Origin of the sequence: Flavobacterium araucananum, assembly GCF_002222055.1 — a bacterium.
Taxonomy (GTDB): Bacteria; Bacteroidota; Bacteroidia; order Flavobacteriales; family Flavobacteriaceae; genus Flavobacterium; species Flavobacterium araucananum.
The window spans coordinates 1-57671 of sequence record NZ_MUGS01000001.1; the positions used below are offsets into that span (position 1 = coordinate 1).

At 34.3% G+C, this 57671-nt stretch carries 57 protein-coding genes and 1 tRNA gene (1 of these 58 running past the window's edge); 37 read left to right on the top strand and 21 right to left on the bottom strand.

The window, feature by feature from the left end; genetic code table 11:
- The 8 genes from B0A64_RS25020 to B0A64_RS00040 form a co-directional block, all read left to right on the top strand.
- The coding region (locus tag B0A64_RS25020) for a hypothetical protein (RefSeq protein ID WP_208863505.1) at positions 1-864 on the top strand (864 nt) is incomplete at its 5' end.
- 100 nt (positions 865-964) lie between these two features.
- The gene (locus tag B0A64_RS00010) at positions 965-1648 is read left to right on the top strand and encodes a GNAT family N-acetyltransferase (protein WP_089477508.1); all 684 of its coding nucleotides are present in this window, start codon (positions 965-967) and stop codon (positions 1646-1648) included.
- A 178-nt stretch (positions 1649-1826) separates the two neighbouring features.
- Positions 1827-2144 carry a hypothetical protein gene (locus B0A64_RS00015; protein WP_089477509.1) on the top strand — a complete coding sequence of 106 codons (318 nt, stop codon included), beginning with the start codon at positions 1827-1829 and terminating at the stop codon, positions 2142-2144.
- Positions 2145-2378: 234 nt separating this feature from the next.
- Positions 2379-2861 carry a GIY-YIG nuclease family protein gene (locus B0A64_RS00020; protein ID WP_089477510.1) on the top strand — a complete coding sequence of 161 codons (483 nt, stop codon included), beginning with the start codon at positions 2379-2381 and terminating at the stop codon, positions 2859-2861.
- A gap of 142 nt (positions 2862-3003) precedes the next feature.
- Positions 3004-4050, top strand: a complete 1047-nt coding sequence (locus B0A64_RS00025) for an HNH endonuclease domain-containing protein (RefSeq protein WP_089477511.1) — start codon at positions 3004-3006, stop codon at positions 4048-4050.
- Positions 4051-4346: 296 nt separating this feature from the next.
- Positions 4347-4679, top strand: a complete 333-nt coding sequence (locus B0A64_RS00030) for a hypothetical protein (protein WP_123875863.1) — start codon at positions 4347-4349, stop codon at positions 4677-4679.
- Positions 4680-4989: 310 nt separating this feature from the next.
- On the top strand, positions 4990-5457 hold the full coding sequence (locus B0A64_RS00035) for an N-acetyltransferase (RefSeq protein WP_089477513.1): 468 nt from the start codon (positions 4990-4992) through the stop codon (positions 5455-5457).
- Positions 5450-5998, top strand: a complete 549-nt coding sequence (locus B0A64_RS00040; RefSeq protein ID WP_089477514.1) for a hypothetical protein — start codon at positions 5450-5452, stop codon at positions 5996-5998. The genes B0A64_RS00035 and B0A64_RS00040 overlap by 8 nt, the downstream gene beginning before the upstream one ends.
- A gap of 187 nt (positions 5999-6185) precedes the next feature.
- On the opposite strand, the gene B0A64_RS00045 is transcribed toward B0A64_RS00040, so the two are convergent.
- Positions 6186-6362 (bottom strand): histone H1, encoded by a 177-nt coding sequence (locus tag B0A64_RS00045; protein ID WP_089477515.1) that lies wholly within the window; start codon positions 6360-6362, stop codon positions 6186-6188.
- Positions 6363-6487: 125 nt separating this feature from the next.
- Positions 6488-8176, bottom strand: coding sequence for an AraC family transcriptional regulator (locus tag B0A64_RS00050; RefSeq protein ID WP_089477516.1), 1689 nt, complete (start codon positions 8174-8176; stop codon positions 6488-6490).
- 353 nt (positions 8177-8529) lie between these two features.
- Between B0A64_RS00050 and B0A64_RS00055 the strand changes: the two genes are divergently transcribed.
- The 25 genes from B0A64_RS00055 to B0A64_RS00175 all read left to right on the top strand — a co-directional run bounded on the left by B0A64_RS00055 (position 8530) and on the right by B0A64_RS00175 (position 33171).
- Positions 8530-9261: a hypothetical protein gene (locus B0A64_RS00055; protein WP_089477517.1), complete on the top strand. Its 732-nt coding sequence runs from the start codon at positions 8530-8532 to the stop codon at positions 9259-9261.
- 294 nt (positions 9262-9555) lie between these two features.
- Positions 9556-10416 (top strand): helix-turn-helix domain-containing protein, encoded by an 861-nt coding sequence (locus B0A64_RS00060; RefSeq protein ID WP_123875864.1) that lies wholly within the window; start codon positions 9556-9558, stop codon positions 10414-10416.
- Positions 10417-10525: 109 nt separating this feature from the next.
- A complete protein-coding gene (locus B0A64_RS00065) occupies positions 10526-11206 on the top strand; it encodes a hypothetical protein (protein WP_089477519.1) in 681 nt (226 codons plus the stop codon).
- Between the two features lie 25 nt (positions 11207-11231).
- The gene (locus tag B0A64_RS00070; RefSeq protein WP_089477520.1) at positions 11232-11780 is read left to right on the top strand and encodes a hypothetical protein; all 549 of its coding nucleotides are present in this window, start codon (positions 11232-11234) and stop codon (positions 11778-11780) included.
- Between the two features lie 258 nt (positions 11781-12038).
- Positions 12039-12470, top strand: a complete 432-nt coding sequence (locus B0A64_RS00075; protein WP_089477521.1) for a DoxX family protein — start codon at positions 12039-12041, stop codon at positions 12468-12470.
- A complete protein-coding gene (gene chrA, locus B0A64_RS00080) occupies positions 12460-13590 on the top strand; it encodes a chromate efflux transporter (RefSeq protein WP_089477522.1) in 1131 nt (376 codons plus the stop codon). Before B0A64_RS00075 ends, chrA begins: the two co-directional genes overlap by 11 nt.
- A 244-nt stretch (positions 13591-13834) precedes the next feature.
- On the top strand, positions 13835-14314 hold the full coding sequence (locus tag B0A64_RS00085) for a hypothetical protein (protein WP_089477523.1): 480 nt from the start codon (positions 13835-13837) through the stop codon (positions 14312-14314).
- 138 nt (positions 14315-14452) lie between these two features.
- Positions 14453-14797: a DUF4134 domain-containing protein gene (locus B0A64_RS00090; RefSeq protein WP_089477524.1), complete on the top strand. Its 345-nt coding sequence runs from the start codon at positions 14453-14455 to the stop codon at positions 14795-14797.
- An 11-nt stretch (positions 14798-14808) separates the two neighbouring features.
- On the top strand, positions 14809-15237 hold the full coding sequence (locus tag B0A64_RS00095; RefSeq protein ID WP_089477525.1) for a DUF1896 family protein: 429 nt from the start codon (positions 14809-14811) through the stop codon (positions 15235-15237).
- Positions 15238-15275: 38 nt separating this feature from the next.
- A complete protein-coding gene (locus B0A64_RS00100) occupies positions 15276-20846 on the top strand; it encodes an Eco57I restriction-modification methylase domain-containing protein (protein ID WP_089477526.1) in 5571 nt (1856 codons plus the stop codon).
- A 10-nt stretch (positions 20847-20856) separates the two neighbouring features.
- Entirely contained in the window at positions 20857-21174 is a 318-nt protein-coding gene (locus B0A64_RS00105) for a DUF4133 domain-containing protein (RefSeq protein ID WP_089477527.1), read from the top strand.
- A 41-nt stretch (positions 21175-21215) separates the two neighbouring features.
- A complete protein-coding gene (locus tag B0A64_RS00110) occupies positions 21216-23678 on the top strand; it encodes a TraG family conjugative transposon ATPase (protein WP_089477528.1) in 2463 nt (820 codons plus the stop codon).
- A gap of 29 nt (positions 23679-23707) precedes the next feature.
- The gene (locus B0A64_RS00115; RefSeq protein WP_065450750.1) at positions 23708-24394 is read left to right on the top strand and encodes a conjugal transfer protein TraI; all 687 of its coding nucleotides are present in this window, start codon (positions 23708-23710) and stop codon (positions 24392-24394) included.
- Positions 24395-24409: 15 nt separating this feature from the next.
- The gene (locus tag B0A64_RS00120; protein ID WP_089477529.1) at positions 24410-25039 is read left to right on the top strand and encodes a hypothetical protein; all 630 of its coding nucleotides are present in this window, start codon (positions 24410-24412) and stop codon (positions 25037-25039) included.
- On the top strand, positions 25036-25671 hold the full coding sequence (locus tag B0A64_RS00125; protein WP_089477530.1) for a hypothetical protein: 636 nt from the start codon (positions 25036-25038) through the stop codon (positions 25669-25671). Before B0A64_RS00120 ends, B0A64_RS00125 begins: the two co-directional genes overlap by 4 nt.
- Positions 25672-25683: 12 nt before the next feature.
- On the top strand, positions 25684-26880 hold the full coding sequence (gene traJ, locus B0A64_RS00130) for a conjugative transposon protein TraJ (protein WP_072964964.1): 1197 nt from the start codon (positions 25684-25686) through the stop codon (positions 26878-26880).
- 17 nt (positions 26881-26897) lie between these two features.
- Positions 26898-27518, top strand: a complete 621-nt coding sequence (traK, locus tag B0A64_RS00135; RefSeq protein ID WP_089477531.1) for a conjugative transposon protein TraK — start codon at positions 26898-26900, stop codon at positions 27516-27518.
- Between the two features lie 13 nt (positions 27519-27531).
- Positions 27532-28017 (top strand): hypothetical protein, encoded by a 486-nt coding sequence (locus B0A64_RS00140; RefSeq protein WP_089477532.1) that lies wholly within the window; start codon positions 27532-27534, stop codon positions 28015-28017.
- A gap of 4 nt (positions 28018-28021) precedes the next feature.
- Positions 28022-29311, top strand: coding sequence for a conjugative transposon protein TraM (gene traM / locus B0A64_RS00145; RefSeq protein WP_089477533.1), 1290 nt, complete (start codon positions 28022-28024; stop codon positions 29309-29311).
- Positions 29312-29329: 18 nt separating this feature from the next.
- Positions 29330-30175: a conjugative transposon protein TraN gene (traN, locus tag B0A64_RS00150; protein WP_089477534.1), complete on the top strand. Its 846-nt coding sequence runs from the start codon at positions 29330-29332 to the stop codon at positions 30173-30175.
- 27 nt (positions 30176-30202) lie between these two features.
- Positions 30203-31000, top strand: coding sequence for a hypothetical protein (locus B0A64_RS00155; RefSeq protein WP_089477535.1), 798 nt, complete (start codon positions 30203-30205; stop codon positions 30998-31000).
- A gap of 42 nt (positions 31001-31042) precedes the next feature.
- Complete coding sequence (locus B0A64_RS00160; RefSeq protein WP_123875865.1) at positions 31043-32065, top strand: hypothetical protein; 1023 nt, start codon at positions 31043-31045, stop codon at positions 32063-32065.
- Positions 32066-32079: 14 nt separating this feature from the next.
- Entirely contained in the window at positions 32080-32364 is a 285-nt protein-coding gene (locus tag B0A64_RS25460; RefSeq protein ID WP_089477537.1) for a hypothetical protein, read from the top strand.
- 39 nt (positions 32365-32403) lie between these two features.
- Positions 32404-32841 (top strand): hypothetical protein, encoded by a 438-nt coding sequence (locus tag B0A64_RS00170; RefSeq protein WP_089477538.1) that lies wholly within the window; start codon positions 32404-32406, stop codon positions 32839-32841.
- A 39-nt stretch (positions 32842-32880) separates the two neighbouring features.
- Positions 32881-33171 carry a helix-turn-helix domain-containing protein gene (locus B0A64_RS00175; protein ID WP_089477539.1) on the top strand — a complete coding sequence of 97 codons (291 nt, stop codon included), beginning with the start codon at positions 32881-32883 and terminating at the stop codon, positions 33169-33171.
- A gap of 125 nt (positions 33172-33296) precedes the next feature.
- On the opposite strand, the gene B0A64_RS00180 is transcribed toward B0A64_RS00175, so the two are convergent.
- The 18 genes from B0A64_RS00180 to B0A64_RS00265 form a co-directional block, all read right to left on the bottom strand.
- On the bottom strand, positions 33297-34520 hold the full coding sequence (locus B0A64_RS00180) for a site-specific integrase (protein ID WP_089477540.1): 1224 nt from the start codon (positions 34518-34520) through the stop codon (positions 33297-33299).
- 261 nt (positions 34521-34781) lie between these two features.
- A tRNA-Ser gene (locus tag B0A64_RS00185) sits at positions 34782-34869 on the bottom strand.
- A gap of 140 nt (positions 34870-35009) precedes the next feature.
- Positions 35010-35408: an acyl-CoA thioesterase gene (locus tag B0A64_RS00190; RefSeq protein ID WP_072964543.1), complete on the bottom strand. Its 399-nt coding sequence runs from the start codon at positions 35406-35408 to the stop codon at positions 35010-35012.
- A 3-nt stretch (positions 35409-35411) separates the two neighbouring features.
- Complete coding sequence (gene ribB, locus B0A64_RS00195) at positions 35412-36545, bottom strand: 3,4-dihydroxy-2-butanone-4-phosphate synthase (RefSeq protein ID WP_165769733.1); 1134 nt, start codon at positions 36543-36545, stop codon at positions 35412-35414.
- 2 nt (positions 36546-36547) lie between these two features.
- A complete protein-coding gene (locus B0A64_RS00200) occupies positions 36548-38005 on the bottom strand; it encodes an LptF/LptG family permease (RefSeq protein ID WP_089477542.1) in 1458 nt (485 codons plus the stop codon).
- An 8-nt stretch (positions 38006-38013) separates the two neighbouring features.
- Entirely contained in the window at positions 38014-38706 is a 693-nt protein-coding gene (locus tag B0A64_RS00205) for a LolA family protein (protein WP_244285318.1), read from the bottom strand.
- A gap of 7 nt (positions 38707-38713) precedes the next feature.
- Positions 38714-41161, bottom strand: coding sequence for a DNA translocase FtsK (locus B0A64_RS00210; RefSeq protein WP_089477544.1), 2448 nt, complete (start codon positions 41159-41161; stop codon positions 38714-38716).
- 17 nt (positions 41162-41178) lie between these two features.
- Entirely contained in the window at positions 41179-41553 is a 375-nt protein-coding gene (locus B0A64_RS00215; protein ID WP_089477545.1) for a diacylglycerol kinase, read from the bottom strand.
- Positions 41554-41562: 9 nt separating this feature from the next.
- Entirely contained in the window at positions 41563-42060 is a 498-nt protein-coding gene (gene tpx / locus B0A64_RS00220; RefSeq protein ID WP_089477546.1) for a thiol peroxidase, read from the bottom strand.
- A 195-nt stretch (positions 42061-42255) separates the two neighbouring features.
- Positions 42256-42513, bottom strand: a complete 258-nt coding sequence (locus B0A64_RS00225) for a DUF6952 family protein (RefSeq protein WP_017495510.1) — start codon at positions 42511-42513, stop codon at positions 42256-42258.
- An 84-nt stretch (positions 42514-42597) separates the two neighbouring features.
- Positions 42598-42906 carry a thioredoxin family protein gene (locus tag B0A64_RS00230; RefSeq protein WP_089477547.1) on the bottom strand — a complete coding sequence of 103 codons (309 nt, stop codon included), beginning with the start codon at positions 42904-42906 and terminating at the stop codon, positions 42598-42600.
- A gap of 211 nt (positions 42907-43117) precedes the next feature.
- A complete protein-coding gene (locus tag B0A64_RS00235) occupies positions 43118-43756 on the bottom strand; it encodes a peroxiredoxin (RefSeq protein WP_089477548.1) in 639 nt (212 codons plus the stop codon).
- A gap of 137 nt (positions 43757-43893) precedes the next feature.
- The gene (locus B0A64_RS00240) at positions 43894-45507 is read right to left on the bottom strand and encodes a glycoside hydrolase family 3 protein (protein WP_089477549.1); all 1614 of its coding nucleotides are present in this window, start codon (positions 45505-45507) and stop codon (positions 43894-43896) included.
- Positions 45508-45509: 2 nt separating this feature from the next.
- A complete protein-coding gene (locus B0A64_RS00245; RefSeq protein WP_089477550.1) occupies positions 45510-45959 on the bottom strand; it encodes a GNAT family N-acetyltransferase in 450 nt (149 codons plus the stop codon).
- 24 nt (positions 45960-45983) lie between these two features.
- Positions 45984-46325, bottom strand: a complete 342-nt coding sequence (locus B0A64_RS00250) for a hypothetical protein (RefSeq protein WP_089477551.1) — start codon at positions 46323-46325, stop codon at positions 45984-45986.
- Between the two features lie 21 nt (positions 46326-46346).
- The gene (locus B0A64_RS00255) at positions 46347-47882 is read right to left on the bottom strand and encodes an MFS transporter (protein WP_089477552.1); all 1536 of its coding nucleotides are present in this window, start codon (positions 47880-47882) and stop codon (positions 46347-46349) included.
- Positions 47869-49440, bottom strand: a complete 1572-nt coding sequence (locus tag B0A64_RS00260) for a glycoside hydrolase family 10 protein (protein ID WP_089477553.1) — start codon at positions 49438-49440, stop codon at positions 47869-47871. Before B0A64_RS00260 ends, B0A64_RS00255 begins: the two co-directional genes overlap by 14 nt.
- Before the next feature lie 323 nt (positions 49441-49763).
- Complete coding sequence (locus B0A64_RS00265; protein WP_089477554.1) at positions 49764-50972, bottom strand: anhydro-N-acetylmuramic acid kinase; 1209 nt, start codon at positions 50970-50972, stop codon at positions 49764-49766.
- A gap of 183 nt (positions 50973-51155) precedes the next feature.
- On the opposite strand from B0A64_RS00265, the gene B0A64_RS00270 reads away from it, so the two are divergent.
- Positions 51156-51713, top strand: a complete 558-nt coding sequence (locus B0A64_RS00270) for a LemA family protein (RefSeq protein WP_089477555.1) — start codon at positions 51156-51158, stop codon at positions 51711-51713.
- A complete protein-coding gene (locus B0A64_RS00275) occupies positions 51713-52669 on the top strand; it encodes a DUF3137 domain-containing protein (protein WP_089477556.1) in 957 nt (318 codons plus the stop codon). The genes B0A64_RS00270 and B0A64_RS00275 overlap by 1 nt, the downstream gene beginning before the upstream one ends.
- Before the next feature lie 1317 nt (positions 52670-53986).
- On the opposite strand, the gene B0A64_RS00280 is transcribed toward B0A64_RS00275, so the two are convergent.
- Positions 53987-54220 carry a hypothetical protein gene (locus B0A64_RS00280; protein ID WP_089477557.1) on the bottom strand — a complete coding sequence of 78 codons (234 nt, stop codon included), beginning with the start codon at positions 54218-54220 and terminating at the stop codon, positions 53987-53989.
- Between the two features lie 263 nt (positions 54221-54483).
- On the opposite strand from B0A64_RS00280, the gene B0A64_RS00285 reads away from it, so the two are divergent.
- Together B0A64_RS00285 and B0A64_RS00290 are read left to right on the top strand one after the other, a co-directional pair.
- Positions 54484-54969 (top strand): DUF6896 domain-containing protein, encoded by a 486-nt coding sequence (locus B0A64_RS00285; RefSeq protein WP_089477558.1) that lies wholly within the window; start codon positions 54484-54486, stop codon positions 54967-54969.
- 191 nt (positions 54970-55160) lie between these two features.
- Positions 55161-57671, top strand: the 5' portion of a protein-coding gene (locus B0A64_RS00290; RefSeq protein WP_089477559.1) for an FAD-binding and (Fe-S)-binding domain-containing protein. Its footprint extends 396 nt past the window's final position; only the first 2511 of its 2907 coding nucleotides appear in the window; the start codon lies at positions 55161-55163; its stop codon lies beyond the right edge, outside the window.

Genomic DNA, 57671 nt, shown 5'->3' on the forward strand with positions numbered 1-57671 from the left:
TTAAATGAAAATCAAAAAAATGAATTAAAAAAATCGCTTGAATATTTAGAAAATATAGAACCTAATTCTACAAATTTAGAAAATGTTGATTATGTGCAATCTTTAATTGCAAAACTTTGCTATAAAAACAATATATCTGACTTTAATATTAAAACATTTGAACAAGTTTTAATTAGAAATTTAGAAAACTATATTGCTAATCAAAACCCAATTATTACGACAACAGATGAACTATTACAAGCAATATTCTTAATCTTTTTAAATGATATAGAAATTGTTGATAGTAATTTAAAACGTTTACAAAATCTACCTGCAAGAAGATTTTATTCAATGATTTTAGGTTGGAGAAGTTCGAGTGCTTCGTACAAGGAAATGATAGGAAGTTTTATGCGTTATTGGAGAAATCTAACGAATGATAATTTATTAATTTATATCGGCGAAAAATGGGGAGAAGTTAAAAGAAACTTTACCGATTTCAAACCTCTATACGTTGATTTAAGAACAAAAAACAATACTCAAAGGATAAATTTAGCTATTCTAAAAATAAAAGAAGAACAAGACTTTATTGAATTCAATCTTCTGAAATATATTGAAATACTAGCAGAATTAGAATTAATTGATTTGACTTTTTATGAGCAAATAAAATATGGCAGTTCTGATACAAAAATAATAACTTTATTGAAAAATGGTTTTTCAATAGAACTTGCAAAATGTATAACTCAAGAAAATTACAGAAGCTATATTTCAATAAACAATCAGAGTGATGAAATAGTAATAAGTGAAAACATAATTAACGAAATGGAAATAAACGGCGAAAATAAAATCTTAATATTCGAAATAAAATATCACATTAACCAACAATAATCACTTCTGCCAACACTTACTACAAGCGATTTGGGGCATTTGGTTTAATTTAAAAATGGTATTTTGGATGTTTTGGCAGAATTAAGAATATGATTGAAAAATGAAAGAAAAATATCTAAAATCTTTAATTCAAAAACTCAACAAAAATAACAACAATGAGCTTATTCATTTGAGACCTCTTTCTTCAAACGTGGAATTTGCAAAAGTTTGGGTTAAAAAGCCTAAATTTCAAAAAAACATTTCTGACATAAATGGTCCATATAATTTTTATTTTATCAAAAATGAGGATGATATTTATGTTTCAAATGTACTTGACATGGGGTCAGATTTACATTGGTTTGTGGATAAGAAATTCCGAAGAAATGGATATTTAACTAAAGCTTTAAGGGAAATAATTTTAAGTCATTTATTCCAAGATAGAAATGAGCAAAGAATTACAATAGATAAAAGTCAAATTGGTGAAGAAAATTCTATTGCTTCGGAAAATGTAGCAGTTTCTCTTGGATTCAAAAAATTTAATGAAAAGGAATTTTTATTATCCGGAGATAATTATTACAATGATTTTTATATTGATGGAATAAATTCTTTTATGCCTGAGGAAAAAATTGATGAATTAAAAAATAGAATAAAATATTTAGCTCAGTCATTGAAAATGATTCAAAGTGAAGTGGAAATGAAACTTGGTTTGGCTGACTATGTAGAGGAATTGGAGGAAACAGTTAAAACATTGAATGGACATGCTATTGAATTAAAAGAAATTTGGTTTGAACAAAATCCTGACTAACAATGTCAGCTACTAACATAGATGCTACCCATGGCTGTTGCGAGTGTCACACTCGTTCACACAATCAAAATTATTATTTTCTAGTTAAAACTTAATTCCTCCATAAATAGAAAAAGAAATTTACATTTTTGATTTTAGAAGAATAAAAGCATTTTGAATTTAAAAACTTTTACAGATTATGGAGATAAATTTTGATGTTATTAGAATTGGAAAAATTCGTAAAGATAACACCGCAGAAATAATTCTGAAACAGAATGTTAATTTCATGAAATGTGGAATTAGGCATTTACTTAATAATATTGATAATTTGGACGAAAAAATTGAGATTATTTTAGCTATTCCAGGAAAAGGATACTCTGTCAAAATAGTATTACAGGAAGTAAAGAAAAAGCACATTAGAAATGAGCTTAAAAACAATTTTCCCTATTCTATTTACAATGGAAAATATTCTGCTATTTTGGACAATGTAAACAATAAGATTTCTAAAGGTTACTAAGTCGAAAAAATGCTATTTAAATGGATTTTAGATCATTATAATATGCCGTATCCCAACTGGCGCTCTTTTGCAACGAGTGCTTGCTTAAATTTATAAAGAAAATGGTTAGCGTTTGCAACCGGTTGGAATATTATTTGATCAATTCACTTAATGGAAAGTTGGTATTGTTATAGATTATTTATAATACAAGAACGTTAGTGTCAAACCAAAACCATAACATTCAAAATCGCGATTATGAATATTAATTTACCAAGTGAAGAATTATTGGATGTACTTCATCTTGCGCAAGAACAAATTTTACGAAGTGAAAGAATTAAGTTTGAAAAAAACAGAGTTTGGCGCGAAAATAGAGTTCCAAGCTCCCCTGGAGTTTACGCACTTTTTGAAAAAAATAACAGGATATTGTATATCGGAGAAAGTGGTAATTTGCGCGAACGAATGAACGAAATAAATAGAACCGTTAATCATTCATTTCGAAGGCAATTAGGATATTCAAGATTTGGCGGTGTAAAATCAACCAAAAAATTTGAATCTGATGTAGAATTAAAACTAGATTTATTCTTTGCGGAAGAATTATATGTTGCGTTTATAGAAGTCTATTTTGGAAGATTAGAAATTGAAGCTTTCTTAATTGCTAATCATCAGGCAATTATAACAAATTCTCTGAGTAAGCGAAAATTAAAAACGGTAATGGAATATCTCGAGCAAGCACGATAGTATGGTCAGCATATAAGTACCTATAATCGTAATTGCAGAGTTTTTCAGAGTTTTTCAAAGTTAATAGATAATAATTTTAAGCATAATAAATGCACACTTTTAGCTAAATTTACTTTGAATCATTTTCATCTAAATCTGTTTTATGAACCTCCCACATTCGCAGCAACTGCCGGTAAATAAGTTAGCATCAGTATTTGCTAATACTTCTGCAAGTTATAAGTTTTACTGGTTTTTAGCTATTCTTGAACTGGTAGAAGAGGGTAACACAAATATTGAAAAAAGGAGATTATTCTCAAGAATGATTAGTAACTCTTGGTACACTGTAAATTATTTTCATGTTTCTTTTGGCAAACAAGATCTTATTCAAGATTCAGTTAGAGCTATTATACAAATAGAGAATCTTACTATAAATGAAAATAGAAAAACTTTAAATACTGTTTTAGAAAAGACTAATAAGACTGAAACTATCAAAATTTTAAATCATTTTGATAAAAATGTACCACACTGGTTTATTTCATCTTGGTTTTCAGGAAATCGTAATGAAATTTATTCACTTTCCCAAAATTTTGATCATGGCTGTCTTTATCGTTTAGAAAAAGATTTTATAGAGATAAATCCAATATGGATTTCTTATTTACAATCGAATGCCAAGATACTTAAAGACTTTTGCTTCTGGAATTTATCTCTATTTCTTCAGAAAAGAAACCTGAATGTTCCTGATATTCCAAATAAAATAAGCAAATCAATCACGAGAAAATCTTTAGTTAAACAAACCAACGAATATTGGAAATTAGTATTTAATGAATTGGGATCGATTGATTGTATTTTTACGAACAACCGATTAGTTTTTGACGAAAAAAAATATGCTTTGGACCATTTTGTACCTCATGCATTTGTTTCACATGATTTAATTTGGAATTTAATTCCGATAGATAAAACTTTTAATTCCTCAAAAAGAGATAAACTTCCGTCAGTAAATAAATATTTTGATAAGTTTTATAATCTTCAAAAAACAGCTTTTGAGATCGTGAAAACCCATAACGGTAAGAATAAATACATAGAAGAGTATCTTAGCATTTTCCCTAATTTAGAAGACAATTATGAATTTGATTATCAAAGATTCAAAGAAACTATTCAACCTTTGATAACTATCGCCAGCAATAACGGGTTTTCATTCATGAAAGATTAATCAATTTTTATTTTTCTCTTATCAAATTAATTGCAATAATTATAGTCCCTGTTGAACAAAAATTCAAGGGATTTTTATTAGTAAAAAGCAAAATTTTCTTATTTAGAAATAGTGCTTTTCTAGTTATACTATATGTAATTTATTTTTAAATTATAAACAGGTATTTATACTGTGATTTCTTATCTAGCAAAATGATTAATTTGCTGGGTAAAATGATGCTGTTATGGAAAACCGTAATAGATGGATTTATCTGCTTATTACTTTTATATAAATTTAATTATAAACAATTATTAACTATGAAAAGATTTACTGTTAGAGTGCAATTACATACCAAAGAAGGGAAACATTATGAATTAGATTCTGAGGCCTATAAAGTCTTACATGCTGAAATGGAACGTTTAGGCTTTACGAAGACAATAGAATCGGTAAGAGGATCAATCCATGATTTGCCATCAGCAGAGTATAATTTTATGACAAGCAATGATAGCATTACAAAACATCATATATTGAAAGAAGCTAGAAAAGCTGGTAGTAGTACCGGGCAATTTTTTTCAATTTTAGTAACTCCAGTTTCTGAAGTTGGAAGATGTTGGTACAATCTGGATGAAACAGAAGAAAGCGAAGATTAATTATGATACTTTGCAAAACTTAAACTATTTTAAAATAGGTTAAACACATCAAAACACTAAAAAAGGGATTGTCTTTATAAACAGCCCCTTTTAATATTAAGGGATGTTTTTTTACTCTTCAATAGAAATTTTTCTAAACTCTTTTAATTTTTTTTCAATTTCTAAAGTTAATTAATTTTATCTCTATACATATCATACAAGCATTACCACTTAAATTATAAGCAAATAAAAGTTGCCTGATATTTTCCTAAAAACGTAAACTTAACAATAAATGTTTCCGAAATAAGTAAACTATTTGTAAATTTGTGAAATGACAATTCAAGAAACTTCTTCGGGAAAAATTTACAATTTAGAAATTCTGCCAGTAGAAGATATTGATTTTAAGTATATAGATAAAAAACGCTATTTTTTCGATTGGAAGACTGAAAAGGCTTACGAAATCTATAAGTTAAAAATTATCAATTCAAATGATATTTTAGGAATTATTTCTTTGGAAAGAATACCCGAGGAATGGAGAATCCATATTAGGCTTCTAACGGTTTCATCAGAAAATAAAGGTTCGAATAAGAAGTTTGACAATATTGCTGCAAACTTAATTACCCATGCTGCGAAAATTGCAGTAGCAGAATATGCAGAGTTAGCCTGCGTATCACTCAAACCAAAAAGTAATATTGCCCAGCATTATATCGACAAATACAATATGAATATAACCGGAATGACTTTGAGTCTTGAGGTTCCGGAAATTTTAAACTTGATAAAAAAATACGATAATGAATAAGAAAGTAAATATTGAAGATATTGAATTTGGAGTAGATTCAAGATACAAATCAAATTCAGAACGTGATACCGATGGAGCGGCTTTAATGGAAGCACGTTTACAACGAATTAAAAACTTACCCGCAGATCAGGTTATTCGTGCAAAACTATTACAACTAAAATTAAAAATGGAAGCTTATATAAGCAAACCAACTTATGATAATCACCACTATTTTTCAGAATTCTTGTCGGCATATATTGATACTATTTATAATAAGAGAAGTAGTTTTGCAAAAGATATTGATATAACTCCGGTAAGTTTAAGTCAAGTCATAAACAATCATAGAGAACCTAAAGAAGAATTTATTCTGAAGTTAATGATACATTCTGAAAAAACATATCAGAATGTTTGTGAGTTCCATAAAAAGACATGGTTTCAGGTTTATTTTCATGAAAAAATTTGCGATACGATGTCAACACAAGACAAATGGAGGCCAAAAATTGAAAAGCATGTAAAATTTAGTGAATCTCTAAAGTTAGAAACTGTAGGTAACAGTCGATAACCAAACAGATAATTGGAATTATTCTTTTAAGTTCTAATTGAGACTTTTATTAATATTAGAGTCGCAGGAATTAAAGTTACTTACAGATTTATTAAGATCTATTACAAGGTTCATAATCAATTTACTTATTATAAAAAAAGCCTTTTCAGAAAGTCTGAAAGGCTTTTTAAGTAAAGTAAAGAATGAATTATTTTTTCGACTCCTCGATAGAAACTTTTCTAAACTCTTTTAAAAGTTTTTCAATTTCCAAAGTTGATTTCCGAGCTCTAGCTCCCGCTGCTTTAACACCTTTTTCAATTAGTGAATCTGATTCTGTTTTAAATATTTCGATTTCGGTGTTTATTTTGGCTACTAAATCTTTCATAATATGTTTTTATTAAATTAAGGCAGCGAAAATAAAACTTTGCTTGTTATAAAGCAATTTTGCTGCAAAAAATAAAAACGTTTTTAATTCATAAATTGTATAGAAATCATTTCCTGATTTTTTTATTAGAGAATCTCATTTTCTTGAGACATCTTATTTAGTTCCCCAATAAAATATGAGGTTGGACACCCGGCTTCTGCAAAAAATGCCTGGGTGAATGTTTTGGTACTGCTAAAGCCGACTTCTTCAGCCAATGCACTATTTGAATATTTTCTTATTTTAGCGTCCTCTTTCAACAACTTTATTAGATAATCGATTTTAAGATCGGCAATATATTTCACAAATTTCTTTCCTCTGTATTGATAGATTATCATTGATAAATATTTTGGATTGGAATTGAAGATTGAAGCAAGCTTTGCCGAAGTCAGATCCTTTGCTAAAAATTTTTTATCTTTTTCAAATTTTTCCAATTGTTTCAGTATGTCTGCCACAGTATCTTTATTGATGTTTCCAATTCCGTTATCTCCATTTTTGACTTCCGTTTTAGGAGCAGCTTCGTTTTTTGCCATCAATTCCTCAAATTTTTTTCTGTAAATATTCTTGTTTGTGATATGTCTGTAAGTAATAAATGATACGATTAAAAAGAATAAAACTACTATACCAGTAAAAATAAAATCATTATACTTCCTCTTGTTAAACAAATCTTCAATATCCTGCTTCTCTTTTAGTAATACTTTTGTGTCATACACTTTACGAACTCTGCCAGAAAGATATCTAAACCTGTTATCCAATACACTGTCTGCTTTAAGTAATTTCTCAATATAGTAAAGTTGTTTGTTAAGGTCCTTTTTAGACTTATAATATTTGATAATCAGCTCATAATTCTGACGCATGTCGGGACGTATATATTCTTTGTCATCAAAAATCTTATCAACTTTAAAAAAATACTGTAAAGCCATTTCGCGGTTGTGGAGATTCCAATAGCTTTTTCCGATATAAAAATACCCTACAGATTCATTTGCAAAATCTTTGTTTTTATTTATCGTTGGAATTGTAGCGCTGATCTTTTTAATAGCTGTGGTATAGTTATTTTTAAAATATTGATTAACACCTTCTGAATGAATGAAGTACTCTTTCATTTCATTATTGTCTAATCTTATTCCTTCCTGAATACCATTTTCATTTATCTCCGAACATAAGCCGTAATTGCCAATTCTGTTATAACACAAACCAAGTGAATGGAGAGAATTTAAGTATGCTCTTGTATTATTTTCTTTAAAATAATCAATGCATTCATTAAATAAAGAAATTGCCTCGTCATAAAACCCCAGGTAGTATTTTATGTGTGCAATGTTATATTTGACCTTATATATCAAATATTTATCATTGGTTTTGGATATATAATTATCGGCTATAAGATAATTATCAAGAGCATATTTATGTTTTTTCTGTCCGTAGTAGACTATTCCTTTTGAAAGATAAGAAGCCCCAATTAGAGCATTATCATTTGCTTTTTTGGCACTATGAATCATACTGTCTGCATATACCAATTTTAATTTCTCAGGTAAATAGAATATATAATTTTTATACCCATTTACAATTTCCTCTGAATTTTGATCAATTTTCGCCTTGTTCAAAAAGTATTGAAGATAGTGTGCTTGTTTTGCTTTGTCCTCAGCCGTTGCTTCTATGCGCCCAAAGAGGTAATCGTAACTTTTTCTTTGAAGCGTATCGGAAATTTTAGATTCAATTTTCTGCGCATACAATTGATTCATTAAACAAAGAGCTACCACTATTATATATCTTTTAATCATAATTTAAATTAAAAAATGAAACATTATTTGATTTAAAAATGCATTTTTAGCAGTAAAAAACACTACTGAGTAAATAAATATTACGTTTTGCTTAACACAGCATTAATAATAACGTAACATGCTGATAATTAGTATTTTTTTTGATAAAAATGGTATGTCGATTTTCGGAAAATCGATACTCTATATTCGGAAAATCGACATACAACGTTTTGCAAATCAAAAAATCTACTTCTAGATTTGTCCTGAATTCAATAGCAAAAAATATTTGGCATCGTGCCGGATTAAAGTTCTGCTAACCCGGGTGAAATGAACTGACTGAAAAAAAACAGTCATTGCATTTAACACTTTTAATCATGAAAAATCTTTTATTATTGTTAGTGATCATTACATCACTATCCGTTTCTTGTACTAATGAGAATATAGAGCATACAGAAATTCTAAGCAGTACTTTACCAATAGAGAAGTCTAAAAAAACGGCAAAACTGCTTCAGAATCTTAACGCTGAAAATCCTGCTAATATATATGACATAGCAGGTAAAATACATAATGACATTCTTGATGTTTATCTGACAGGTAGCTATTCCTTCAATACAATCAGCCAAGTCAGTCAAAAGGTTGATTCCATCTCAATTTTGAATAGTGATTATTTAAATTTGGAAACACATCTTCCGATTGACTTTCAGGAGATACAAGAAATTGTTGACAATCCTCAAATAAAATTAGAGCAGGCGATTGCAAACTCATCAATGACAAATGGTGCTAAAATCTCTCTTTCCAACTTTATGGCATCCATGCTTTTATGGGAAACAAATGATTATGCTGTAATTCATCAATCCATAACTAGATTCGAAGCGTCCGTAATTTCCAACACAGAGTTTAGCACTGAAGACAAAAGGATCATTCTTACCACTTCCTCTATAGCAAGATATTCATCGTATTATGCCATAGAACGCAAAGACAAAGACTGGGATACTTCTGTTGGCAATCGTGTTGGAGCTTTACAAGGTGCTTTGGCAAATTCTTCAAGTGCGGTTAACAAATCAATTGTGACAGGCCTCTTAATTCAAAATCTTCAAACAGATTAGCCATGTATATAACTGAGTCGATTGAAAAACAACTGCAATATGTGTATTGCGTGTTTTTGATTCTTTTCAATATTTTAAGCCTTTATTTCATCATAGACCTATTATCCTATGATGAAATAATAGGCTATTTAATTGATGGTGGGATAAAAACTGATTCTCCCAGAAAATTGGCATATCTATTTTTTGTAAACGGCATTTCAAATTTATTTTTCGTTTGCGTTTCATTGATGGCCAGATTATTTGATAAGTAATACTTTCTAGCATAATTAAATTAAACATTTTAAAGCGCTTATTTTGGCATCTCTAAAATCAAAATATAACCCATCAGGCTTACAAGTCTACATTTTTGAAACATTCTCCTCCAGAATTGCTTTTAAAGAATCAATTATATTGAATCGATTTACCGTTTTGATTATAAATTCCGGAGCAGTATGCCTGTTGATCAACAGTAAAAAGATTCATTTATTTATCAATGAACTAATTGTTATTCCAAAAAAGTCTATTTGTGAAGTTTTAATAATGAGCAATCAATTGCAAATATGCCAGCTGTCATTCTCATCGGAGTTTGCTTTTGCTAATAGCATAAGATGGCCGCACATTGGATATTTTGAATTTTTTATTGCAAAAAATACTTCCAAGATTTTTCTCAAAAATAAAGAAATTGGATTACTTGTAGATTTACTTAAATTAATCAATAGTAAGGTTAGAAGTTCAAATAAGAATATTCTGAAAAAGGAAACATTGCTTTTGAGTTTTAATCTTTTTCTTTATGAACTGGCAGGAACATACTATCGATCATCCTGGTACGATAATGTTAAACATACTGGAAATGAAAAAATAGTTATCCATTTTTTTAGGTTATTAGAACTACACTGCAGAAAAGAACACAGTGTGAAATTCTATGCAAATATCTTAAATGTTACTGTAGGGCATCTTACTAAAACTGTCAAACAGGTTACGGAGATCACAGCGAAACAATGTATCGAAAATGCAATTATTCTGGAGGCAAAAATCTTGCTTCAAAATAATGATTTAACGATTTTGTATATTTCAGAAGAACTGAAATTTGCCAATACTTCTTTTTTTAGTACTTTTTTTAAGAAGCATACTTCCCTGTCTCCTTCTGAATACCGTTTACGATTAAATTCTAATTAAATATTAACAACACATGTTTTGACCGGGTTAAGAATGTTCTATAAGCATTGATTTAGAGTACTGTCGATTGCAAGTCGGGAGAAATATTTACTAAATAAAAGTAAAAGAAATGACTCAAACCTATCTTTTAGAATGGATGGACTTAACGGTAACTTCAACCCTTAATCCCAACAAAACGGACCTTACTCTGATTTCTCCAATTCAATCAAGAGAGATTATTGAAAAAGCGAATGAACAAACATTTTTTATTCAGTCACAGTTTACTATACAGGTTTTTTCACTTACTAAGGAGAAACAGATAAAAATTTTAGTTGGAAATTATTATTCCACATTACTATTTCTTTTAGATAAAATAACGGAAATAAATAATAGTAATGATTTACACAGAGATAGTCTAAAAGAAGTAACAACTACTTTAATATCTTGTTTGAATGAGTTAATAATTTTTGTAGAATCAAGATTCGCAAACTATTTAACTGCACCTTTTAAAATTTTGGAGAGGAAGACAAGCAGTCCAATAGTTTCAAGTAGTTCTTCCGGTAAAGTTTTATGTAAACTTTCAACCGATCAGACAGCCCTTATATTAAGAGCTTCCGATGAATTAAAGATTCTTATTTCAAAGTCAATGAATCATTTATTTAAAACAATTGTTCCTTTTCTTTCCACTCCAAACAAAGCTGACCTTTCTTATAATGCTATGCGAAGTAAATCATACGCTGCTGAAGAAAGAGATAAAGAGATTGTAATCGAAACATTAGAGAGTATGATTAAACAGATTAAAGAATATTAACTAAATAATTTAAAAATTAAAAACCATGAAAAAGCTATCGTACATTTTAACTATTGTGATTTTAATAATCACAAGCTGTCAACCTAAAAAGCTGGATGAGAAACTGGCTGCTACGCTTATTTTAGAGAAAAATCATTATCCTGCAATTGTAGATCATGATATTTTCTGTGGAGATCCCGCACATGCTAATACTATTTTTAAATCGGGACTCGTAGAAAAAGGATTTGTAAAGGTACTCCAAACCAGAAAATTTGGAGATACAACTTCGTTTGTAAGTTTTACCTCTGCAGCAAAACCGTATTTACTGCCTACATCGACATCTGATAAAATAAGTAAAATTCAACGTGTAAAAGTAGCAGATGAAGTTTTTGGATCAATTACAGCAATAAGGATTATGAGTTCCGGTAATAAGGCAATTGTTGAATACATTACAATTCGAAAAAAGAACATTTTTGCTGCTGCAATTAAAAATGGATTGAAAGATACATTGACGCATGAAGTCTATTTTATAAGAAACGAGGATGGCTGGAAGCTTCTGTATAAGAAGTCGGAGATTGAATTTTTATCATTTTAGAATATGAATTGTACTGTTTGAAATCATTTCATAGATGATTTGGAAAAATTGTAATGAGATTAAAACTAAAAAAATATTTTTATTTCAATTTTAAAAAAGTCAAAAAAAATGTGATAAAACTTTTCTTATATTCGCTTTGACAAAAGTTAATTTAATGCAGAAATACAATCAAAAATTTTATTGATACTATTTTTTAGATGGCATTTATGATTTCTGTTTCAGCCTATTAATAACTATCTGCAGATAATGAATCGACAAATGAAAAAACTAATATTAAATACAGACAATTCAAAAACGACAATATTAATTAGACTTATGATTGGAGCTGTATTTCTTTCTGAAGGAATTCAAAAATTTTTATTTGCTGACACACTTGGTGCTGGACGATTCGAAAAAATTGGTTTGCCTTTACCTGAATTTTTATCGAGTTTTGTGGGCGTTTTTGAAATTTTTTGCGGAACGTTAATTCTTTTCGGATTTTTTACACGATTAGCAAGTATTCCACTTATCATTATAATGTTGGTAGCTATTGCGACAACCAAATCTGAAGTTTTAGCCGAAAAAGGTTTTTGGGGAATGATGCATGGAAGCAGAACCGATTGGGCGATGCTTCTGGGAAATGTATTTCTGTTAATTAAAGGAGGTGGCTTTTGGTCGGCTGATAATACATTGACCAAAGATGGCAGATAAAGCGACCTTAAAAGATATCGCAAGATTATTTCTAAAACTGGGTATTATTGGTTTTGGTGGTCCCGCTGCACATATTGCTATGATGCAAGATGAAGTGGTTACGAAAAGAAAATGGCTAACTGAACAGCATTTTTTGGACTTGATTGGTGCAACTAATTTAATTCCTGGACCTAACAGTACGGAAATGGCAATTCATATCGGATACGAAAAAGGAGGTTGGAAGGGTTTGCTTATTGCAGGTCTTTGTTTCATTTTACCAGCGGTTTTTATTACAGGAATTTTTGCTTATCTCTACAAACTTTATGGACAATTTCCCGAAGTACAACCATTTATTTATGGAATAAAACCAGCCATTATCGCCATTATTTTAGGAGCAATTTTTCCATTGGCAAAAAAATCGCTAAAATCGCTAGAACTAATAATCATCGGAGTACTTGTTTTGTTTGGATCATTTGTAAACATCAACGAAATTTATTTAATGTTTGGAGCAGGTTTCTTCGCTTTGTTTTTGGCATATTTAAGGGACAGAAACCCAAATAATATAAGCAGTTTTTTTCCATTAACATTACTACAAATCACAAATACGACAATACTTTCTGCAACTAATACAAACTTGTTTTGGGTTTTTCTAAAAATCGGTGCAATACTTTATGGGAGTGGCTATGTTTTGTTCGCATTTCTAGATACAGAATTAGTTTCGGCAGGACTTTTGACAAGACAACAATTAATTGATTCTATTGCAGTTGGACAATTTACACCCGGACCCGTTTTTTCATCGGTAACATTTATCGGATATCAAATCAACGGTTTGACAGGTGCAGTCATTTCAACAATCGCTATATTTTTACCTTCATTTATATTTGTAGCGTTACTCAATCCAATCATAAGGAAAATGCGAAATTCAAAACTGTTTGCGGCTTTTTTAGACTCTGTAAACGTAGCATCAGTAGCAATAATTATTGCTGTTTGTTTTGAAATGGGCAAAGATACTATCACCGATTGGCGTACAATTTTGATTGCATTTTTAAGTATCGTAATTACATTTGGATTCAAGAAATTAAATAGTGCTTGTGTGGTTTTAGGCGGTTCATTAATCGGATATTTGTTGACACTTATATGATAACAATCACCATACATTAATTCAAGTTAGCCTCCCAACTCGGGAGGCTTTTATTTTTTTAAATTTTTTTATTTTTTTTCTCCTTGATTTTACTAGGGGTACAACGGGGTACAACTGGGGTACAACAAAAAGTTGTACTTGTGGCAGTCTGTTGTCTATTGTTTCTTTGCCCTGTAATGATGAAGATCCGGATTTAGAATTCTGGATTGCGAGAAACTAATGTAGAACGATAAAATGATGAGGTATGTTTACAAACATTTCATGGGGTAATTACATAGTTGTAGTTATTCTGCTACTGGCAAGCTGGTATTTATTTGTTGGATTTCGATTTTATTTTGATGAATTCAAAGACGTCCTATCAGGAAAGCGGAAATTTCAATTCCGCAGATTAGGAGCCCCAAATTACGGAGACTTTCAATCCGAAGAAAGCTATCAGGGGTCGCCTGAAGCAATTTCAAATCAAACTTCTTTTGGCGAATTTGACAGCACCTTTCAGGATGTTGATGCGCTGGTTGCCCGACTAAAAAGTTTTATAGCAGATGCTGTAAAAAGAAAACTGCTCAAACAAGAATTCCTGGACTACATCCAACTCATCTTAAAAGAATATCCATCTGTAAAAGATTCTGCTTTTCGCTCTTCTGTCAGCGAACTTATTGTGACAGAATGCAAAACACTTGAATCTATAAGTGTTACCCAGGCAGAAGCAGAAGGGTTATGGAATTGAAAAATCTAAAACAATATAACGGAGGAAATGCTCCTGTCCATCCCGGCGCAGTAGGACAGATGTAAAAGGAAAGTGGAACGCGACAGCGGCAACACCTCCGTTTTTTTATCTGAATTTTTAAACTTTAAATAATGTGTGATGAAAAAATGGAACTGGAATTTTAAAAAGTTTATTCAAGAAAAAACAAATAAAATCTGCATAATTCTGGCACAATTACTTTTTGCGATCAGTTATGAAACCTACGCCCAAGATGGTCTGGCAGGAATCAATGAAGCCAACCAACAGGTTCGAAGTTACTTTGATGCAGGAACTGAACTGATGTATGCTGTAGGGGCATTATTAGGTCTTATTGGTGCTGTCAAAGTATATCAAAAATGGAACGCAGGTGATCCTGATACCGGAAAAGTAGCAGCAGCCTGGTTTGGAAGCTGTGTTTTTCTGGTTGTAGTGGCTACCGTAATCAAATCCTTCTTTGGGATTTAAAACAAATCGTTATGGAAGATATACTCAAAGAAAAGTTATGGTTTTACATTATCCATAACAATCCAGATTTAATGTTTACACTTCAGGAAGATTATAGTGTATCGGATTATCTCAATGAGAAAATAAGTAGTGTAAAATCCATATTGGACGATATGTTATCTGATGGTACACCTCAATACATCATCGAAGAAATCTGTCTCAATGTACTTACCGAAGATCTGAAACCTTCCCAGTTTTTATATATCCGCTCGCTGCTTTCGGATGAGTTTGATAAAACCTATGCCGCTTTTCAGGAATCAGGTATTCTTACCTATGAGGTAATCAACCTTATGGAAAGCTGCAAGCCAATTTTTGAAACCGTTGGTTTTACAAAAGAAAATGAAGAAGATCCCACCTTGAGAAATGCCCTTATCGGTCAGATTGCTGACTATGTGAGTTGAGCTATTTATAGCAGTGTTAAGTATGAAAAGGAGTAATTATGGCTTACAATCTATCCCAAAAACTAAGTGCCAATATCCAGGCGATTACCATTGCAATGCAATGGCAGCAAGGAGATGCTTTATCGGCAGAAGTAGTTGCAGCACTTAAAGCATATGCTGGCTTTGGAGGACTCAAGGCTATTCTATATCCACATGGCTCTGCCGAAGACTGGATAAAATCCGGAGCTACTAAAGAAGATCTGAAACTGCATCCAGAGATGACACGTCTGCATGAATTGTTGCACGAACATTATTCTGAAAAGGATTATAACGGGGTTGTTTCTTCGCTACGTAACAGTGTGCTTACGGCATTTTATACACCGGATATTGTACCCAAAACTTTGTACACTGCTTTGGAAAAACAAGGTATTAATCCTAAAAGGTTATACGAACCATCAGCAGGATCAGGAATTTTTATTACTGAAGCAGAAAAGGCTTTCCAAAATTTGGAACAAATTACCGCTGTCGAAAAAGACCGATTGAGCGGACTGGTGCTTTCTGCATTAAACAGTACACTTTCAACCAAAAACACCACTCATGTAATAGGACTCGAAGAAGCTCCAACAAATGATAACGGCAGTTATGATCTTGTGGTCAGCAATATTCCTTTTGGTAATTTTTCTGTTTATGACGAAGCCTATCCAGATAAAGCCATTTCAGGAAAAATCCACAATTACTTTTTTGCAAAAGGACTGGATAAACTCGCTGATGGCGGTCTTATGGCATACATAACGACAGATGGTTTTTTAAACAGTCCTTCCAATCAGAGTGTCCGCAAGTATCTTTTTCAAAATGCAGATTTTGTAAGTGTAGCAGTTATGCCTGATAATCTGATGAAAGAAACAGGAAATACAGATGCTCCTAATCATTTGATTATTGTCCAAAAAAATGAGCATAAACAAACGCTATCTGACAATGAAAATGAGTTGCTAAAAACTGTTGAACTCGAAAATGAATTTGGAAAATACAGTATTAATAAATACCTGCATAATAAACCCGAGCTCATCATTGGAAATGAAATACAAGCCGGTAAAAACCAATACGGACAGGCGCACCAAAGTGTAAGACAAAATGGGGATATTATTTCTATTGGAAACCTTCTTGGAGAAAATATCACCAAAGGACTAAAAGAAAACTTTAACCAGCAACGCTTTGAGAAGGCTCAAAAAACGGAGATAGTTCCGCCCGCTGAAGCAATTGGACCAAAATTCACTTATTTACCCATGCCTGAGAGTAAAGCAAGCGGTATTTCTGTCCAACTTGGCTTGTTTGATACTGTAGCTGCGGAGAACATCAACCGTGCGATGGATTACATCAATCCTCTTGATGAAACTGTAGTAGATAAAAAAACAGCACGAATACTGAGCACCATACGCACCAATGATAATCCATCACATGAAAACGTTGTGCTAATTGCTGCCAAACAAAACAAGTCCAATCGGTATTTGTATAAATTATATTCTAATGTAAAAGAAATAGATGGTTTTTCAGCCAATTGGATGAATGGAGGATTACTGCCTCATGAATTATTGGCTTTATCCAATACTCTTCAGTACTACGATCACAAATATATTTATGAAGGAGACCAAACCCTTGAATCGGCCTTTAACCTTGAAAGACAGCTATATGAAGAAAATCTTTCATTCAAACCGTTTTACAAAGAAGGCACACTGGTTCGACTTGGAGAGGCCGTTGGGGTTATCAGTGATATAAATCATGAACACAAACAAGCTTTTTTCCAACCATTAGCAACACAAGGCAATCTGAAATTTTACGATTCCTATATTTCTATTCGGGATAATTATCTGGAACTGTTTGAGAAAGAGCAATCAGACAAAACAGCAAGTAATGAAACTCGTAGAAATCTGGATGAGCAGTATATCAAATTTGTTTCACACTATGGTATTCTGAACGGTACTGAGAATCGCAGGTTAATCATGCAGGATTCTGCTTTTGGTTTCATCATTCTTTCTTCATTGGAACGCAAAGAAGGAGAACGTTATGCGAAGTCCGATATTTTAAGCGAATCTATAGTAAAACAGCAAGAACGCTATCACACAGACGATCCAATTGAAGCCTTAGCTCGCAGTCTTAATGAAATCGGAAGTGTGGATATGGGATTTATAACCGCTGCAACTGGGCTTGAAGAAAACGAGGCGATAGAGCGTCTAAACCATCATATCTACCTGAACCCTACAGGTCAGCATTGGCAAACTTCAGACCTTTATTTAAGCGGAAATGTCGTGGAAAAGCTACAGCAGGCTAAACAGGCAGTAGAACTATATCCTGAAAACACGCAATATTACAAAGGATTGCAGGCACTGGAAAAAGTACAGCCAGAGCGCATCCCTTTTGAATTACTTGATTTTAATCTGGGAGAACGATGGATTCCCAACCGATACTATGAAAGTTTTGCCGGAAAATTATTTGATCAGCCAACAGAAATTAATTATTTCCCATCACTAGATACCTTTAAAGTAAGTACAGGACACAATACCAAAATAGACAGAGAATTTTCGGTAACTTCAAAAAGTGGCAGAACAACTTATGGATACACCATATTGGAGCATGCGCTCGAAAATACGGCTCCCTTTTTTACCTATGAAGTTGAGGGAGCAGGTGGCAAACCCATCCGACTGCCCGATAATGAAGCCATACAGCTTGCTCATCAAAAAATTGAAAACATCCGTAACGGCTTTATTGAGTGGCTGCAGGAATTGCCAATAAGTGATAAAAATGAACTGGAGAGCCTCTATAACAATACGTTCAATTGTTATGTATTACGCGAGTATGACGGAAGTCATCTGAGCTTTCCGGGTTTGGATAAAAAAGCACTTGAAATTGATGACTTGTACAGTTCGCAGAAAAATGCGGCCTGGCGTATTGTTCAAAACCGTGGTGCATTAATCGATCATGAGGTTGGGCTTGGAAAGACACTAACTATGATTGTCGCTGCCAATGAAATGAAACGATTAGGGATTATTCATAAACCTGCAATACTGGCATTGAATGCCAATGTAAATCAAATTGCAGCAACCTATCGAAAGGCTTATCCCAATGCAAGAATATTGGCACCTGGTGAAAATGATTTTACTCCGGCAAAAAGAATGAGACTCTTCCATGAGATTAAAAATAATAATTGGGACTGTATCATCTTAACCCACGATCAGTTTGGTAAAATTCCGCAGTCACCCGAAATACAAAAAGAGATCTTACAAAATGAGCTGGATAATATAGAACGGGACCTTGATACGGCCAGAGATCTGGGAGGCGATATCTCCAAGAAAATATTAAAAGGTCTTGAAATACGAAAAAATAATCTGGACGGCAGACTAAAAACACTGCTCAAAGATATAGAAGATAAAAAGGACAGCGGTATCAACTTTAAAGAAATGGGGATTGATCATTTGTTTGTAGATGAATCTCACAAATTCAAAAATCTGACTTTCACTACCCGTCATGACCGTGTTGCCGGAATTGGAAATATGCAGGGAAGCCAAAAGGCGCTTAATATGTTATTTGCGGTACGCACGCTTCAGGAAAAATTCGATTCGGATCTGTGTGTGACCTTTCTTTCCGGTACTCCAATATCCAATAGTCTTACCGAAATGTATCTGCTTTTCAAATACCTGCGCCCTAAAGAAATGGAACGCCAGCATATTGAAAACTTTGATGGATGGGCAGCTGTTTTTGCCAGAAAAACGACTGATTTTGAATTTTCTGTCACCAACGAGATTATTGCCAAAGAGCGTTTTCGCCATTTTATTAAAGTTCCGGAACTGGCACTGTTCTATAATGAGATTACCGATTATAAAACAGCAAAACATATTGATCTGGACAAACCTGAAATTGAAGAGCGACTTATCAATGTCAGCCCGACACCGGAACAAACCGAATTCATTACCCAACTCATGCAGTTTGCCAAAACAGGTAATGCGACACTTATAGGCAGGGCACCTCTTACCTCGAAGGAAGACAAAGGCAGGATGCTTATAGCTACTAATTACGCTAAAAAAATGGCTGCCGATATGAGGCTGATAAATGAAAGATATGGTGATCACCCGAATAATAAGGTCAATACATGCGCCAGAAATGTGGCCGAAATTTATCAGGGTTCCATGGAGCATAAAGGCACTCAGATTGTTTTTTCGGATATCGGGACACCCAAGCCGGATGACTTTAATATGTACGATGCCCTTAAAGAAAAACTGGTAAGGGATTTTAATATCCCGGCTCATGAGATTACCTATATACACGACTGGACCGATAAAAAGAAACCGGAGTTGTTTTCTAAAATGAATACTGGTGAGATACGTATTCTTTTGGGCAGTACAGAAAAAGCTGGAACCGGGCTTAATGTGCAAAAACGTGTTGTGGCGATGCATCATATGGATATTCCCTGGAGACCATCTGACCTGGGACAACGCAACGGCCGAGGCAGCAGACAAGGTAACGAAGTCGCCAAACTGCATTATGGGAATAAAGTAAAAAATTTCATCTATGCAACAGAGCAATCCCTGGACAATTACAAATTCAACCTTTTGAAGAACAAACAGACTTTTATCAGTCAGATGAAAAACTGTGAACTTAATGTGAGGATTATTGATGAGGGAGCCATGGATGAGCAAAGTGGAATGAACTTTTCAGAATATATCGCAGTGCTATCTGGTGATACTTCATTACTGGAAAAATCAAAATTGGAGAAAAAAGTAACGGTAATGGAAAGCCTTAAAAAAGCACATTACAAGGAAATTTCCAGAACTAAATATCAGGTTGAATACCTAATGGAGGAAAAAGGAATCACCACTAAAACACTGGACAAACTAACTGCTGATCACAGTTTTTACAAAAACAATCTGAAGTATGAACCTGATGGTTCCAAAGCAAATCCTATAGAGTTGTATAACTGCAAGACAGCAGATCCAGAAAGTATCGGCAAAGAAATTATCCTGCTCTATAAAAACTGGAAACCTCCAGAAGGAGAAAACCAGGCCAAACAAATTGGGAAGTTATATGATTTTGGACTTTATATAAAAAGAGAACGTGAAGCCTATCAAAATGATGGTTTGTACCAGTACCGTTACTCCAACAGCTTTTATGCACAACGTTTGGAAGATGGTATTAAATATACTTCAAATGGAGGAACTCCAAATGTGGACAATCCAAAATTAGCAGCCCGTCATTTTCTAAATGCCATTGATAAGGTGGAACATCTCACGGCAAAATACCAAAAGTCCCTGAATGATATTGAAAACCAACTGCCGGAATTACAACAATTAACCACAAGAGTATTTAGCCAGGAGCATGAACTTCAAAAAATGAAAAGCGATCTCTCTAGTCTGGAAAGGGAAATAGCCCTGAAAATTCAGGAGAACCAATTGAAAGAAGCCAATCCGCAAGAGGCTAGTCTCAGTAATGAAACAAAATTAAAGGATACAGCTCCGGTAATTCAACTGCCAATAAAGAGCAGTGAAGAATCACAGCGTCTCACAGCTACAGAAAGCAATACTGATAAATGGCAGGAGCGATCTTTTTCGGAAATGAGACGCAGCAACAGGATGAAATTTTAAAATAAAGACCATGTCAAACAGTGTGTATCAGATCAACAAAGGAATTAACCAGAGCATAGAGTTTAAAGGGTTAAAGGCGCAGTATATCTGGTATTTGGGCGGCGGTGTAATTGTGCTTATGATACTGTTTGCCATTATATATATAGCAGGCTTACCCTCAATTATCTGTATCGGAATTATTGGTATTTCAGGGACATTATGGGTTTTGAAAATATATAAAATGAGCCATAAATACGGTGAATATGGAATGATGAAAGCTTTAGCGAAACGACAGATTCCAAAAGCTGTGAAATCGCAAAGCAGAAAAATTTTTATGATGACCAAATAGAATTTGCTCAGCATTACCTGAGCGGTAAAAAAAAGAGGATAATGGAAAAGATGATAGATGATATTTTACCAATTATGGATGTAGAGCATGATTGCATCCTGTCCAAACAAGGAGATGTGACAGTAGTGTTTAGAGCAGAACTGCCCGAGATATTTACCTTGTCAGATCAGGAATACGAAGCATTTCATCAGGCGTGGATCAAAGCCATAAAGTTATTGCCGAAATTTAGTGTATTCCATAAACAGGACTGGTTTGTAGACAGCAAGTTTGAACCCGATTTCACAAGTGAAGATTCGAGTTTTCTTACCCGAAGCAGTGAACACTTTTTTAACGAACGTCCCTTTCTGGATCATTCCTGTTACATTTTTTTAACCAAAAAACCGGCAGGAAGAAAGACATCCAGTTCTCTGTTTTCAAATTTACTTAGGAGTTCAATAGTTCCGGAAGAAACATTAAAAGCACAGCTGCGTCAGGAATTTATTGACAGTACCGGACAATTCAGACGCATATTGGAAGACAGTGGTTTTGTAAAACTGACCCGTCTTGGAAACGATGAACTCAAAAGTCACAGTAGAAAGATCGGTATCATTGAACAATATTGTTTTTTGTCTGAAAAACAAAACTCATTTGTTTTTAAGGACATTGCTTTTGATGATGGCCTGCAGGTTGGTGACAAGCATTGCCAGATTTATACGTTAGGGGATACAGCTGATCTGCCTGCACTATGCGGTTCGAGGATTAATTATGATCGGTATTCTACTGATAAGACCAAGTTCAGCATTGGATTCGCATCAACTTTGGGCCAATTGTTATCTTGCAACCACATTTACAATCAATATATTTTCATAGAGGACTTCCAGAAAACACTGCAAAAGCTCGAAAGCAAAAGACTCCGATTACAATCCTTATCAGCCTATAGCAGGGAGAACCTGATTGCACGTGATGCCACTAATGATTTTCTTAACGAGGCTATCAGCCAGCAGCGACTGCCTGTAAAAGCGCATTTTAATGTACTGATCTGGACGGACAACAAAGAAGAACTCAAAGACCTGAAGAACAAAGTTTCTTCAGCATTAGCGCAAATGGATGCTGCTGCTAAGCAAGAAACAGTAGGCGCAGCACAAATATTTTGGGCAGGAATTCCCGGGAATTCCTCAGATTTCCCAATGAACGACACCTTTGATACGTTTACAGAACAAGCGACATGCTTCCTGAATCTGGAAACAGGCTATCGTTCTTCCCTTAGCCCAACTGGAATTCGATTAGGAGATCGTTTGACTGGAAAACCAGTTCATGTAGACATTAGTGATGAGCCTGTTAAGATGGGAATTTGTACCAATCGGAACAAATTCATACTGGGGCCTTCGGGAAGCGGTAAATCATTTTTTACTAACCATATGGTTAGAAGTTATTATGAACAAGGAACTCATGTTGTACTTGTTGATGTTGGACACAGCTACAAAGGCTTGTGTGATATGGTAAAGGGCTACTACTTTACCTATGATGAAAAGAACCCGATCCGGTTTAATCCATTTTATATCAGCGAAGGTGATTCGCTTGACACCGAGAAAAAAGAAAGTATTAAAACACTCTTGTTGGCACTCTGGAAAAAAGACAATGAAACTTTCAATCGAAGTGAATATGTAGCACTGTCCAATGCACTGCAATTGTACTATGAAAAGTTAGATAGCAATTCCGATTTATTTCCATGTTTTGACAGTTTTTATGAATTTCTAAAAAATGAGTTTGTATCCATATTGGAAGGTGACAAGGTAAAGGAAAAGGATTTTGATGTCAACAATTTTCTTTATGTACTGCGTCCTTACTATAAGGGAGGTGAATTTGATTACCTGCTCAATGCTACCGAGAATCTGGATCTGTTAAAAGAACGCTTTATTGTGTTTGAACTCGATAATATCAAAGACCATCCGATACTCTTTCCCGTGGTGACCATCATTATCATGGAAGTCTTTATCAGTAAAATGCGCAAGCTTAAAGGAGTCCGTAAAATGATCCTGATTGAAGAAGCCTGGAAAGCTATTGCCAAGGAAGGAATGGCAGAATATATTCGGTATTTATTCAAGACTGTTCGTAAATTCTTTGGGGAAGCCATTGTAGTGACTCAGGAAGTAGAAGATATTATATCCTCTCCGGTCGTTAAACAGGCTATTATCAATAACAGTGACTGCAAAATACTACTGGACCAAAGTAAGTATCAAAATAAGTTCGAACAGATTCAGGAACTGCTTGGGCTTACCGAAAAAGAAAAGGCACTCGTACTATCGGTAAACAAAGCCAATGATCATGATAAGAAATACAAAGAAGTGTTTATCTCCCTTGGAGGTATGCAGTCTAAAGTATACCGCACCGAGGTATCCCTTGAGGAGTATTATGCCTACACAACTGAAGAAACTGAAAAAGTAAAAGTACAGGCGTATGCTAAGAAATTTGATGGAGACATCAGAAAAGGCATTGCGGCACTTGCTAATGACTTAAGAGCATAAAAAAATATGAAAACTAAACAACAATACTTATGAAAACAAAAAAGAAAATCATGATTTGCCTGTTGTGCTTTTTACTGATCAGCACTCCGGCAAGACCGGCAACGGTTGCAGCAATACCGATTTTAGAAATTGTAAAAGCGGTTGCCAAAAAGGTAATTAAGGCTATTGACCTAAGGATCCAAAAACTGCAGAACAAAACGATCTGGCTGCAGAATGCGCAGAAAAAAATAGAAAATATCCTCTCCAAACTAAAGTTGGATGAGATTTCCGATTGGACTGAGAAACAAAAAGAACTCTATAAGAATTATTACGAGGAACTGGCAAAAGTTAAATCCATTATTACCTATTACCAGCGTATCAAAGATATCAGTGAAAAGCAGGTTCGTTTGGTAGATGAATACGAAAGAGCATGGAACCTGTTTCAAAAAGATGCTCATTTTAATTCCAGCGAACTCGATTATATGCAAAGTGTGTATTCCGGAATATTAAATGAAAGCCTGAAAAACATCGATCAGATTTTCCTTGTATTGGATTCTTTTACCACACAGATGAGTGATGCCAAAAGACTGGAGATTATAAATGCTGCTGCAGATCAGATTGATGCTAATTATGATGACCTGACGCTCTTCAACAGACAGAATATACTACTGAGCCTTCAAAGAGCCAAAACAGAGCATGATGTCAAATCCGTTAAACAATTTTACGGAATTCCGTAAACAAGTAATAAAATCATGAAAAAGATATTTTTAGTAGTGCTTTTTACTGCACTGACCACAGGGAATCTTCATGCACAGGCAAAACAGCAAAGGATGCTTTTAGAGCAAATAGCAGCCCTGCAAGTCTATATCGGATATGCTCAAAAAGGCTATTCGGCAGTCAAAAAAGGACTCAATACCATAGGAGATTTCAAACGTGGAGAATTTAATCTTCATACCGATTATCTGAATTCTCTTAAGACAGTCAATCCCAAAATAAAAAAGTATGCCAGGGTAACGGAAATTATAGGGCTCCAGACAAAAATCATGAAAAGCTACAAAAGCTTATATCAGCAAATCCGGCAGGATGATTTGTTTCATGGAGATGAAGTCGATTATATCAGAAGGGTCTTTGAAAGGTTAATCAAAAATTGTGATACCAATCTGGATGAACTTCTAACAATCGTTACGGACGGAAAGTTAGAGATGAAAGATGACGAGCGAATGAAACGCATTGATATGATTTACCAGAATATGCTGGATAACTATACTTTCTCTGAGAGCTTCAGTAATGAAACTAAAATCCTGGCTGTATCAAAAGCAACCGAACTGAAAGAAGCAAAAAACAGCCGTGTCGTAAACGGCATTAATACTGATTTGCCATGAAAAAATTATTGATTATAGGAATTGTGTTTACCGGATTACTATTTCCATCCCAGATAACCGCTCAAAAACAGGAAATCCAGCAATTGATTTTGAACATAGAGAAATTGGCCCAGTTCAAACAGATTTTAAAGGATATGAAAAAGGGCTATGAAATACTAAGTGGAGGCTATAATACTGTAAAAGATTTGTCTGAAGGAAATTTCAACCTTCATGAAACATTTCTTGATGCGCTCATGCAGGTTAACCCCACAGTTAAGAATTACAGCCGTATTGGTGACATTGTGAATTATCAGGTGCTGCTGGTAAAAGAATACAAGTCCGCTTTTAGCCGCTTTAGGGACAGTAAAAATTTTAATGCTGAAGAAATTGCCTATTTCGAAAGGGTATACAATAATCTTTTTAAGCAAAGTCTTAGAAATCTTGATGAACTGACCTCTGTGATTACCGCAAATAAAATGCGAATGTCTGATGATGAAAGGCTGGCCGCTATTGACAAAATATATGCAGATATGCAGGACAAACTTTTGTTCCTGAGAAACTTCAACAATAATACGAATGTACTGGCTTTACAGCGTGCAAAAGAGCATAATGATACGCAGGCAATGCGTAGTATTTATAAGTTAAATAACTAAATATCCACTGTTATGATAAAGATAAATAAGCAAATAATACTTGTTCTTCTTGCAATGATATTACCGTTTACGATCCAGGCACAAGGAATTGCAGACGACATGAACGGCTTGCATAGTGTACTGGAACAATTGTATGATGAAATGATGCCTTTATGCAGTAATCTGATTGGGGTTGGACAAGGACTTGCCGGTTTTGCAGCTATGTGGTATATCGCCTCAAGAGTCTGGAGACATATTGCCAGTGCTGAACCCATCGACTTCTATCCACTATTTCGTCCCTTTGTTATTGGATTTTGTATTATGATTTTTCCCTCTGTCCTCTATATGATTAATGGTGTTATGAAACCTACCGTTACAGCAACTGCTGCAATGGTGGAAGGATCGAACAAAGCGATTGAAAGACTGCTTAAAGAAAAAGAAGAAGCACTCAAAGAAACAGATCCCTGGAAAATGTATGTTGGTTCGACAGGAAGCGGTGATCAGGATAAATGGTACCGCTATACACATGATGATGCAGATCCAAGTGGTCAGGGAATGCTGGATGGTATTGGAAATGATATCAAATTTGCCATGAGCAAGGCCTCTTATAATTTCCGCAATTCAGTAAAAGAATGGATGAGCGAGGTACTGCGTGTATTATTTGAAGCTGCTTCCCTGTGCATCGATACACTGCGGACTTTTCAATTGGTGGTACTTTCTATTTTAGGTCCAATCGTTTTTGGCATTTCGGTCTTCGATGGTTTTCAACACACCCTTACCGTCTGGCTGGCACGTTACATCAATATCTATCTGTGGCTTCCCGTGGCTAACATATTTGGAAGCATCATCGGAAAAATTCAGGAGAATATGCTAAAGATTGATATTGCGCAAGCAGGAGAATATGGAGAGACTTTCTTTAGCAGGACTGATGTTGCCTATTTGGTCTTTATGATTATTGGAATTATAGGTTATTTCACTGTCCCTTCTGTTGCCAATTACATTGTTCATGCCGGAGGTGGCGGTGCACTGGGACAAAAAGTGACCAGTATGTTTAGTAATTCTACAACTTCCATTGTCAATACTACATCTCAAGGGACAACAATGGTAGCGGATGCTATGGGGAATGCTGCCGGTCGTATGTATCAAAGCATGTCAGATTCCGGAAATTCTGCGCCTTACTTCAAGGACAAGGATAATTATATGGCTGATAAATTAAAAGGTAAATCTTAACCCTAAATTCAAAGTTTATGTTTAGCAAAATGAAAAATATTGACACTGCCTTTCGGCATGTTCGTGGTTTTACCCTGCTGGTCATTATAGGATGTATCCTGATTAGCTGCTTTTCACTTTATAAAAGTTTTACGCTTGTATCTCAAATGCAGAACAAGGTTTATATACTGGCTAACGGAAAGGCACTGGAAGCCTATGCTTCGGACCGAAAAGACAATATACCTGTAGAGGCAAGGGATCATGTAAAAACGTTTCATAAGCTGTTTTTTACACTTGACCCGGATGATAAAGTCATTAAAAGCAATGTAACAAAGGCTCTTTATCTGGCGGATGACAGTGCCAAACGGGTCTATGATGATTTAAAGGAAAATGGTTATTACTCCGGCATTATATCAGGGAACGTCAGCCAGACGATACAGATTGACAGTGTGACTATTGACCTTAGCAACTATCCGTATGGATTCCGATGTTATGCTACTCAAAATATCATTCGTACCACCAGTATTGCGCATCGAAACCTTATTACGGAAGGCAACCTTCGAAATGTATCGAGAAGTGACAACAACCCGCATGGCTTTTTAATCGAGCGTTGGAATACTATTGAGAATCGGGACATAAGTACCGAAAATCGAAAATAATAAACTACTAATTATGAAAGTTACTTTTAAAAGAAAGAACAATGCTGTTACAGGTACTAAAAATAGTATCTGGGAGAAATTTGAGCAGGCCAATCTTCGATTGCAACATAAGTGTGCACAATGGCTAGAGCGTAAAACAGCTCATTTTTCAAGACTCAATTGGATTGTGGTTCTATTCACTTTTATAGTGTTTACAGGAGGCTGCAGTATTTATCTGATTGTAAAGAGCTTTTATGGGAATACAACTAAAAATATAACTGTAATTCCAATTACTAAACCAACGAGTTCGGTTCCATTAAAAGAAAAAGACATCGATTTAAATACAATTATCAGTAAAGCTGAATTGGAAAGAGTTGCACGTTTTCGCAGGTATATGGATAGTGTGGGGCGTAGTCCCATAGGTAAAAAAACGCATGACAGTATTGTGTTAAACCGTCCGGGGCTTCTGGACAGTCTAACAATGCTGGAAAATTATTATTACTCACATCTTAAAAATTAATATCATGGAACAAAAAACAAAATCATTAAAAGTACTAAAGCAGCGTAAGATGCTCTTGGTAGTACCACTGTTGGCCCTGCCATTTATAACTGCTATATTTTGGGCATTGGGTGGTGGAAAAATGGATGCTGCCAACTCAGTAGCACCACAGCAAAAAGGTTTTAATCTAAAACTTCCCAATGCGAACCTGAAAGAAGGACTTCCAATGGATAAAATGAATTATTACGATCTGGCTGCACTTGATTCAGCAAAGCTTGATGAACTTATCAAAAAAGACCCCAACTATTTGGGTCAATCATTTCAGATTGATTCCACTGAGGACAGCAGCGCTGTTACTCATAGAAAGGAACGAACTGGCTTAAATACTTCAGTGCATTGTGATCCCAATGAAGAAAAAGTGCATCAAAAATTGGAAGCATTGCAAAAAGCAATCAATGCTCCGGTAATAGCTGTGGAACAAAACCGGGATTATGATAAATATACAAAATCAAGTAAAACGGCAATGCAGTCCAATGATGTAGACAGGCTGGAACAAATGATGCAGTCCATGAATGATGGGAAGGAAAGCCAGGATCCTGAATTGCAGCAGCTCGGTGGAATGCTGGAGAGTATTTTGGATATCCAACATCCAAACAGAGTACAGGAAAAATTGAAAAAAGCGTCCGAGGCTCAGCGTGGACAAGTCTTTACTATTTCAACTAAGGAGTATGAAGATCCTGTTTCTTCTTTACAAAACAAAACATTGAACAGTTCTGAGTCTGAGTACAAACAGAATGGTTTTTATTCTTTAGACGAACTAGAAAATGATGATTCAATGCAGAATGCCGTAGAAGCAATTATTCATGAAACACAAACAATTGTAAATGGCTCGACAGTTAAGTTCCGACTCATGAATGACATATTTATAAATGGCATTAAAATCCCAAAAGACAATTTTTTGTTTGGAACAGCTTCGTTAAAGGGAGAAAGGCTGACAATCAATATTAGTAGTATTAGATACAATAACTCCTTATTTCCGGTGGATTTGTCTGTTTACGACATGGATGGACTTGTTGGTATATATATTCCGGGAGCCATTAATCGTGATGTCGCCAAAGCATCCGCTGATCGCTCCATGCAAACTTTAGGGGTTACATCATTGGATGATTCCTGGGGCGCTCAGGCAGCGGGAGCAGGAATTGAAGCGGCTAAAAGTCTGCTAAGCAAAAAAGTAAAACTGGTTAAGGTAGTTGTGAAAGCAGGTTATAAGGTACTGCTGCGTGATGAAAAACAGAAACAAAAAGATTCCAATTAAAAACTAAAAATGATACAGATGAAAAATTTTAAACTATTGGTGATGGGGCATCTATTATTTATGACCATCGGTGTATTGGCACAGCAAACAGGTAAAAGCCGTTTATCTAAAACAGAATCAGACTCTTTAATGATAGCCTATTCAAAAACGACCAATCTTGTATTTCCTTTTGCCATAAAAAGTGTAGATAAGGGAAGTCCCGATATATTGGTACAAAAGGCTAAAGGTCTTGAAAACATCCTTCAGGTTAAGGCTGCCCAAAAAGGATTTTTTCAGACCAATCTTACGGTAGTCACAGCTGATGGTAAACTCTATTCATTTGTGCTGGACTATAATGAAGAGTTTCCACAGCTGAATCTTACATTGAATAAAACTAAGCCCGATGGACAGGAAATTTATTTTTCAGATGAAATTATTAATAATCAGGATATTGAGGAATATTCAAAATTAGCCTTATACGACAAAAAGAAGCTCCGAGGTCAAAGGGAAAGTAAATACGATATTGACTTTAGGCTCAACGGAATTTTTATTCGTGACGAAGTAATGTATTACAGGATAAAAGTAAACAACAATTCTAAAATCAATTATGAGATCGATCAGCTTCGTTTTTTTATTCGTGATACAAAAAAAGTAAAACGTACCGCTTCTCAGGAAATTGAAATTACACCAATTTATATCCTTAATGATATTGATAAAATTGAAGCTGAAGCAGAAAATACGTTTGTATTTGCACTGCCAAAATTTACAATTCCGGAAAAAAAATATTTAGCCATACAAGTCATGGAGAAAAATGGCGGCAGACATTTAGAAGAGCATGTCAAGAATACAAAACTGGTACAGGTGACTGTACTTCACAAACTATAAACTATTTAATAATTAAAAATTGAAATCATGAACGAGAAAAATTTTGAATACTTAAGAGATCAGATTAAGTATACCGGTTTCGGTGAAGCACTGGAATCTCAATTAAAAGAAAAAATGCAGAAGGAAGAGCCTAATTTTACTTTGACGTATAATGCGCAATATGGTAATGATACTGCCACAGCTACATTAAATTTCAATAAGTCAAAAGAAAGTGATCTGTATTTCTTTAATTCTTATAAAGTGGAACTGCAAAAAGAAAATTCTAAAGAAGCCTTGGAACAAACCTTTTACATCAATAAAGGCAGCAACATAACCATGAAAGAAGCTTACAATCTTATGGAAGGCAGATCGGTAAATAAAGATCTCACCAGTAAAGAGGGGGAAGTTTATAATTCTTGGGTTCAAATGGACTTCAAACAATCCGAATCTAATGGAAACTTTAAACTAAATCATTACCATCAGAATTATGGTTATGATTTAGAAGCAGCACTCTCCAAACATCCGATTAAAGAACTGGAAACCCCAAAATACAAAGAAGACTTGATAAATTCTTTGAAAAAAGGAAATCTGCAGAGCGCTACTTTTTTAAAAGAAGGTAATGAGATCAAGCAGTATATTGAAGCCAGCCCGCAATTCAAAACAATTAATATCTATGATAATAATATGAAAAGAATTGACAATCGTAAAGCTCAGGAAGAAAAACAATCCGAAAGCCAGCAGACCTCAGAAAAGCAGAGCAGCAAAAAACAAAACCAAACTGCCGATGATGATGGACCTGAAATACCAAAGGAAGCTAAGAAGAAAAAGAAAAGTCAATCCATGTAATCAGTGATGAAGAACGAACAACTTCCCACAAACAGAGTAGAAATGGAATTAAACCAGTGGCGCTCCAGGGAAGAGCGTTTTAGTAAACTGTTTAATTTTAGTCTTTCGGGCAATAGGTCACTGATTAAAGAAAAGCTTCATCATTACGAGCGGATTGGAACAAAGTATAAGGGAACAAAAAATATTGAGGAGCGTTTTGCTCTGCAGATGCTCAAGCAGGAAAAGAACAAGATTCTTAAGCAGCTTTATCCTAATTTATTGGTAAGACTCATTCGTAAACTGATCATTGCACCACTCATAGACCAAATTGCTGTTCGGAAAGATGCAAAAGAAGAAGAAAAAAACAACCAATCGCTGTATGATCAGATGCAGCGTATTGGTTTTAAAGATTTGTCAAATCAAATTGATCAGCAAATCAAACAAGGTCACGAGCACTTCACTATCCCGGTTTCCTATTATGTCAACGAAAAAGAACGACTGGATCATGAGTTGTCCTTTGTTAAAGACCAAAGCGGACAGTATCAATTTGAAGGTTATACAGCTAGTCTAAATAATGAACTAAAACCTGAAGAAAACAGGAATCAGTACTTCAAATTTGAACAAGAAAAATCTCTTGATACAAAACAGGCTTATAATTTGTTGGCAGGAAGAGCGGTTCAAAAGGAAAAAACTTGGATACAACTAGATCTTAACGACAAAGATCCCAGCGGTAATCATCGTATCAAAGAATTTCATTCCGGGTATGGTTACGATCTTGAAAAAGCCGTACAACAACTTCCTTTAAAGGAATTATCAAATAAAATTCAAGCCGATAAATTAAAGGATGATTTAAAACAAGGAAACAGGCTGCCTGTAACCTTGATTAAAAATGGAAATGAACATCGGTTTTACATTGAAGCCAACCCTCAGTTTAAATCGGTAAATATTTATGACGAGCATTCGAGAAAAATAACACTGTCAACTGCATTGGGCAATAAAACAATGGAAACTGTAAAACAGCAGCAAAAGGCAAATGAGAGTCAACAGGTGAGCCATTCCAAAAGAAATGGTATGCGCGTAAGCTGATAATCCAGAAAATAATGAAAACACTAAAACCTTTATCTGATTTTTTTAAGGCAATAGAAAAAGATCATCGTATCAGTATCACGCATATTGGTATATATGCCGCATTGCTTCAATTTAGGACGCAAAAGGGTTTTGTTAATCCTATAGAGGTCTATAGGAATGAAATTATGAAGTTAGCTAAGATAAGCGGACCTGTAACATACCACAAATGTATGCGTGAGTTAAATGAGTATGGTTATATAAGTTATCTGCCAAAACGCAATAGAAACCAGCGGAGTACGATTTATTTCAATTCTTAGTCACATTGATATGCAAGTAAATTGAAAAAAGTTTATGCTATGAAGAAGTTTACTTTAGAAGAACTTCCCGATGCGGTTTCAAAATTGTATGGGAGGATGCAAGAAATAGAAAGGTTTTTAGAAAAAAATAAACCTAACCTCGGTAAAAGGAATTCGTCACTTAATGCCTTAGCAAAAGAGAAGTGCAGTTCTAATTTTAACAAGAGCGATTTGGCACAACTTTTTTATATTCTTATGGATGAGAAAATTTTATTTTTTGATGACCTTAATCAGAAGTGTAATAGAAGCAAAATTCAGCTTTTTATAGAAAATAATTTTACATATATAGGAGATTCAGGGCTTCAAACAAACATAGATACTATAAGTAAACAGTTTTCTGAGTCAAAAGGATTTACCTATAAAGACAAGCAAATAAGATTTCTTGAGAATATTATTGTTATGCTTGAAAAACGGAGAGAAAAATTAATTTGCTGGTAATCTGTATCACTTAAAATGCAATACTAAAAATTAACTATTATGTCTAAAGAAGATAACAAAACTAAAATGTCCTATGTAGTAGCAATCAAACAATTGCTAGATCCTTTATATGCCAGACTAGAAAAAATAGATTCAAAAATAAAAGGAAACAATACAAAAGACAGTTTACGATATTATAGAAATGAAGATTTAAAGAAAATATTTGGACTCTCAAATAATACAATCATTAAATACCGTCAAACGGGTATACTTCCTTATACTAAATTAGGTGATATTTACTTGTATGAATCAAGCAAAATAGAAAAAATACTTAGCGAAAACGAGCCATGATTATTATTGATTGTACTTCTACAAGTAAGATAAGATTCTATTTCAATACAAAGGCAAAAGGATTCAATTGTGAATTCTTTTGCCTTTGTAATAGTAGTCTAGTTAGTGTTTAACTGGCTAATTGTTCATGTATACTTTTGTTTTAATTTTGACATATCCTCCATGATGTTTATATCCAATACCTTGGCGTAATGCTGTGTCTGTTTGATGTTAGTATGTCCCATCATTGCCGAAACATTCTCTATCCTTACTCCATTTCCTAAAGTCACCGTTGTTGCAAATGTATGTCTTGCAACATACCAAGTGAGGTGTTTGTCGATCCCGCACAAATCAGCAATTTCCTTAAGATAGGCGTTCATTTTTTGATTGGACAACTTTGGGATCAGCCCAATCTGCATATTTTTGTATTTATTAATTATTGCCAATGTGGGAGGAAGTACAGGAACATTTGCTCTAATTGTTGTTTTTGCTCTATTGGTCATAATCCAAAGATTGTCCATTGCATCAGAGGATATATTATTTGATGTAAGATTAGCGGCATCTACTGGGGCATATCCCGTGTAACAACTAAACAGAAATACATCTTTAACCTTTTCGAGACGTTGAATTGAAAATTTTTTGTTTTCAATTAAGTTTAATTCTTCCTGGGTAAGGAATATGGCATCGGTGACATGGAGTTTACCATCATAGAGATTAAAAGGATCTTTGTCTATTATTCCCATTCTTACGTTGTATTTACATGCTGTTTTATACATCCGCATATATTTTACTACCGAATTATTTTTAATGCCTGTTTTGCCTTTAAAACGACTGTCGTATTTAAGGAACGACTCAAGATTGTAAATATAGGCACTGTTTACTTCTTGTAGAGAAATATCTGGTATTCCATACTGCTTTTCCATAAATATGATAAGTAGATCTTTTGCGCGCTCATATTTCTGGTAAGAAGCTTTTGATCGTTCTGCAGCATCAACCTTCTTTTTAAAAAAATCATTGTGTCTGTTCATAATCTCAATTATGCTGACACAATCTTCTTTTACGACTGTCGTTTCGCCTTTAAACTCGTCTTTGAGTAACTGCAGAGAAAAATCCTGATCGATTTTATACAGTTCATTAAACTTCTTTTCCATGCCAAGAAGAAAGAGATCCAAAGCACTCTTGATTACTTTTTCCTTTTCAAGTTTGAGAACACTTCTTAGGTTGTCGGTAAATTGCCATCTTTCTTTTAAGATTGATTTACCCGCTGCCATCGTTATGGATTGCTTTTTGAATGAAATTCGGGCATAAATTGGAGATTCTCCACTTTTGTTGAATTTACCTGCTTTGAGATAAAAAATTACTTTTAACATAACTCACAATTTTAAATTAATAATCAAATTGATTTAAAATCGCTGAAAGTTTGTAGTGTTTTTAGGCAATTCCCGGGGAATTTACTTTTTTTAGTGACCCTTTTTTCGACTTTTTTTTCGAAAAAAAAATTGGGTCACTCATAGGGTCACCGCACTTTGATAATATAGGTGTTCTTTGAGAAGTCACAAAAAACAAAAAAGCCTTTAAATACTAGTATTTAAAGGCTTTTGACTCTTAAAGTTTCTTTTGAAAACTTCATCTGGCGGAGAAAGAGGGATTCGAACCCCCGGACCTGTTACAGTCAACAGTTTTCAAGACTGCCGCATTCGACCGCTCTGCCATTTCTCCAGTATATTGCTTTCATCTCGTGATTGCGAGTGCAAATATAAGACGCTTTTTCCGTTCTTAAAACTTTTTTCGAAACTTTTTTCAAATAACTTTCAAGTGTCTAATTATCAGTATTTCCGAAAAAGATATTTTTGAAAAAATTATTCCAAGTCATCTAAAATTGGCGTTGGTTTCTTGTTTTCATCAACAGCAACAAACGAAAAAGTTCCTGAAACTACCGTTTCGCGAAGCTCCGAATACATTTGTTCCATAAAAATATCAACATGAATTTTACAACTTGTTCTTCCGACGCTATCTACTTTTGCAACTAATTCGATTAACGTTCCGGCTGGAATCGCTTTTTTAAAATCAATTTGACCTGTAGATATCGTTACTACTTTTTTACGGCTAAAACGCGTTGCACAAATAAAGGCAACTTCATCCATAAGATGAAGTGCAGTACCCCCAAATAAAGTATCATAATGATTTGTTGTACTCGGAAAAACGGCCTTAAAAATATGCGTTTCAGATTTTTTAATTCTCTCTTCTAAAGTTCCCATGTATTAATAGCTTACGTATTCAGTAATTTCAAGTCCATATCCAATCATTCCTACACGTTTTGTTTGTTCCGTGTTTGATACCAGTCTTATTTTAGAAATATCAATGTCATGCAAAATTTGAGCTCCAATTCCATAATCTTTACTATCGATGATCACTTTTGGTGCTTTCATTTTACCTTCTGCCTGTAATGTTTTTAGTTCAGCAATTCTGTTCAATAAATTTACCGCAGTCATATCCTGATTAATGAATAATACGGCACCTTTACCATTTTCATTAATAACCTTAAACATATCATCCAGTTGTTGCTCCGCATTATTCGTTAAAGTGCCTAATAAATCATTGTTTACCTGCGAAGAATTGATTCTTGTTAAGATTGATTCTCCAAGATTCCATGTTCCTTTTGTTAGGGCAATATGAATTTGTTTGTTTGTTGTTTGCTCGTAGGCTCTTAATCTAAAAGTTCCAAAACGGGTTTCGATATCAAAATCTTCTTTTTTTACAATCAGACTATCGTGTTGCATTCTGTAAGCAACCAAATCTTCAATCGAAACTAATTTTAAATTAAATTTTTTTGCAACTTTTACCAATTCAGGCAAACGAGACATTGTTCCGTCCTCATTTAGGATTTCACAAATTACACCAGCCGATTTAAATCCTGCAAGTCTTGCAAAGTCAATTGCGGCTTCTGTATGTCCGGTTCTTCTTAAAACGCCACCTTGTTTGGCAACTAACGGAAAAATGTGTCCAGGTCTTGCTAATTCGTGTGGTTTGGTATTAGGATCTGTCAATGCTAAAACGGTTTTCGATCGATCAGCAGCAGAAATTCCTGTAGTTACACCATGTCCTTTTAAATCAACCGAAACAGTAAAAGCAGTTTCCATGTGATCTGTATTATTGGTAACCATTGGTCTTAAATCTAATTCCTTGCAGCGGCTCTCTGTTAGCGGAGCGCAAATTAATCCGCGTCCGTGAGTGGCCATAAAATTGATCATTTCAGGTGTTACTTTTTCGGCAGCAGCCAAAAAATCACCTTCATTTTCACGATCTTCATCATCGACTACAATGATTACTTTACCTTGACGAATATCTTCTATAGCTTCTTCAATGGTATTCAGTTGTATTTTTGTTGTTGACATCATTATTTTTGATTTTGAGCAGGAAAAAATCGCTCCGAAATTTTTTGAAATAGTTGCGATATTGGAGTTGTAATGGCATCAAAGTTTATTAATCCGTTGTCGTTTGTTGCACGATACGTTAATAATATAGCCAATGGTAACAATACAAAAGAGGACATCCATGAACCCATAAATGGAGACATTCCACCTTCTTGTGAAAGTCTTTTTCCAAAAGTATTGATAAAATGGAATGTAATAAAGATTAAAACGGCAAAGACAATTGGTAAACCAAGTCCGCCTTTTCGAATAATAGCACCTAATGGAGCTCCAATAAAAAACATTAGAAAGCAGGCAAAAGCAATTACAAACTTTTCGTATAAAGCAGTTAAATGTTTATTGATTTCTCGTTGTTTGTCTTTTAAATCTTTTTGAGTGGTTTCAATTGAGTAAATGTTGCTGGTAACATTGCTGCTTGCCATTCTTAAGATGTCGGATTTCTGTTTGGTTGTATATAAAGATAAAAGATTATCAGGAAGTGATTTCTTCTTTTTGTCTGTTTTTACAATAGTAACAGGAGTTTTTCTAATTCCAACACGCTGATTGATATTCTCTGAAAATGAGATAATTTCATTTTCCAGATTTTTATTCAAAGAATCTAACGTATAGCGTAATTCGTTAACATTAAGCATCGCATTTGTGCTTCCTGAATTTTCCTTATCCTCATCAACTTTGTTCAATTCAGATAAATCTATATTGATGATCTGCTTTTTAAAAGAACTTTTTATAAAAGGCAATTTAGCGCGATCTTCGTATTTTTTAGGGGTAACATCCTGATAGTAATATCCGTCATTTAAAACTAGTTTCAAAATACTGGATTTTTCATTACTCATCAATTTACCATTTTTTGCCTTAATAACAGTTTTGTTTTCGCCAACGTTATTTGGTTTTTCATGAATGGTAACTCCTGTTAAAATATTTCCGTTTTCGCCGGATTTTTTATTTACCTTAATGTTATAAAAGCCAACATCATTAAATTGTCCTTCGGCAATTGCCATTGCAGGTTTGGCCTGGGCTATATTTTTTCGAAAATTAATAAATTTATATTCCGCATAAGGAATTACATTGTTTGCAAACCAAAATGCAACGATACTTAAAACAAAGATAAAAACAATCAAACCCCGCATCGCTCTCTGAAGCGATATTCCAGAAGATTTCATAGCGGCGAATTCATAATTCTCTGCCAGATTTCCAAATGTCATAATTGAAGATAATAAAACCGACAGAGGTAAAACCAGCGGAATTATTCGGGGCATTGAGAATAAAAGGAATTTTATAACCAAAATCAAATCCAGATCTTTCCCTGCAAGTTCAGAGATAAAGAGCCAAACGGTTTGAAGTATGAATATAAAAAAAAGGATTACAAATACCGTAGTAAATGTAATCAGGAATGTTTTTAGTAAGTATTTGTCTAAAATTTTCAACCTTGTAATTAGTCTAATTTATTGATGTAGTATTTTGGATATTTGCTCGCTACAAATGTAAATTGATTTTTTGATAAAGGCTGATTGGTTTTAAAAGAATTAACTGTTAAAGTGGTTTTTGTTCCATTTTTACCAGTTTCAATTAAATTATAGATGTGTTTTGTCTGAACATCAATACCTAAAAGGATTTCTTTTCTTTGATCTTTTGTACTTGTAGGGGCTAATTTTATGTATTGAATTTTTCTTCCTTTTACATTTTGTACAATATCCATATTGTATTTGTAGCCGGAATTAAAAAACGTAAGCATTTTTGAAGGCGTAATAGCATTATCGTCTTTCTCATTTACTTTAGAAACGGTAACTTCTTCGTCTTCTGGATTGATAGTGTAGGTTTTTTGCCCGTCGAATATTTTGGTAACACCCATAAAATTCAATACATATTGATTTCCTTTCATGGTTACATTTCCTTTACTGTCCTGATTTATATTTTCCTTAGCGTTATTCAGGGAATATTTAAAATCAATAACAATATTGTCGTAGCTTTTTATTTTAGTCGTTACTTCGTTCAATAAATCTTTGGCTTTTTTATCCTGAGCCTGAATCGAAGTGTAGCTCAAAAGCAATATAGCTGCCATTTGAAAGCACTTTTTAGTCATCTTAGTAATAGAATTGTTTTGGATTTCCTGAATTTTTGTTTTCATGATGGGATTAATTTTGTTCATTATTAAAAAATTGATCAAGAGCACTTAAGTCAGATATATTCACACTTCTAGCTTTACTGCCTTCAAACGGACCAACAATTCCAGCTGCTTCCAGCTGATCGATCAAACGACCGGCTCTGTTGTAACCCAATTTTAATTTTCTTTGCAATAATGAAGCTGAACCTTGTTGTGCATTTACAATGATCTCAGCAGCTTCTCTAAATAAGGTATCTCTTTCAGAAATATCCATATCAAGATTGATGCCAGTTTCTTCTCCAACAAACTCTGGAAGCAAATAAGCTGTGGCGTATGCTTTTTGCGAACCAATAAAATCCGTAATTTTTTCGACCTCCGGAGTGTCAATAAAGGCACATTGTACACGAACCACATCGTTCCCGTTAGTATATAATAAATCTCCTCTACCTATTAACTGATCAGCTCCTTGTGTGTCTAAAATGGTTCTGGAGTCAATTTTTGAAGTTACTCTAAAGGCAATTCTGGCAGGAAAATTCGCTTTAATCAAACCTGTAATAACATTTACAGATGGTCTTTGTGTCGCAATAATTAAGTGAATACCAATAGCACGAGCTAACTGGGCCAAACGTGCAATTGGAATTTCGACTTCTTTACCTGCCGTCATAATCAAATCGGCAAACTCATCGACAACTAATATAATGTAAGGCAAAAAGCGATGTCCGGCTTCCGGATTTAACTTTCGGGCTTTAAATTTATCGTTATATTCTTTAATATTACGAACCATAGCATCTTTTAACAACGAATAACGATTATCCATTTCGACACAAAGTGAGTTTAAGGTGTTAACTACCTTTGCATTGTCAGTAATAATAGCATCTTCGGTATCCGGAAGCTTGGCTAAATAATGTCTTTCAATTTTATTAAAGAGGGTTAACTCTACTTTTTTAGGATCCACTAAAACGAATTTTACTTCGGCTGGATGTTTTTTGTATAAAAGAGATGTCAGAACAGCATTTAGTCCAACAGATTTTCCTTGTCCAGTAGCTCCAGCCATCAATAAGTGAGGCATTTTGGCTAGATCGACAACAAATGTTTCGTTCGAAATTGTTTTTCCCAGAGCAATTGGTAATTCCATTTCGGCTTCCTGAAATTTCGCTGATCCAATAACGCTTTTCATCGAAACCATAGTAGGGTTCTTGTTTGGAACCTCAATACCAATCGTTCCTTTTCCTGGAATTGGTGCGATAATACGAATTCCTAATGCTGATAATGATAAGGCAATATCATCTTCTAAACTTTTAATTTTAGAAATTCTTATTCCCGCTTCCGGTACAATTTCATATAAAGTTACAGATGGACCAACCGTTGCTTTTATCTGTGCAATTTCGATTTTATAGTTACGAAGTGTATCTACAATTTTATTTTTATTCTCTTCTAACTCTTCCTGATTTATGGTAATTCCGCCAGTCGAATATTCTTTTAATAAATCGATGGTTGGAAATTTATAATTTGATAAATCAAGAGTAGGATCAAATAATCCAAAATCGGCAACCAGGCGAGAGGCCAGGTTTTCTTCGATAATATCTTCTTCCTCTGCTTTTTCAATAACAAATTCTTCGGTATGAACCGGAGTAGTTACTTTAACAGGGTTTATATCCATTTGCAAAGGTTTTAAAACCGGATTTAAATCAATTTCTGAAGAGTGATTGATGGTGGGTTTTAAAGCTTCTTTGTTAATTTCGAATTGTGTAACATCAGATTTTAAATGAATGTTATCTAATTCAGGATCTTCTTCAATAGCAAATTCTTCCAGATTATAAGCACTTTCTGCTTGTTGTGGTTTTAGAGAACTTAACTCTGATTTGAATTCTTTTTTGGTAGAATCAAAGTAAGATTGAATTTTCTCTGGGGATAATTTTATTTTAAAGATTAAATAAATGATCAGTCCAAAAAGTAAAGTCAATAAGGTACCTGTTTTTCCAATATAATCCTGTAGGAATAAATTAAGTTCGTAACCAATCGTTCCGCCCAATTCTGGAGCCGAAGTAGCAAAAAATCCAAATAAAACAGAAACAATAATAATAGCAAATAAGTCCCAGAACCAGATGTTTTTTAGTTTTTTAAGAGATAACTCTAAGGCTAAAAACATTCCCGTTAAGAAAAATAAACGCACTAATACAAATGAAGCAAGTCCAAAACCTCTATATACGATAAGATCGGCAAGAAAAGCGCCAAATTTGCCAAGCCAGTTTTGTACCACTTCAGAGCGATCGCCAAGCTGGCTTACCGCACTTTGGTCAGTTTGCCATTGTCCGTTGACATAAAAAGAAATAAATGCAACTAATAATGCGATAGAAAATAGTACCAAAAGGCAACCCAAAACAAAACGTTGTTGTTTGTTGGGTCTCCAGGATTTTAAAGTCTCCGTTTTTGATTCGTTTTTTTTGTCTACAGCTTCTTTTTTTGTTGTTTTTGCCATTCTTGCGTTCCTGTTGCCTATATAAATTTTGGGATATAAATAATCAAGCCTATTGCGATTGCTGTCATTGCGGCAAAAAATACCGCTCCTGCAGCAATATCTTTAATAAATCCGATTCGTTTGCTGTAATCAGGGTGTATAAAATCAGCAATTTTTTCAACTGCTGTATTGAGTCCTTCAACGCTTAAAACCAAACCTATTGCTAAGGTTTGACAAAGCCATTCTGTTTGTGTAATGTGAAAATAAAACCCGGCAATGGTCATCAAAATCCCTAACGAGAATTGAACCATAATGCTGTGTTCTGTTCGAATAAGTTTTACAGCTCCGTTAAATGCATAAGTCATGCTTTTTAAGCGGCCAGTAACAAAGGTATTATCTTTTTGAAATTCCATTTATAGGTATTATAGTGCTGCTAAAGCTGCTTCGTAATTTGGTTCGTTTGCGATTTCAGCAACTTGTTCAGTATGTGTGATTTTTCCGTTTTCATCAACAACAATAATCACTCTTGAGTGTAAACCGGCTAATGGTCCGTCAACGATTTCTAAACCATTTGTTTTACCAAAAGTTCCTTCTTGAAAATCAGATAAGTTTACTACATTCTCTAATCCTTCAGCACCGCAAAAACGTTTTTGAGCAAATGGTAAATCTCTTGAAATGCATAAAACAGTTGTATTTTCTAAATTGCTTGCACTTTCGTTAAATTTTCTAACAGATGTTGCACAAGTCCCCGTATCAACACTTGGAAAAATGTTTAAAACTAATTTTTTTCCTGCGAAGTTACTTAATGAAGCAACAGATAAATCGTTTTGTACTAATTTGAAATCAGCAAGTTGTGATCCAACTGTTGGTAATTCGCCTGAAGTATGAACTGGATTTCCTCCTAATGTTATTGAAGCCATGATGTTTGTTTAAATTAATGAGGTTCAAAAGTAAGGATTAATATTTGAATCTAAAAGTATTTGTTATGGGTTGTGAGTAGAATTAGGCTAGTTTTAAGATTAGAAAAAAAACAAAAAATCAAGTGTATAAAAAAAAGCGTCATCTTATGCAGAAAACGCTTTTTAAGTCATGTTTTTTTTATTTGTAGTGCTCGATTATTTGTCGATAGAGCCTAAAACACGTTTCATAAACGCATTTAAAGCTTCTTTTTTGTCTGTGCCCTGAACGACCATTTTGTGTACTTCAAGAGCGCCATACATATTGGATATTAATTCACCAATTACATCTAATTCTTCATCTTTTAGAGACGGAATCTCTGTCATTGCTTCCAGGACTTCGATCGTTTCAATGATATAATCCTGATCGTTTTCTTCGATAAATTGGGTTAATTGCTTTATTACGGGTAATTTCATTTTTCTTGATTTTTAGATTACTCGATTATTGGATTTTTAGATAAGATTCAAAAAATCTAACAGTCTAAAAACCTAATTATCTATTTACGCAATTGCGCTTACCAAGTCGATTAAAACTTCTTGCTTGTTGGTTTGGGTTTCTCCAACTAATTTTCCGTTTACGAAAGTTGCAAAAGTAGGCAAGTTGCTTACATTGGCTAATTTTCTTGATTCCGGAGAATTTTCAGCATCTACCAAAACAAAAGTGATAGCTTCATTTTCTGTTGCTAATTTTTTGAATTTTGGTTTCATAATACGGCAATTTCCACACCATGAAGCTGAATATTGTACTACTACTTTTTCGTTTTTAGCAACTAAATCTGCTAACGTATCTTCGTTTAAGTCGATTAACATTTGTTTATTTTTTAAGGTTCAAAGCAGCAAAGGTTCAAAGGAACAAAGTTTTTTTAAACTTCGTTTATCTTTTACGCTCTGTAGCTTTGTATGTTTTTGAATAATTTTAAAGTAGCAAAGGTTCAAAAGAACAAAGTTTTTAAACTTTGTTATAGAGCAGCAAAAACCTTTGCAACTCAGTACCTCTGAACCTTTGTACCTTTATAAAAAATTAGTTTGCGCTCAAATATTCAGCAGTACTAACTCTGTCAGCAGACATAGCTTCTTTTCCAGCTTCCCAGTTTGCAGGACAAACTTCTCCTTTTTCCTGAATGTGAGTATAAGCATCAACCATACGTAAATATTCGTTTACATTACGACCTAATGGCATATCGTTTACACTTTCGTGGAAAATTTTTCCAGTCTCATCAATAAGGTAAGTAGCTCTGTAAGTTACATTTGAACCTTCGATGATAACTGAGTCAGTATCTTCGCTGTAGCTTGTAGCTTCGATATCAAGGATACCTAAAATATTTGCTAAGTTACGGTTTGTATCTGCCAGGATTGGGTAAGTTACACCTTCGATTCCACCATTGTTTTTTGGAGTATTTAACCAGGCAAAGTGTACTTCGTTTGTATCACAAGAAGCTCCGATTACGATAGTATTTCTTTTTTCAAATTCTGGTAATGCAGCTTGAAAGGCGTGTAATTCAGTTGGACATACAAAAGTGAAATCTTTTGGGTACCAAAACAATACTACTTTTTTTTTGTTGTTTACTGCTTCTTCAAAGATGTTGATTTTTAAGTTGTCACCCATTTCTGAGATAGCATCTACTGCAATACTTGGGAATTTTTTTCCTACTAAAGACATATTTTTCGTTTTTACGTTAAAAATTTATTTCTGGTGCAAAAGTAGGGTATAAGTAGCGGTACTTACAATAAGAAGTGATTATAAAAATTTATTGATTGATAGTATTTGACTATTGTGATTGTTTTTGTCTCTGTAACTTATTGTAAGTCAATATTTACAGGTAATTTTCCGTTGCAAGTTAAATTTTCAAGAAATTGAATTCCTGCTATTTTTTGAAACTCATTAAAATCCTGATAGACCTGAATTAGTCCGGAAGCATTTTTAAGATGTTTAATAATCGGTAAAACGTACGGATTCCCGAAAACGTAAACAATGCATTTTTTGGTTTGCAATAAGTTTGAAAGTAAAGCCAAAACTTCGTCATTAATTTCGAAATTATTTTGAGGTTTTGCTTTTGGAACAAACAATGAAATGATAATTGTTTCGAAATTTTCTAATTCTTTTTTAATAACAGAAATATCCGAATCTTCTAAGTTTTCAAAAGCAAATTCTGGAGATTTTAATTCTGAATTTAAGGTTTGAAAGAAAGTATTGGCAACTCCTTTATACAAACTTAATTTTGCTAATTGATTATTTTTGTGTGCTTCAAAAGCAAATGGAGTATTTGTGTTATCAATTATTTTTGTTATCGAATTTTGAGCAATTTCCAGATTTAACTGTGAGGCTTTTTCAAAGTTTAAGTCACCCGATGTAAAAGTGTTTTGGGATAAAATTCCAACTTTTTCTTTGGCTTTCATGATTCGGTTAAAGCTTTCTTCGATACGATCCGGCGAAGCATTTTCAAGAATCGCTTTTATACCTTCAGGAACATTTTCGGCAAAACATAAAATATCATTTCCGGCATTGAAGGCTTCCCATTCTAGTTCTCCTTTGGTTTCGTACAATTTAGAAACGCTGTGCATATTTAAAGCATCAGAAATAACCAAACCATCGTAACCTAATTTTTTACGTAAAAGAGTTTCTATAATTGGTTTTGATAAAGTAGCCGATGTATTTTTTCCGTCATTTAAACTCGGAACTGCCAAATGTCCAATCATGATCGAATCGACATTATTTTCTATTCCTTTAATAAAAGGATATAATTCATTTTCTAGTAATTCTTCGAGAGTTTCGTTTAAAACCGGTAAACCTAAATGCGAATCGACATTAGTGTTTCCGTGTCCGGGAAAATGTTTCAGGCATCCTAAAACTCCAACTTCTGACATTCCTTTTAGATATTCGACGGCAAAATCAGCGACTTTTTCTTTGTTTTCGCCAAAAGAGCGATAGCCAATAACCGGATTATTAGGGTTGTTATTGATATCTGCAAGAGGCGATAAATTATAATGAATTCCAGCTGCTTTAAGGTCTAAAGCAATTTGTTTCCCGACCTCATATACCAAATTTGCTTTACTTTCCGGCAAAGCACCAAGCGTAATCGCATAAGGATATTGAGGTGTTTTTTCGATACGCATTGCCAAACCCCATTCGGCATCAATACTAATTAATAGCGGAGTAGAAGCGACTTTCTGGTAACGAATAATCAGGGCTTTAATTTTTTGATAGCTATCGTCATTAAAGACTACTTTTTTCTTGCTTTCATAATTTGTTGCTGCGCTCGCACGACTATGAAAAAATGTCAACCCACCAATGTTATGCGTTGCAATCAAACGTTCTGTTTCTTGTATATTTTCTTCGGTATCATTTATAAATACGGCAGGAAAAAAGAATTGTCCCACTTTTTTCTCTAATGCTTGAGCTGTCATTTTCATTATTATAAAGTCTTTTTCATGCAAACACTATTATCCATTTTTTCATAAGGAGGATAATTAGGAATTATAGTATATCCTGCTTTTTGATACAAGGCAATGGCTTCAGGCTGTTTTTTTCCTGTTTCCAAAACGGTGTACAAATATTTTATTTCGGCTGCCCAAAGTTCCAGAGCGGTCAAAACTTGTGAGGCAATTCCTTTTTTTCGATGGTCAGGATGTACAAACATACGTTTGATCTCGACCGTATTATTTTCTTTTTCTCTAAAAGCTCCACAACCTACGGCAATATTGTTTTCATAAAAAACGATAACGTGTTTTATTTTATCGGTTTTATTAAACTGATTGTAAAAGGCGTGATCTTCTCCGTCTCTAATTTTTAAATCGCGATCCAGTAAAACTACCAGATTTATAAAATCGAGATCATCAGAGTTGGTTCTTTTTAAGCTGGTCATGATAAAAATGCACTAAAAATTAAGTTATTTAAGTTTGGTTTTCTTTTGCTTGGCAAGCTGTGTTTTGGTTTGTAAGGCTTTTTCAAGTCGGTTTTTAAAACGGAAAAGTTTTGGCAAACCTTCAAGTCGGTCTTCGAGAGTAATTTCTTCGTAAATGATAATGGCTTTTTCTAAAACCCGAATCTCATTATCGAGATCGATCTGGTTTTTATAGATTGTTGCCAATCGGTCATAAGGATGATTTCCTTTAAAACCTTCGGTAATATTTTGTTCGTATAACGCAATTGCTTTTTCAATTTCTCCTGCTTTTTCAAATTCAATTGCTTTCAGGTTTCGTTCAACCTGGATGTTTTCATTGATTTCCATGGGCGTTATATTGTATGGCTGTTATGCTGTTTTTTTACCAAAATCTTTTGGAAAAATTAAAAATCTCGAAAGAATTAATCCCGGAATTGTTGCAATGAAAACCCATATAAAGAAATTTCCGTAGCCTAAATATTCCTGAATATATCCGCTTAGCATTCCCGGTAGCATCATTCCTAATGCCATAAAACCTGTTGCTAGAGCATAATGTGCTGTTTTAGATTCTCCCTCGGCAACATAAATCAAAAACATCATAAAAGCAGCAAACCCAAAACCGTAACCAAATTGCTCAATAATAACTACAGCGTAAATATAATAAATAGAAACGGGATGAAAGTGTGCCAATAATATGAAACCAATAATAGGCAAATGCATCGTTAGGATCATTGGTAACATCCATTTGGTTAATCCGCCTTCAGAAATAGCAATTCCGCCTAAGATTCCACCCAGAGTCAGAGCAATTAAGCCACAAGTTCCGTATATTAAACCTATGTCTTCAGTATCAAGACCCATTCCGCTTTTTTTAATCGTTGTTTGATTTCCTTTAGAAAGAATCAACTGATTTACAAAATCTATTCGGGCTTTATTGGCGCTTTTATATTCGGCGATGTCCTTTTTTTCTACTTCTAATAATGGTTTTTTTTCTGCTCGCATTTCTGCTATTATTGGCAGTTTCGAATAAAGAAACTTTAACTCTGAATCAGATAATTTTTCTCCGGTTTTAACTTTCGAATTATACAATTCCAATGCTTTTGTCTGAGTTTGATCAGCTCCGGATTCTACCAATTCATATTTAATAGGATCTATTAAAAAAGGAGTAAGCATTTTAATTAATTGTGATTCTCCTAATCGAAACAATAGAATGAAAGCCAGAACTATTATAATTTGTTTTTTTCTGAAGAAACTTGCAAAAACAGTTGCAAAGTTTTGTCGGTCTGTATCTTTTGGTTTTTCTCCGGCATTTATTTCTGTTCGTGGAGTCGAGAAAAAATTGTAAACCGTTATCAGAGTCATCAACAAGCCTACAAAAATCATGGTATAAGACCATGCTTTGGTATTGTCACCATATTTATGTTCCAGATATCCGGCCAAAAGCACAATTAATCCATTTCCGGCAAGCATAGAAAGTCTGTAGAATGTACTTCTTATTCCTATAAAAAAAGATTGTTGATCTTCCGGCAAAACCAGTAAATAAAACCCATCGCTCGCAATATCGTTAGAAGCCGAGGCAAAAGCCGCGACCCAGAATATCGCCAATGTCATCATAAAAAAGCCATTTGCCGGAATAGTGAAACCTACTAATAAAAAGGCAATCGAAATAAGCAATTGCATCGATAAAAACCATTTTCTTTTGGTTCCGTTCAATTCGATAAATGGGCTCCATAACGGTTTTATAACCCAAGGCAAATATAATAAACTGGTATAGACGCCAATATCTTCATTTGTAATTCCCAGATTCTTGTACATAATAACCGAAACTGAAATAATTACGGCATAAGGCAAGCCAGATGCAAAATTGAGAAGCGGAATCCAGAGCCAGGGTTTATTATCTGTTTTCATTAGGTTGTGCAGGTGAATAGAGTTTAAATGTCTTTTTTAAGTCGATTGTAGTTGGGGTACTTTCGTTTGCAAAATAATCAATAAATGTCACAGCACAAGCTTTATACTGATTCATTTTTTCTGCAGGTACAGTAAAGGAAATTGTCCCGTTGTTTTCGCAAATAGTAATTTTGTCTATTATTTTTGTGGCATCATTAGTGTCTACTTTCGAAGTGTTTTCTCCTCCGTAAATAACCATATAACGTGCTTTTGTGTTCAACGGAGATTTTATGCTGAACGAATATTTGATGCTGTCTCTTTGATATTCGTTTACTACCGGAATATCAATAACAATGTGTTTTAGATTAGGAACTGCAGCAGGAAGTGCAGGATATTTATATTGATTTTCTTCTAAAAGACGTACAATATCAAAGTTTTTATTCATGAACCATTTAGAACTGAAATAAGCGCTTCCGCCTACTTTTTTAAAACTTCTTGCATAATCAACCTGAGTAGGGATTTCGGTCGCAAAGTTCCAGCTTTTGTCACTATCACCTCTAATTTTATACGAAGCGTGACCAATGTATAATGCCGTATTATTAGAGTTTTCTGACCACCATTTCACCAATTTCGAGTAAGAGGCTCTTGGGTTATTCATACTCCAATACAATTGAGGCAGAATATAATCGATCCATTTTTGATCCATCCATAAAACAGGATCTGCATACAAATCGTCATAATTTGCAGTCGATTGTGTCTCGGAACCTTTAGGATCTACAGATTTGTTACGCCAAACGCCAAACGGACTAATCCCGAATTGAACCCACGGTTTGCTGCTTTTTATTGTTGTAGAAATCGTGTGTACAAAACTGCTTACATTGGCACGACGCCAATCGGCAAGGCTTAAACCTGCTCCGTATTTCTTGAACGATGCACTGTCATTAAATACTTTTCCGGGAACCGTATAAGGATAAAAATAATCATCAAAATGAATTGCATCGATGTCGTATTTATCAACGACCTCTTTTACGACATTTGTTAAATGTTCCTGAACTTCTGGCAATGCAGGGTCATAATAGTATTTTCCGCCGTATTCGATCATCCATTCCGGATGTTTAAAAATATCGTGATTAGGGCTTAAAAGATTTTTATTTAAATCAAAAGTTGCACGATACGGATTTAGCCACGCATGAAATTCAAAACCTCTTTTGTGAGCTTCATCAATCATCCAGGCAAGTGCATCGTAATAAGGGTTTGGAGCCTGACCTTCTTTTCCGGTCAAAAAACGGGACCAAGGCGCCAGTTCTGATGGATAAAAAGCGTCACCAACACTCCTTACCTGAACAATTACAGCATTATAATTTAGTTTTTTGTAGGCTTCTAAAATTTCAAGATAATCTGCTTTTTCTTTTTCAACTCCATCTGTAGCTGTTTTGGGCCAGTCGATGTTTACAACAGTTGCGATCCATACACCTCTAAATTCGTTTTTAGGGTAAAGGTTTTTTTCCTGTGAATTGGACATTAATCCAAAGAAAAATAAAAATATAATAGAGAAAAGGAGTTGCTGATTTTTATGCATTTTAATCTTTTTTAACAGAAACCAAAAATAGTTTTTTTAACCGACTATAATAAATAATTCAGAAATTATAATTTTAACGGTATTGATTTGGTTTTTATATAATTGTTTTTTGTTACTAAATACTTTTGCATTCATGCAATGATATGCTGTTTGTAATTTTTTGCTATGAATTGCACGAATTTTTCTGTTTTTTTACCGCAAAAGAGCAAAGCTTTTTTTAATCATTTATCTGTGGCTAAAATTTTCTCACGCAGATTTGGCAGATTTTTTATCAAAATGGGAGAAAAAAAATTCGCAGAAATTTGTGCAATTTGTAGCAAACTTTAACTTGGAAATGAAATTTTACCCATTGTTACAGAAGGAATTCCTTTTTTTAAACCAAAATTATAAGCTCCGCCTGCAACAGTTTCGTTGGCTAAAATGGCAAATAAAACCGCTTCTTTTGCATCGCCTGCAATCCCGAGATCGTCAGTTTTTTGAAAATCACAACGCAATAATTCCTGTAGCCATCGTACTAATAACGGATTGTTTGCGCCTCCGCCAGACATATAAACGCTAAATGTTGCAATTTGGGTTTCTGTATTTTTTACCACAAACTCAATCGCTTCGGCTATTGTCTCTGCACTAAGTCGTGTTAAAGTAGCTAACAAATCTGGTGCCGAAATATTGCGTAAACCCGTTTTTGAAAGTGCATTTTGTACAAATTCAAAATTAAATAATTCCTGGCCAATGGTTTTTGGAAAGCTTTTCGCAAAGAAAGCATCCTTTTTTAATTCCATTAAAAGCAATTGATTTACGATACCGCTTTGAGCAATCTCAGCATCTTTATCGTAACTTTTTTCAGGAAAATAATGTTTGGTATAAATATCTATTAAGGTATTTGCGGTTCCGGTATCGGTTACAAAAACTTCTTCGGCATTTAGAGAAGCAGGCAAATAAGTAAAATTTGCGATGCCGCCCATATTGAGCATAATTCGGTTTTCGCCTTTTTTACTAAACAATAAATAATCGCCATAAACGGCAAGGGGCGCACCTTCGCCACCAGCTGCAACGTGTTTTTGTCTAAAATCGGATAAAGTTATGATTTCTGTTTTTACAGCAATATGATCACCATCACCAATTTGCAAAGTTGCATTAGGGAATTTTTCTTGTTGATGCAAAAACTTCGGAGCGTGCAAGACCGTTTGTCCGTGCGAAGCAATTAGATCAACATCCTGCGTAGGAATATTCCATTTCGTGAGACAATCGTTTACCATTGTGGCATGCAAAATTCCAATCCATTCGTTTAGTAGGGCAAAGTGCTCAAAGTCGATTGTTTTCTTCGCAAACACTTTGCGGATTTCGGTTTTAATATCCTCAGTATAATTAATCGTTTCGAACTCCAGAATTTTTACCGCTGTATTTTCTCCTGAGCCGGAAATGGAGCAAAGCGCAATGTCAAGCCCGTCAAGCGAAGTTCCCGACATTAAACCTATTATTTTTCGGGTCTCTTTTTGAGCAATATCATAGAGAGCACTAATATTTTTGTTCATTAAAATGATGTTTTAAGAAAGCATTTTATTTGATAACGCTAAAATCAGATTATTTTGGATATAAATGTATAGAAAATGCTGAGATTTTATGGTTTTACTAAATTTCAAGTTCAGTCAATAAAAATAAAAAGAATCATTTTGTTTTTTATTTATATTTGAACCAAACCAATTAAAACTAAATTCATGTTTATCATTCTGCCTATTATTGTCATCTTTATATTTTTATGGATATTTTATTATAATTCCCTTATCGGAAAAAGAAATCAGGTAACCAATGCTTTTTCGGCAATTGATGTGATGCTAAAAAAACGTTTTGATTTGATCCCGAATCTGGTTGAAATTGTAAAACAATATACCAATTACGAACAAAGCACTTTGACTAAAATTGTAGAGCTACGTACCAAAGCAGTTTCAGGATCTGTTACAGATACAGAAAAAGCAAGTCTCGATGCTCAATTAAGCAGTAGTGTAAGGGGTTTGATGGTAAATGTTGAAAATTATCCGGACTTAAAAGCCAACTCAAACTTTAATAATCTGCAAACCACCTGGACAGAGAGCGAAGAACAAATTGCCGCTGCCAGAAGAACTTACAATGCTGTGGTTACAGATTATAACAACGCTATTATGATGTTTCCGGGAAGTTTATTTGCCGGAATGCTTAGCTATAAACCAATCGAAGTTCTAGCAACTGCCGAACAAGAGCGTAAAAATATTAGTGCCAAAGAGCTTTTTAATAATTAATGGATTTAGAGACTAGCCATAATCCAGCCTTGCAGGAGGTTTTGAATACATTAGAAGTTGACCGTAAAAAAATTGCGTCAACCTACACCGTTTGTTATACCGTATTTGGGATTGCTGCACTTCTTATCGTAGGAGGTTTGCTTCTGGGAGCCGCAACTGTAGCGATTATATTGAGTTTGATTCCTATAATTGTAGGTGTTGTAATGCTTTTTCAGATAGATGGTGATGCACAAAAATACAAAGTAGCTTATAAAACCAATGTTGTAGCAACAGCATTAAAGACAATTAACGAAAGTCTTTCTTTTGAACCCGGAAACGGACTTCCGGAATATGAATTTATAAGTTCTGAACTTTTTACTACAGAACCCGATCGCTATAAAACTCAGGATTTAGTAAGCGGAACGGTCGAAAAAACTTCTTTTTGGTTTGCCGAAGTTAACGCCGAATATAAAACCGAAACACAAACGAAAAACGGAACACGTACCGAATGGCATACAATCTTTGAAGGGATTATTTTTGTAGCCGATTTTAATAAAAACTTTACAGTATCGACAGTCGTTCGACCAAAAAGTTTTGGCAATTCTGTTGGTGCCTGGTTTTCTAAAAATATTTTTAGTTTTGGCAATAACGAAATTGTACAGTTAGAAAATGCCAATTTTGACAATCAATTTGTTACCTATTCCAGAAATCAAATCGAGGCAAGATATATTTTGACACCTGCAATGATGGAAAGAATTTTGAACTTAAACAATAAGTCTGACGAAACCATTTCGATCTCGTTCATAAGTTCAAAAATGTATATTGCTTTCCCTTTAAGCACCAATTACTTCGAAGCACCAATTCATACTTCGCTTTTGGTCCCTGATTTACTTACAGATGATCTTTCGATTGTTCAGTTCATGCATGATATTGTTCATGAACTGGATTTGAATACGAGAATTTGGGGGAAGGAATAATGTAAAGTTACTGTTTTCAATCTTTGCATTCACGATCGAGATATCGTTCGAAACCCGCTCTGAAAGAGCCTTAGCACTAGAATGGTGCAAAGCGCCATGAAGGAAAAGGGTAATTTATGTTTAAGGAAAAGTCGAAAGTTTATCCCCAAAGGAAACATTTATTCTATTATTTGTTTAAGAAAGACATCAGTTCCAATAGTTGTGCTTTTGCTACAGCCCTTTCAGGGCAATGATCGAACTTAATTTATTTCGTAGTGCATTGCACTACGCTTGTGCTTTTGTGCTTTCAGCCCATATTTATAGATTTCGAACAATTATGGCGATATATAATCGGTGTTACATTTTAGATTGTTTTTAGTCTTTGTCTTAACCAGTGCGATATTATAACTGTTCGAAAAGTGCTCTGAAATAGCCTTAGCACTAGAATGGTGCAAAGCGCCATGAACGAAAAGCGCAATTTATGTTTAGCCCTGAAAGGGCGAAAGTTTATCCCCAAAGGAAATATTTATTCTATTATTTGTTTAAGAAAGACATCAGTTCCAATAGTTGTGCTTTTGTTAGAGCCCTTTCAGGGCAATGATCGAACTTAATTTATTTCGTAGTGCATTGCACTACGCTTGTGCTTTTGTGCTTTCAGCCCATATTTATTTATAGATTTCGAACAATTATGGCGATATATAATCGATGTTGCATTTTAGATTGTTTTTAGTCTTTGTCTTAACCAGTGCGATATTATAACTGTTCGAAAAGTGCTCTGAAAGAGCCTCAGCACTAGAATGGTGCGGAGCGCCATGAACGAAAAGCGCAATTTATGTTTAGCCCTGAAAGGGCGAAAGTTTATCCCCAAAGGGAATATTTATTCTATTATTTGTTTTAAGAAAGAAATCAGTTCCAATAGTTGTGCTTTTGCTAGAGGCCTTTCAGGGCAATAATCGAACTTAATTTATTTCGTAGTGCGTTGCACTACGCTTGTACTTTTGTGCTTTCAGCCCATATTTATAGATTTTGAACAATTATGGCGATATATAATTGGGTTACATTTTTAGATTTCGATTAATTAAGGGTGATATATAATTAGAGTTACATTTTTAGATTGTTTTCAATCTTTGTGTTCAAAAGAGAGACATCATAATTGTTCGAAACCCGCTCTGAAAGAGCCTCAGCACTAGAATGGTGCGGAGCGCCATGAACGAAAAGGATAATTTATGTTTTAGCCCTGAAAGGGCGAAAGACATTCAATAAAAAGAATATTATCATTAATAAAACAGAAAAACCTCGATTTTAATCGAGGTTTTTCGTAAAAAGGACTATTAGAAATTACTCAACATCCAGATAAGGATTGAGGGTTTCGGCCAATTCGTTGAGCCAATAAAAACTGTTTTCTAATTTGATTATTTCTTCTTGCAGGGTTTCGTTTTCCCTGACGAGGCTTAAGGCGAGCACAAAATTTACTTGTCTAAGTGCTTTTGCCATCCGTTCTGGTGCAATTGTTTGCGTAAAAAAAGTCATTAGCCTCATTTCGGCTTCTTTTGAAAGGGTGTTTGTAATCATAACTCTGTAAATTTAGGAAATATAAAACCCATATGGCTAAGATGTCCTACACTTACAGAAGTGTTACGGTTGTTTCCAATACCGCCACCATACCACATGGGCAAAAGTTTTTTAGATGTCATGATTCTGTAAATTAGGAATGGCAAATATAGTAAAAGCCTGAGTGATAAATAGGAGTTTTCCCGCTTATAAAAAAAGTAATTATTTTAAAATAGAAAACATAGTTTACAAGGCTTAAAAAGGAGTTTTGGGTCATTTGCATTATGAAAAATAACTTATATTCGGTTTCAATTATGAATCTGCGAGAAATTATGATCGAAAAAATTTTAAGTGACTATATCAATTTTATAAGGGGGTTTGAAACTTTATTAAAAAAGAAATATAATAGCGATAAAAATCCATGTTTGTTTTCGAGCGCTTTTTTTGAAAGAAAAGGGGTTATTGATGGAATTGAATATTGGTTTCACGGAAGCGGCTGTGCAGCTGCGAAAGAGGGAGTTATATATGAATATGATATCACTGTAAACGAAATTAAGTTTTCTCAATGGAAATTTTCGGAATTTATAAGAACTCATCCTGAATATCAAAAATTAAATTATACTCCTGAATTTATTGAATATGAGCTCTATCAACTTATACATAAAGGAATTTTAGATTGGGTGATTATAGAAGGAATAGAAGGAACTCCTTTTGGATGTGTATTTAAGTCGTATATCGTAATTCAAGAAACATATTTTAGTATGGATTAATTCTATTAAACCAAATCCCCAAGCCCAAATGTTACCGAGGCATAAGTATCGCTAAGGATCACAATAAGGTAAAGATAAAAAAATAAACCTCTTTCCTTTGTTACTTCGAACCTCTGAACCTATAAAAAGAACCTAAAAAAAACTATTTTTGTAATTCACAGAATCCGTTTTAGGCTATAAATTTAGTTATAATGTCAATAGTTAAAGAATTACAACAATTATCAGAATCTTTAGAAGGAACACTTTTATACGACGATCTTCATAAAACGCTTTATTCGACAGATGCTTCGGTATACCGGATAAAACCTAAAGCTGTTGCTGTGCCAAAGACGATAGAAGATATTAGCAAACTGATCCGGTTTGCGGCGCAACATCATATTTCGATTACGCCCAGAACTGCCGGAACATCTCTTGCCGGACAAACGGTTGGTGACGGAATTGTGATCGATGTTTCGAAAAATTTTACCAAAATCCTGAACTTTGACCCCATAAAAAAAACCGTTACAGTACAACCCGGTGTGATTCGCGATGAACTAAACTTGTTCCTGAAACCTCATAACGTATTTTTTGGGCCTAATACTTCGACCACAAACCGATGCATGATTGGCGGAATGGTTGGCAATAATTCATCCGGAACAACTTCGATTCGTTATGGTGTAACGCGTGATAAAATTGTACAAATCAAAGGTATTTTGAGCGATGGTTCGCAAGTAGTTTTTAAGGAATTGACTTCGTCAGAATTTATCGAAAAAACCAAAGGAAATACTTTAGAAAATAAAATATATAAAAGCCTTTACGACGAACTCTCGATAAAAGCAACTCAGGACGAAATTATAAAAGAGTTCCCAAAGCCGGAGATTCACAGGCGAAATACAGGTTATGCAGTTGATATTCTATTAAAATCGGATTTGTTTGGAGGTACAGAACCAACCATTAATCTGGGTAAACTACTTTGCGGAAGCGAAGGAACGTTGGCTTTTACGACCGAAATTACTTTGAGGGTAGACGATTTACCACCAGCCAATAATATTATGGTCGTGGCACATTATCACAGCATTCAGGAATCGCTGGAATCTGTTGTCGTAGCGATGAAACATCATTTGTATACTTGCGAAATGATCGATGACACGATTTTAGATTGTACCAAAACAAGTCGGGAACACATTAAAAACAGATTCTTTTTGGTAGGCGAACCTAAAGCGATTATGATGTTCGAAGTAGCGTCTCACGATCCTCAAGATGCCGAGAATCAGGCAAATGCTTTGGTTGCCGATTTAGAGAAAAATAACTTTGGCTACGCACTCGTAAAAATTTATGGTGCTGATATCGAAAAAGTAAATGAACTTAGAAAAGCCGGACTGGGACTTTTAGGAAGTATTGTAGGCGACGACAAAGCAGCCGATTCTATAGAAGATACAGCGGTCGAATTAAGCGATTTGCCGGCTTATATTGCAGAGTTTTCGGCAATGATGTTGCGACACGGGCAAGGCGCAATTTATTACGCACATGCCGGAGCGGGCGAACTGCATTTGCGCCCAGTTTTGAACTTAAAGAAAACATCTGACTTAAAATTATTTAGAACCATCGCGACCGATGTGGCGATTTTGGTTAAAAAATACAGAGGTTCACTAAGTGGGGAACATGGAGACGGAATTGTGCGTGGCGAATTTATTCCGTTTATGATTGGCGAAACGAATTATGAATTGCTAAAAAGAATCAAATTGGCGTTTGACCCAAATTCGGTTTTGAATATCGGGAAGATTGTAAACGCTTTAAAAATGGACGAAAACCATCGTGTAATTTCAGGAAGGGTAGAACCGGATATTAAAACGTTTCAGGATTTCTCCGACAGTTTAGGGATTTTGCGTGCTGCCGAAAAATGCAACGGATCAGGTGATTGTCGAAAATTACCATCGGCAGGAGGAGCAATGTGCCCCAGTTATCGTGCGACCAAAAACGAAAAAGAAACAACACGTGCCAGAGCCAATGCATTACGGGAATATTTGACCTATTCTGAAAAAGAAAATAAATTTGACCAGAAAGAACTATACGAAGTTTTTGAGTTATGTGTGAGTTGTAAAGCCTGCGCCAGCGAATGTCCGAGCAATGTAGATGTTGCAACCTTAAAAGCAGAATTTTTATACCAATACCAAAAAGCAAACGGATTCTCGACCCGAAATAAGATTTTTGCTCACAATGCAAAACTCAACAAAATGGGAAGCTTGTTTCCGTCGATTACCAATTTTATTTCGAATCAATCCCTCGTAAAAAAAAGCATGGGAATTGCACCCGAAAGACAAGTGCCTTTATTGGCAAAAAAGACATTCAAAAAATGGTACGAGAATAATAAACCACAACAAAACAATTTCCCAAACGGACAAGTATATTTGTTTAATGATGAATTTACAAATTATTATGATGTAAATATCGGGATCGATGCTTTTGAGCTATTAACCAAATTAGGTTACGAAGTCTTGATTGTAGATCACGAAGAAAGCGGAAGAACCTATTTGTCTAAAGGTTTTCTGGAAGAGGCCAAGAAAATTGCAAATATCAATGTAAATATTTTCAAAGAGCTAGTTTCTGCAAAAGCGCCATTAATTGGGATCGAACCATCGGCAATCTTAACATTTAGAGACGAATATTTACGCTTGGCAGATGATAAAGAAAATGCCGAAAAAGTTTCGCAAAGCGCTTTTACG

What these genes read in the sequence shown, in the direction of transcription:
- B0A64_RS00010 (WP_089477508.1), top strand. Translation starts at nt 965, where the DNA reads ATGAAAGAAAAATATCTAAAATCTTTAATTCAAAAACTCAACAAAAAT.
- B0A64_RS00015 (WP_089477509.1), top strand. Translation starts at nt 1,827, where the DNA reads ATGGAGATAAATTTTGATGTTATTAGAATTGGAAAAATTCGTAAAGAT.
- B0A64_RS00020 (WP_089477510.1), top strand. Translation starts at nt 2,379, where the DNA reads ATGAATATTAATTTACCAAGTGAAGAATTATTGGATGTACTTCATCTT.
- B0A64_RS00025 (WP_089477511.1), top strand. Translation starts at nt 3,004, where the DNA reads ATGAACCTCCCACATTCGCAGCAACTGCCGGTAAATAAGTTAGCATCA.
- B0A64_RS00030 (WP_123875863.1), top strand. Translation starts at nt 4,347, where the DNA reads ATGAAAAGATTTACTGTTAGAGTGCAATTACATACCAAAGAAGGGAAA.
- B0A64_RS00035 (WP_089477513.1), top strand. Translation starts at nt 4,990, where the DNA reads ATGACAATTCAAGAAACTTCTTCGGGAAAAATTTACAATTTAGAAATT.
- B0A64_RS00040 (WP_089477514.1), top strand. Translation starts at nt 5,450, where the DNA reads ATGAATAAGAAAGTAAATATTGAAGATATTGAATTTGGAGTAGATTCA.
- B0A64_RS00045 (WP_089477515.1), bottom strand. Translation starts at nt 6,362, where the DNA reads ATGAAAGATTTAGTAGCCAAAATAAACACCGAAATCGAAATATTTAAA.
- B0A64_RS00050 (WP_089477516.1), bottom strand. Translation starts at nt 8,176, where the DNA reads ATGATTAAAAGATATATAATAGTGGTAGCTCTTTGTTTAATGAATCAA.
- B0A64_RS00055 (WP_089477517.1), top strand. Translation starts at nt 8,530, where the DNA reads ATGAAAAATCTTTTATTATTGTTAGTGATCATTACATCACTATCCGTT.
- B0A64_RS00065 (WP_089477519.1), top strand. Translation starts at nt 10,526, where the DNA reads ATGACTCAAACCTATCTTTTAGAATGGATGGACTTAACGGTAACTTCA.
- B0A64_RS00070 (WP_089477520.1), top strand. Translation starts at nt 11,232, where the DNA reads ATGAAAAAGCTATCGTACATTTTAACTATTGTGATTTTAATAATCACA.
- B0A64_RS00075 (WP_089477521.1), top strand. Translation starts at nt 12,039, where the DNA reads ATGAAAAAACTAATATTAAATACAGACAATTCAAAAACGACAATATTA.
- chrA (WP_089477522.1), top strand. Translation starts at nt 12,460, where the DNA reads ATGGCAGATAAAGCGACCTTAAAAGATATCGCAAGATTATTTCTAAAA.
- B0A64_RS00085 (WP_089477523.1), top strand. Translation starts at nt 13,835, where the DNA reads ATGTTTACAAACATTTCATGGGGTAATTACATAGTTGTAGTTATTCTG.
- B0A64_RS00090 (WP_089477524.1), top strand. Translation starts at nt 14,453, where the DNA reads ATGAAAAAATGGAACTGGAATTTTAAAAAGTTTATTCAAGAAAAAACA.
- B0A64_RS00095 (WP_089477525.1), top strand. Translation starts at nt 14,809, where the DNA reads ATGGAAGATATACTCAAAGAAAAGTTATGGTTTTACATTATCCATAAC.
- B0A64_RS00100 (WP_089477526.1), top strand. Translation starts at nt 15,276, where the DNA reads ATGGCTTACAATCTATCCCAAAAACTAAGTGCCAATATCCAGGCGATT.
- B0A64_RS00105 (WP_089477527.1), top strand. Translation starts at nt 20,857, where the DNA reads ATGTCAAACAGTGTGTATCAGATCAACAAAGGAATTAACCAGAGCATA.
- B0A64_RS00110 (WP_089477528.1), top strand. Translation starts at nt 21,216, where the DNA reads ATGGAAAAGATGATAGATGATATTTTACCAATTATGGATGTAGAGCAT.
- B0A64_RS00115 (WP_065450750.1), top strand. Translation starts at nt 23,708, where the DNA reads ATGAAAACAAAAAAGAAAATCATGATTTGCCTGTTGTGCTTTTTACTG.
- B0A64_RS00120 (WP_089477529.1), top strand. Translation starts at nt 24,410, where the DNA reads ATGAAAAAGATATTTTTAGTAGTGCTTTTTACTGCACTGACCACAGGG.
- B0A64_RS00125 (WP_089477530.1), top strand. Translation starts at nt 25,036, where the DNA reads ATGAAAAAATTATTGATTATAGGAATTGTGTTTACCGGATTACTATTT.
- traJ (WP_072964964.1), top strand. Translation starts at nt 25,684, where the DNA reads ATGATAAAGATAAATAAGCAAATAATACTTGTTCTTCTTGCAATGATA.
- traK (WP_089477531.1), top strand. Translation starts at nt 26,898, where the DNA reads ATGTTTAGCAAAATGAAAAATATTGACACTGCCTTTCGGCATGTTCGT.
- B0A64_RS00140 (WP_089477532.1), top strand. Translation starts at nt 27,532, where the DNA reads ATGAAAGTTACTTTTAAAAGAAAGAACAATGCTGTTACAGGTACTAAA.
- traM (WP_089477533.1), top strand. Translation starts at nt 28,022, where the DNA reads ATGGAACAAAAAACAAAATCATTAAAAGTACTAAAGCAGCGTAAGATG.
- traN (WP_089477534.1), top strand. Translation starts at nt 29,330, where the DNA reads ATGAAAAATTTTAAACTATTGGTGATGGGGCATCTATTATTTATGACC.
- B0A64_RS00155 (WP_089477535.1), top strand. Translation starts at nt 30,203, where the DNA reads ATGAACGAGAAAAATTTTGAATACTTAAGAGATCAGATTAAGTATACC.
- B0A64_RS00160 (WP_123875865.1), top strand. Translation starts at nt 31,043, where the DNA reads ATGGAATTAAACCAGTGGCGCTCCAGGGAAGAGCGTTTTAGTAAACTG.
- B0A64_RS25460 (WP_089477537.1), top strand. Translation starts at nt 32,080, where the DNA reads ATGAAAACACTAAAACCTTTATCTGATTTTTTTAAGGCAATAGAAAAA.
- B0A64_RS00170 (WP_089477538.1), top strand. Translation starts at nt 32,404, where the DNA reads ATGAAGAAGTTTACTTTAGAAGAACTTCCCGATGCGGTTTCAAAATTG.
- B0A64_RS00175 (WP_089477539.1), top strand. Translation starts at nt 32,881, where the DNA reads ATGTCTAAAGAAGATAACAAAACTAAAATGTCCTATGTAGTAGCAATC.
- B0A64_RS00180 (WP_089477540.1), bottom strand. Translation starts at nt 34,520, where the DNA reads ATGTTAAAAGTAATTTTTTATCTCAAAGCAGGTAAATTCAACAAAAGT.
- B0A64_RS00190 (WP_072964543.1), bottom strand. Translation starts at nt 35,408, where the DNA reads ATGGGAACTTTAGAAGAGAGAATTAAAAAATCTGAAACGCATATTTTT.
- ribB (WP_165769733.1), bottom strand. Translation starts at nt 36,545, where the DNA reads ATGTCAACAACAAAAATACAACTGAATACCATTGAAGAAGCTATAGAA.
- B0A64_RS00205 (WP_244285318.1), bottom strand. Translation starts at nt 38,706, where the DNA reads ATGAAAACAAAAATTCAGGAAATCCAAAACAATTCTATTACTAAGATG.
- B0A64_RS00210 (WP_089477544.1), bottom strand. Translation starts at nt 41,161, where the DNA reads ATGGCAAAAACAACAAAAAAAGAAGCTGTAGACAAAAAAAACGAATCA.
- B0A64_RS00215 (WP_089477545.1), bottom strand. Translation starts at nt 41,553, where the DNA reads ATGGAATTTCAAAAAGATAATACCTTTGTTACTGGCCGCTTAAAAAGC.
- tpx (WP_089477546.1), bottom strand. Translation starts at nt 42,060, where the DNA reads ATGGCTTCAATAACATTAGGAGGAAATCCAGTTCATACTTCAGGCGAA.
- B0A64_RS00225 (WP_017495510.1), bottom strand. Translation starts at nt 42,513, where the DNA reads ATGAAATTACCCGTAATAAAGCAATTAACCCAATTTATCGAAGAAAAC.
- B0A64_RS00230 (WP_089477547.1), bottom strand. Translation starts at nt 42,906, where the DNA reads ATGTTAATCGACTTAAACGAAGATACGTTAGCAGATTTAGTTGCTAAA.
- B0A64_RS00235 (WP_089477548.1), bottom strand. Translation starts at nt 43,756, where the DNA reads ATGTCTTTAGTAGGAAAAAAATTCCCAAGTATTGCAGTAGATGCTATC.
- B0A64_RS00240 (WP_089477549.1), bottom strand. Translation starts at nt 45,507, where the DNA reads ATGAAAATGACAGCTCAAGCATTAGAGAAAAAAGTGGGACAATTCTTT.
- B0A64_RS00245 (WP_089477550.1), bottom strand. Translation starts at nt 45,959, where the DNA reads ATGACCAGCTTAAAAAGAACCAACTCTGATGATCTCGATTTTATAAAT.
- B0A64_RS00250 (WP_089477551.1), bottom strand. Translation starts at nt 46,325, where the DNA reads ATGGAAATCAATGAAAACATCCAGGTTGAACGAAACCTGAAAGCAATT.
- B0A64_RS00255 (WP_089477552.1), bottom strand. Translation starts at nt 47,882, where the DNA reads ATGAAAACAGATAATAAACCCTGGCTCTGGATTCCGCTTCTCAATTTT.
- B0A64_RS00260 (WP_089477553.1), bottom strand. Translation starts at nt 49,440, where the DNA reads ATGCATAAAAATCAGCAACTCCTTTTCTCTATTATATTTTTATTTTTC.
- B0A64_RS00265 (WP_089477554.1), bottom strand. Translation starts at nt 50,972, where the DNA reads ATGAACAAAAATATTAGTGCTCTCTATGATATTGCTCAAAAAGAGACC.
- B0A64_RS00270 (WP_089477555.1), top strand. Translation starts at nt 51,156, where the DNA reads ATGTTTATCATTCTGCCTATTATTGTCATCTTTATATTTTTATGGATA.
- B0A64_RS00275 (WP_089477556.1), top strand. Translation starts at nt 51,713, where the DNA reads ATGGATTTAGAGACTAGCCATAATCCAGCCTTGCAGGAGGTTTTGAAT.
- B0A64_RS00280 (WP_089477557.1), bottom strand. Translation starts at nt 54,220, where the DNA reads ATGATTACAAACACCCTTTCAAAAGAAGCCGAAATGAGGCTAATGACT.
- B0A64_RS00285 (WP_089477558.1), top strand. Translation starts at nt 54,484, where the DNA reads ATGAAAAATAACTTATATTCGGTTTCAATTATGAATCTGCGAGAAATT.